Annotated in this window: 46 protein-coding genes and 1 pseudogene (2 of these 47 running past the window's edge); 28 read left to right on the forward strand and 19 right to left on the reverse strand. The window is 37.6% G+C overall.

The annotated features are described in order from the left end of the window. Positions 1 to 277, forward strand: partial view of a multidrug effflux MFS transporter gene (locus H4J39_RS06970; protein ID WP_182226800.1) — the 3' end only. The gene continues 905 nt to the left of window position 1, outside the view; 277 of the gene's 1182 nt are visible here — the last part of the coding sequence; its start codon lies off the left edge, out of view; its stop codon occupies positions 275 to 277. 72 nt (positions 278 to 349) lie between these two features. Here H4J39_RS06970 and H4J39_RS06975 read toward each other — a convergent pair whose 3' ends face one another. Next, positions 350 to 1144: an ABC transporter substrate-binding protein gene (locus tag H4J39_RS06975; RefSeq protein WP_182226802.1), complete on the reverse strand. Its 795-nt coding sequence runs from the start codon at positions 1142 to 1144 to the stop codon at positions 350 to 352. Between the two features lie 433 nt (positions 1145 to 1577). Here H4J39_RS06975 and H4J39_RS06980 point away from each other — a divergent pair, with 433 nt between their 5' ends. Further along, the gene (locus tag H4J39_RS06980) at positions 1578 to 2225 is read left to right on the forward strand and encodes a hypothetical protein (RefSeq protein ID WP_182226804.1); all 648 of its coding nucleotides are present in this window, start codon (positions 1578 to 1580) and stop codon (positions 2223 to 2225) included. A 275-nt stretch (positions 2226 to 2500) separates the two neighbouring features. Continuing rightward, positions 2501 to 3292: pseudogene (locus H4J39_RS06985) on the forward strand (EAL domain-containing protein). A gap of 168 nt (positions 3293 to 3460) precedes the next feature. On the opposite strand, the gene H4J39_RS06990 reads toward H4J39_RS06985, so the two are convergent. From H4J39_RS06990 to H4J39_RS07000, 3 genes are all read right to left on the reverse strand, one after another. Next, on the reverse strand, positions 3461 to 4342 hold the full coding sequence (locus H4J39_RS06990) for an MYG1 family protein (protein WP_182226806.1): 882 nt from the start codon (positions 4340 to 4342) through the stop codon (positions 3461 to 3463). Between the two features lie 271 nt (positions 4343 to 4613). Then, entirely contained in the window at positions 4614 to 4811 is a 198-nt protein-coding gene (locus H4J39_RS06995; protein WP_182182264.1) for a CPXCG motif-containing cysteine-rich protein, read from the reverse strand. A gap of 82 nt (positions 4812 to 4893) precedes the next feature. Beyond that, complete coding sequence (locus H4J39_RS07000; protein WP_182226808.1) at positions 4894 to 5265, reverse strand: VOC family protein; 372 nt, start codon at positions 5263 to 5265, stop codon at positions 4894 to 4896. A 1125-nt stretch (positions 5266 to 6390) separates the two neighbouring features. On the opposite strand from H4J39_RS07000, the gene H4J39_RS07005 reads away from it, so the two are divergent. Together H4J39_RS07005 and H4J39_RS07010 are read left to right on the forward strand one after the other, a co-directional pair. After that, on the forward strand, positions 6391 to 6633 hold the full coding sequence (locus H4J39_RS07005) for a hypothetical protein (protein WP_182226809.1): 243 nt from the start codon (positions 6391 to 6393) through the stop codon (positions 6631 to 6633). Then, positions 6630 to 8567 carry a S9 family peptidase gene (locus tag H4J39_RS07010; protein ID WP_182226811.1) on the forward strand — a complete coding sequence of 646 codons (1938 nt, stop codon included), beginning with the start codon at positions 6630 to 6632 and terminating at the stop codon, positions 8565 to 8567. The genes H4J39_RS07005 and H4J39_RS07010 overlap by 4 nt, the downstream gene beginning before the upstream one ends. A 695-nt stretch (positions 8568 to 9262) precedes the next feature. Here H4J39_RS07010 and H4J39_RS07015 read toward each other — a convergent pair. Next, entirely contained in the window at positions 9263 to 11632 is a 2370-nt protein-coding gene (locus tag H4J39_RS07015; RefSeq protein WP_182226813.1) for a S8 family serine peptidase, read from the reverse strand. 438 nt (positions 11633 to 12070) lie between these two features. Between H4J39_RS07015 and H4J39_RS07020 the strand changes: the two genes are divergently transcribed. The 3 genes from H4J39_RS07020 (at position 12071) to H4J39_RS07030 (ending at position 19163) form a co-directional block, all read left to right on the forward strand. After that, a complete protein-coding gene (locus H4J39_RS07020) occupies positions 12071 to 13918 on the forward strand; it encodes a S8 family serine peptidase (RefSeq protein WP_182226815.1) in 1848 nt (615 codons plus the stop codon). A gap of 292 nt (positions 13919 to 14210) precedes the next feature. Further along, entirely contained in the window at positions 14211 to 15914 is a 1704-nt protein-coding gene (locus H4J39_RS07025; protein WP_220462144.1) for a S8 family peptidase, read from the forward strand. Between the two features lie 84 nt (positions 15915 to 15998). Further along, on the forward strand, positions 15999 to 19163 hold the full coding sequence (locus tag H4J39_RS07030; RefSeq protein ID WP_310649722.1) for a two-component regulator propeller domain-containing protein: 3165 nt from the start codon (positions 15999 to 16001) through the stop codon (positions 19161 to 19163). A 17-nt stretch (positions 19164 to 19180) separates the two neighbouring features. On the opposite strand, the gene H4J39_RS07035 is transcribed toward H4J39_RS07030, so the two are convergent. Next, a complete protein-coding gene (locus H4J39_RS07035) occupies positions 19181 to 22180 on the reverse strand; it encodes an ATP-binding protein (protein WP_220462145.1) in 3000 nt (999 codons plus the stop codon). 120 nt (positions 22181 to 22300) lie between these two features. Continuing rightward, on the reverse strand, positions 22301 to 22831 hold the full coding sequence (locus H4J39_RS07040) for a DUF6942 family protein (RefSeq protein ID WP_182226817.1): 531 nt from the start codon (positions 22829 to 22831) through the stop codon (positions 22301 to 22303). 374 nt (positions 22832 to 23205) lie between these two features. On the opposite strand from H4J39_RS07040, the gene H4J39_RS07045 reads away from it, so the two are divergent. The 6 genes from H4J39_RS07045 to H4J39_RS07070 all read left to right on the forward strand — a co-directional run bounded on the left by H4J39_RS07045 (position 23206) and on the right by H4J39_RS07070 (position 30036). Then, positions 23206 to 24024, forward strand: a complete 819-nt coding sequence (locus H4J39_RS07045; protein ID WP_310649723.1) for an alpha/beta fold hydrolase — start codon at positions 23206 to 23208, stop codon at positions 24022 to 24024. Positions 24025 to 24102: 78 nt separating this feature from the next. Further along, positions 24103 to 24738 carry a transcriptional repressor LexA gene (lexA, locus tag H4J39_RS07050; RefSeq protein WP_182226819.1) on the forward strand — a complete coding sequence of 212 codons (636 nt, stop codon included), beginning with the start codon at positions 24103 to 24105 and terminating at the stop codon, positions 24736 to 24738. A gap of 616 nt (positions 24739 to 25354) precedes the next feature. Beyond that, on the forward strand, positions 25355 to 26902 hold the full coding sequence (coxB, locus tag H4J39_RS07055) for a cytochrome c oxidase subunit II (RefSeq protein WP_404842684.1): 1548 nt from the start codon (positions 25355 to 25357) through the stop codon (positions 26900 to 26902). 11 nt (positions 26903 to 26913) lie between these two features. Continuing rightward, on the forward strand, positions 26914 to 28509 hold the full coding sequence (gene ctaD, locus H4J39_RS07060; RefSeq protein WP_182226821.1) for a cytochrome c oxidase subunit I: 1596 nt from the start codon (positions 26914 to 26916) through the stop codon (positions 28507 to 28509). 11 nt (positions 28510 to 28520) lie between these two features. After that, positions 28521 to 29099, forward strand: a complete 579-nt coding sequence (locus H4J39_RS07065) for a cytochrome c oxidase assembly protein (RefSeq protein WP_182226823.1) — start codon at positions 28521 to 28523, stop codon at positions 29097 to 29099. A 52-nt stretch (positions 29100 to 29151) separates the two neighbouring features. Beyond that, positions 29152 to 30036: a cytochrome c oxidase subunit 3 gene (locus H4J39_RS07070; RefSeq protein ID WP_182226825.1), complete on the forward strand. Its 885-nt coding sequence runs from the start codon at positions 29152 to 29154 to the stop codon at positions 30034 to 30036. Between the two features lie 79 nt (positions 30037 to 30115). On the opposite strand, the gene H4J39_RS07075 is transcribed toward H4J39_RS07070, so the two are convergent. Beyond that, entirely contained in the window at positions 30116 to 30331 is a 216-nt protein-coding gene (locus H4J39_RS07075) for a DUF2909 domain-containing protein (protein WP_182226827.1), read from the reverse strand. 56 nt (positions 30332 to 30387) lie between these two features. Between H4J39_RS07075 and H4J39_RS07080 the strand changes: the two genes are divergently transcribed. The 5 genes from H4J39_RS07080 to H4J39_RS07100 are packed head-to-tail and all read left to right on the forward strand — an operon-like array spanning position 30388 to position 34312. Next, a complete protein-coding gene (locus H4J39_RS07080) occupies positions 30388 to 31101 on the forward strand; it encodes an SURF1 family protein (RefSeq protein ID WP_182226829.1) in 714 nt (237 codons plus the stop codon). Positions 31102 to 31131: 30 nt separating this feature from the next. Next, entirely contained in the window at positions 31132 to 31692 is a 561-nt protein-coding gene (locus tag H4J39_RS07085) for a hypothetical protein (RefSeq protein WP_182226831.1), read from the forward strand. 1 nt (position 31693) lies between these two features. After that, on the forward strand, positions 31694 to 32701 hold the full coding sequence (locus H4J39_RS07090) for a heme A synthase (RefSeq protein ID WP_220462146.1): 1008 nt from the start codon (positions 31694 to 31696) through the stop codon (positions 32699 to 32701). A 9-nt stretch (positions 32702 to 32710) separates the two neighbouring features. Further along, complete coding sequence (gene cyoE, locus H4J39_RS07095; RefSeq protein WP_182226833.1) at positions 32711 to 33649, forward strand: heme o synthase; 939 nt, start codon at positions 32711 to 32713, stop codon at positions 33647 to 33649. Positions 33650 to 33670: 21 nt separating this feature from the next. Then, a complete protein-coding gene (locus H4J39_RS07100) occupies positions 33671 to 34312 on the forward strand; it encodes an SCO family protein (protein ID WP_182226834.1) in 642 nt (213 codons plus the stop codon). Between the two features lie 62 nt (positions 34313 to 34374). Here the strand turns inward: H4J39_RS07100 and H4J39_RS07105 are convergent, their stop codons facing one another. Further along, positions 34375 to 35424: a polysaccharide deacetylase family protein gene (locus H4J39_RS07105; RefSeq protein WP_182226836.1), complete on the reverse strand. Its 1050-nt coding sequence runs from the start codon at positions 35422 to 35424 to the stop codon at positions 34375 to 34377. A 95-nt stretch (positions 35425 to 35519) separates the two neighbouring features. On the opposite strand from H4J39_RS07105, the gene H4J39_RS07110 reads away from it, so the two are divergent. Continuing rightward, complete coding sequence (locus H4J39_RS07110) at positions 35520 to 36887, forward strand: MATE family efflux transporter (RefSeq protein ID WP_182226838.1); 1368 nt, start codon at positions 35520 to 35522, stop codon at positions 36885 to 36887. Between the two features lie 4 nt (positions 36888 to 36891). Here H4J39_RS07110 and H4J39_RS07115 read toward each other — a convergent pair whose 3' ends face one another. Continuing rightward, positions 36892 to 37140, reverse strand: coding sequence for a hypothetical protein (locus tag H4J39_RS07115; protein WP_182226840.1), 249 nt, complete (start codon positions 37138 to 37140; stop codon positions 36892 to 36894). A gap of 18 nt (positions 37141 to 37158) precedes the next feature. Continuing rightward, positions 37159 to 37737: a Fe-S biogenesis protein NfuA gene (gene nfuA / locus H4J39_RS07120; protein WP_182226842.1), complete on the reverse strand. Its 579-nt coding sequence runs from the start codon at positions 37735 to 37737 to the stop codon at positions 37159 to 37161. Between the two features lie 244 nt (positions 37738 to 37981). Here nfuA and H4J39_RS07125 point away from each other — a divergent pair, with 244 nt between their 5' ends. Beyond that, entirely contained in the window at positions 37982 to 40561 is a 2580-nt protein-coding gene (locus H4J39_RS07125) for a M14 family zinc carboxypeptidase (protein WP_182226844.1), read from the forward strand. 7 nt (positions 40562 to 40568) lie between these two features. Here H4J39_RS07125 and H4J39_RS07130 read toward each other — a convergent pair whose 3' ends face one another. Continuing rightward, the gene (locus H4J39_RS07130; RefSeq protein WP_182226846.1) at positions 40569 to 41378 is read right to left on the reverse strand and encodes a ComF family protein; all 810 of its coding nucleotides are present in this window, start codon (positions 41376 to 41378) and stop codon (positions 40569 to 40571) included. Between the two features lie 75 nt (positions 41379 to 41453). Here H4J39_RS07130 and bioH point away from each other — a divergent pair, with 75 nt between their 5' ends. The 3 genes from bioH (at position 41454) to H4J39_RS07145 (ending at position 43690) form a co-directional block, all read left to right on the forward strand. Then, positions 41454 to 42236: a pimeloyl-ACP methyl ester esterase BioH gene (bioH, locus tag H4J39_RS07135; RefSeq protein WP_182226848.1), complete on the forward strand. Its 783-nt coding sequence runs from the start codon at positions 41454 to 41456 to the stop codon at positions 42234 to 42236. Positions 42237 to 42376: 140 nt separating this feature from the next. Beyond that, a complete protein-coding gene (locus H4J39_RS07140; protein WP_182226850.1) occupies positions 42377 to 42691 on the forward strand; it encodes a hypothetical protein in 315 nt (104 codons plus the stop codon). Between the two features lie 3 nt (positions 42692 to 42694). Next, entirely contained in the window at positions 42695 to 43690 is a 996-nt protein-coding gene (locus H4J39_RS07145) for a putative metalloprotease CJM1_0395 family protein (protein WP_182226852.1), read from the forward strand. An 84-nt stretch (positions 43691 to 43774) separates the two neighbouring features. Here H4J39_RS07145 and pyrE read toward each other — a convergent pair whose 3' ends face one another. Both pyrE and rph read right to left on the reverse strand, forming a co-directional pair. Further along, complete coding sequence (pyrE, locus tag H4J39_RS07150) at positions 43775 to 44428, reverse strand: orotate phosphoribosyltransferase (protein ID WP_182226853.1); 654 nt, start codon at positions 44426 to 44428, stop codon at positions 43775 to 43777. 27 nt (positions 44429 to 44455) lie between these two features. Continuing rightward, complete coding sequence (gene rph, locus H4J39_RS07155) at positions 44456 to 45169, reverse strand: ribonuclease PH (RefSeq protein WP_182182232.1); 714 nt, start codon at positions 45167 to 45169, stop codon at positions 44456 to 44458. Between the two features lie 153 nt (positions 45170 to 45322). Here rph and H4J39_RS07160 point away from each other — a divergent pair, with 153 nt between their 5' ends. From H4J39_RS07160 to H4J39_RS07175, 4 genes are all read left to right on the forward strand, one after another. After that, complete coding sequence (locus H4J39_RS07160; RefSeq protein WP_182226855.1) at positions 45323 to 45823, forward strand: thioredoxin family protein; 501 nt, start codon at positions 45323 to 45325, stop codon at positions 45821 to 45823. After that, complete coding sequence (locus tag H4J39_RS07165) at positions 45824 to 46543, forward strand: gluconate 2-dehydrogenase subunit 3 family protein (protein ID WP_182226857.1); 720 nt, start codon at positions 45824 to 45826, stop codon at positions 46541 to 46543. It abuts the gene before it with no gap. Next, positions 46540 to 48249 (forward strand): GMC family oxidoreductase, encoded by a 1710-nt coding sequence (locus H4J39_RS07170; RefSeq protein ID WP_182226859.1) that lies wholly within the window; start codon positions 46540 to 46542, stop codon positions 48247 to 48249. Before H4J39_RS07165 ends, H4J39_RS07170 begins: the two co-directional genes overlap by 4 nt. A 172-nt stretch (positions 48250 to 48421) precedes the next feature. Then, the gene (locus H4J39_RS07175; RefSeq protein ID WP_259368777.1) at positions 48422 to 49027 is read left to right on the forward strand and encodes an HAD family hydrolase; all 606 of its coding nucleotides are present in this window, start codon (positions 48422 to 48424) and stop codon (positions 49025 to 49027) included. Positions 49028 to 49079: 52 nt separating this feature from the next. Here the strand turns inward: H4J39_RS07175 and H4J39_RS07180 are convergent, their stop codons facing one another. The 5 genes from H4J39_RS07180 to gltB all read right to left on the reverse strand — a co-directional run. Then, positions 49080 to 49745: a YceH family protein gene (locus tag H4J39_RS07180; RefSeq protein WP_182226861.1), complete on the reverse strand. Its 666-nt coding sequence runs from the start codon at positions 49743 to 49745 to the stop codon at positions 49080 to 49082. 138 nt (positions 49746 to 49883) lie between these two features. Continuing rightward, positions 49884 to 50747 carry a YicC/YloC family endoribonuclease gene (locus tag H4J39_RS07185; RefSeq protein WP_182226863.1) on the reverse strand — a complete coding sequence of 288 codons (864 nt, stop codon included), beginning with the start codon at positions 50745 to 50747 and terminating at the stop codon, positions 49884 to 49886. A 118-nt stretch (positions 50748 to 50865) separates the two neighbouring features. Continuing rightward, positions 50866 to 51624, reverse strand: coding sequence for an ABC transporter substrate-binding protein (locus H4J39_RS07190; RefSeq protein WP_182226865.1), 759 nt, complete (start codon positions 51622 to 51624; stop codon positions 50866 to 50868). 231 nt (positions 51625 to 51855) lie between these two features. After that, on the reverse strand, positions 51856 to 53271 hold the full coding sequence (locus tag H4J39_RS07195) for an FAD-dependent oxidoreductase (protein ID WP_182226867.1): 1416 nt from the start codon (positions 53269 to 53271) through the stop codon (positions 51856 to 51858). A 33-nt stretch (positions 53272 to 53304) separates the two neighbouring features. Further along, positions 53305 to 57671: the 3' portion of a glutamate synthase large subunit gene (gltB, locus tag H4J39_RS07200; protein ID WP_182227083.1), read on the reverse strand. It continues 94 nt past the right edge of the window; only the last 4367 of its 4461 coding nucleotides appear in the window; the start codon falls outside the window, past its right edge — the gene reads right to left on this strand; it ends in the stop codon at positions 53305 to 53307.

Genomic DNA, 57671 nt, shown 5'->3' on the forward strand with positions numbered 1-57671 from the left:
TATGCTACCCATAATGATTAGTTCACTTGGTTTTTCGTTGCTTATGGGAGCTTGTGCAGGACAAGCGCTTGCGCCTTTTGGTAAAAAAGCGGGGTCAGCTTCAGCCCTATTAGGATTTATACAAATGAGTGGTTCGGCGGTTATTGTTTACTGCTTACAATTGCTGCCACTAAATGAAGCTGAGCAGTTGGCTTTACTGATGCTAACCATCATTCCGGTCTATGTGATATGGAAATTACCACAAGTTAAACGACATATTATGCTAGATAATTATTAAACTTATTGAGTTGTGAGTGTTTTAGGCGAGTTATTATAAGTTTATCGTTACTAAACAAAGAACTGTAGCCTATTATTTGAAGTTTAGTTGGTATTTATTTAAAAGTTCTTGGTAATAAGCAGATGCTTTAAACTGCAGGGTTAGTTTTCCAAGTGCTGCTTTTATTTTTTGAGCGTCTTCTCTACCTTTTGTAAGGCCTAAATAAACCGGTGTCTTTGCTACATAAGGTTCTATAGCGGTAATTTGATCACTGACGTTGTTTTTTGAAATCAATTGATGAAACACATAAGGGTTTGATATCGCTATATCAATTCGTCGAGAAAGTAACAGCTTCAATAATGTGTCTTCAGTTAATGTCGGTAATTTAGTGAGATAATTTGCTTGGTCAAAGTTTTCTCCATATGAAAACTGTCTTTTTGTACCTATAGAGTAAGACGATAATTGTTGTAATTGGCCATTAAATTCAATTTTACTATTACTTAAGGTAAAGAACTGATTAACTTCATAACCGTAAGATGGCTCAATAAAGTGATAAATTTTTTCGCGCTTTTTATTTTTAAATAACGTTAATACAAGATCAACTTTACCTTCAGCAACCAGGTGAAGGGCTCTTGGCCAAGGTAGCATGACAAACTCAAAGTCATACTTTGAGTTCGCTTCAATATAATTTAGAAAATCAATGGTAAATCCCTTTATTTCTCCGTTTTCTTTATAATTATAAGGAAAGTAATCGATCTCTTCGATAGCGACTGTCAGGATAACTTTCGCTTTTTTCGCAAGAATATCGTCTGGCTTTAAGCTTATATTTGCTAGGACAAAGCAGGATAAAAGGCAAAGTGAAAATATTATATTTTTTAACATCATCATAAGTAAAGGTGTAACAGCTTATGTCGTTTATATAAAGAGCAGGCTTGTAACGATTTTAGTTCAAACGCGCTCCGCTTCAAAGATATAATTGTCATCTGTTGCTTGTATTGAAAATTAGAGTGTTGAACGTTGAACGCCAATTACCGCTAATGTATGCGGGCCTTAGCTGGCTAACGTTACCTAACACTATGCTAAAGATTTTCACTTATTTATACCTTTAATTAGTTACTTACTTCAAATAGATTTATGTTTAATTCGAATTGATAGACCTTATTAGTGATGAAAAAATTTCCTAAAATAAAAAGTATAAACTGATAAATATTATCTATTAATTTATGCTTTGAATGGTTAAATTAAAAAATGTAACCATAATTAAGTAGCGTTTGCTTAAATTTATAAGATTTCAACCATCGTTAGGGGCTTGTATATATCAATGAAGATATATGTTTTTTTAACCTTATTTATTAGTTTTTTATCTTTTTCACAAGAAAAGACTATTGAGGTTATTGCCGTTGAATATCCACCATTCACCACATTAGATCGTGATGACGATGGCTTGGCTTTTAAGTTATTACGCAAAAAAATTATTGAAAAAGGTTTTACTTGGCAGCCGCTATTTTTGCCTCCTGGAAGAGCGATTAGAGTAATAAATTCTGATCAGTGGTGCGCTAGCTTTTATCCACCGACTTCTACTCTGGATTATTCAACTTATATTTTGGATGAAAATTCGATTCAGATAGGTTTAGTCAGGAAAAAGCAAGTTGCAGAATTTTCGTGGGAGTCTTTTGACGATATTAAGCGGTTCAAAGTTGGGTTACTTAGGTCTGACAAGCATTCAGTATTTATTAAATCATTTACTGACGCGGGTATTCATGTGTTTTTTTTAGAGTCTGTAGATATAGGGGTTAAAATGGTGTTGGCTGACCGTCTCGATTATGCAATATTAGACAATATAACGTTTGATGCTTTAAGTTCAGAAATAAAAAACAAGCTACAATTATCAACAACCCATCTATTAGAAACACAAATATCGATTCATATTAATAATAAGTGTACTGTGATAAATAACAGCTTTAAATAACGTTACTTTATGAACCAGCATTTGTTGAGTTCATCCCAATAATAGAAGTATATATTTTATCTGTAACTTTTTATCCATTAATTAATGTTAAAAAATGCGTTAATATCTGGTTATGGCTAAGGCTTGAAAAATTAATTATCGTTATTATCTTAAAAGTGAATTTTTCTTATATTGCTCAAACCTTAAAAGCTAAGTATATAAAAACTTAGTTGAAATAATATTATAAACAGTTATCTTTTAGTTAATGCATGGTGGTATTTAATGAGATCAGGAAAATGAACGATATACCTATAATTTATGACCGGTTTTCATGTAAAAACTGTGCTGATGAAAGTAGTCTTGATTTCGATTTTACAATGGCTTTTCAACCTATTATCAACTGTAAAACTCAGCAGGTTTATGGATATGAAGCGTTAGTGCGCGGTTTAAATAATGAATCTGCTTATTCGATAATATCTCAAGTAAACGATGAAAATCGTTATCTATTCGACCAACTATGCCGCATTAGAGCATTAGAGCATTAGAGCATTAGAGCAATAGCGTTAGCGTCTAAACTTAAACTTGAATCAATACTTAGTATTAACTTTCTTCCAAATGCTATTTATAAACCAGAGCGGTGTATACGGACAACATTGAACGCTGCAGAAAAATATGGTTTTCCTGCTGAAAAAATAATGTTTGAATTCACCGAAGTTGAAAAGATTGATGATACTGCTTTTATTAAAAATATTGTTGAATATTACAATAAATTAGGATTTAAGACGGCGATAGATGATTTTGGTTCTGGTTATGCTGGCTTGGGTTTATTAGCTGACTTTCAAACCAATATTGTAAAGTTTGATATGGAGCTTATTCGCAATATTAATAACGACAAAGCCCGTCAATCAATTATAAAAAATTGCTTAAATATATTTCGTGATTTAAATATTACTCCTTTAGCTGAAGGTATTGAGACGCTAGAAGAATACATATGTTTACGCGATTTTGGCATTGAATTAATGCAGGGTTACCTTTTTGCTAAACCGGGGTTTGAAAGCCTTCCATTGGTTGATTTTAGTAAACTTTAACCGAGCAACTATAAGCGTAAGTTGTAATAATCTTACAAAGCGTTTATACGAGTAAGGGGTTGAGCATAGACTGTTTGTGGGATGGTATTTATTATTTTTGCCGTTGAACAAATACCTGTATTAATGAAAATGTGAATATTCGCGTATTCACATTTTATAGCTATATGATTATGCTTTAAGTGCTATTGATGCCATTTCCATTGTGCTTTCAAATGATTCTGCGCCCGCAATAAATAAACCATTATGACAAAACATAGCATCATCAATGCCCGTTACTGCTTTAAGTGCATCATCAGATAAGCCGGCCCATTCTTTAGGCAATGGTTTTCTATCTTCAAATGATCCCGGTTCAACAGGCACAGTTTGAATTCTCCATTGACCAGACTGAGAGGGGTAAATCATATATAAAGCCTGATCAGATAAAGCGTGAACTGTTCTTTTCCATGGCGTATATTTTTCTAGCACAATCACTCTTGGATCTTTTGCATCATCAATGGCTTTAGCGACAATTTCTTTTGCACTAATTCCGCCGTTTGCAGAGGCTATAAATCGTGTTAGAACACGTGCCGCAAAATCAACTGCTTCATCAAAACAAGTGTCAAAGTGACTGTCTTCTTGCCAAGTTGGGTTAAACATTGAAATAGTTTGGCTCAGGCTAATACCTTGGTTTATGCCTTTAGTAACACCTTCAGCATAACCACAATCAATAGCATCAATTGTTGATACTAAACCGGCGTCAACTGAGTTAGCGACTTCTTGATTACCTTGGCATATTTCAAGACCATATTTTTGCCAAATCAAACCAAATGAAGAATAAGGAATACCATTTTCTCGCTCACCCGCTCCACCACGTTGATGATGGTCAAAACGCCCCGCATCTGCGTTATATTCACCACCTACATCAATCACAATATCTGCCTGGCCGATAAGCTCTAAATTACGGGTGCGTATGAGTTTAAAAGAAGGAAAGATGTTTTTTAGTGCAGCGATGCTGAAAACGTCATCTGCATGAAAATTACCGTTGTGAGTTGCTATAGTTATATCATTCATGTTTTTTTATATCATTTTAGAGAGGAATAAGAAGGTGTTGCTAGTTAACTTAACTCTTTTAGACTTGCCAATAAGGGAAGACGTCAAGAAGTAGAAATTATATTGCGGATTCTATACGAAGACAGCGAACAACAACAGGGGGTTTTTAATAACGACAATATCAAGACGTAAAGCTCAGTAAAGGGTAATAATATAATTGGGTAAGATGAAAGGCGAAAAAACAATGTAATTAACGGCTAAACGTAAGCTATATTGACTGCATAGGTATTTATTAAAACGCTTCATCTTCACTATAAACGTTAACATCAAGATCACCATCCATACTTTCAGAAACTAAAAAATTAATGGGTTTACAGCATACTTGGCAATCTTCAATATACTGTTGATTTATGTCGGCTGAATCGATGAGCACTTTAATTGTTTCGCCACAGTAAGGGCACCCGATGTGTTTTTTTGTTAATTGATGCAATTTTTACGTTTTCCTATTTTTATAAAGCGTGTCAATGCAAAGGCATACTCAAGCACAGTAGGCTATGCTTGAGTAGTGAGGATTAACCAAAGTGATTAAAAACGATTTTATTACCGTCTAAATCACGAAAATAAGCGCCATAAAATACGTCAGGAATACGCTGTCCTGGTTCACCGTCGCAGGTTGCACCTAAAGCGATGGCTTTATGGTACATTTCATCACATTTCTCTTTAGAACCTGGAGCAATAGCGAGCATATTACCGTTTCCACAGTTTTGAGGTGCTTCATTATAAGGAGTACAAATAGCCAGCATGGGTTCTTTCATACTTTTACCAATAAATATAATACGCTCCATTTTTATTAGTGTTTTTGCACCAATAGGGGCCAATAGTTCATTATAAAAGGCTTCTGATTTTTCTAAATCGGTTACACCGATGGTTGCATAGCTAAGCATAGATATTCCTTTTTTATTTTGATTTATGTAAAGTACAGCGTTGGCCTTAATAGGCTTGTCAAACCACTAGTAGATGTTGCGATTTAAGTCTTTAATTTTTAAACTAGCATAAGCTAATTATTCTAAAAATATACTACTATTCTCGTTTAGGCGAAACTTTTATTACACCTAAGGTCAGCTTCATACGGTGGAGGTCATCGTGAGTAAGTGTAGGTATATTTATTTGTACTTAGCAATAATTTTTTCAATACGTTTATCATTTGTAACAACGCTTTATTTAACCTTGTTAAACGTTCTTTTTTGTTTGGTGTTGACGCATCATAACTTCTACAGAGCTCATTACGTCTCCAACAACAATATCTCTTAAAGCTTGAACATGTCTTTTTATATATTCTATCGAGGATTTACGGGTAAAAATTTGGTCAATGCGTTTAGTTAGTAATCACTTCCTCAACATTTTCATAGACAATGGAATACAAACCTATTTTTTGAATTACTGTGCGAAATAGAGTTAATTCTGGGTTCAGTATCAACACGGCCAAGGTCAAATTCAAGCATAACTCTAGCGGCAGGTATTATAACCATTATAAAAGTATCGCCGTTAATTTCTCCTATTTGATGAAATATGTCTGCAAATATGCCTAATATTGTAGCCTTGCCTTGTTGACCTACTGTAGAGATATTGTGTGAAGATTGGCAGGATCGTAAGAAATTACCTTGTAGGTATTAGCGATGAGTGGCGATGATGTGGTAAGAAGGATATTAACAAAGCATAACTTTCTTTTACAAGTTATAGTCATTTTACTTTCTTTTCAATCGGTGATATTACAATAAACATAGTAGAATATAGGTAGTTAAGTGAACAAATATCATGGTGAAATTATAAATATTTAATGGGTTTTAATCCTGCTAAGTTAGCGGTGCTATGGCAGACAGCTTAATAGCTATAAGATGAACTGATTAAAATGTATCGCCAAAGGGATATTGCGAAATAATAGTAATCTTCGCTAAAGCTGAGCTAATATGGCCATACTCTCAAGTTATTTTTTTAAATTATTGAAATGTATAAGGAATAATATCTGTAGGATAGTGTTTTTATTTAATGAATAATGAGACAACCTAACCATGAATATAGACCTTTGGGTATTTTTAAGTATCGCTGTGATTTTTTTAACTATTTTGGTATTCAGTACCAATAAAAAGAAAATAAAAGAATTAGAAGTAGAAGCGTTGAAATTAGAAAAAGCTAATGTAGAGACAGAAGTCGCGGCAGCGGTTAATAAAATCCTGGGTGACCAATTAAGCCGAATAGAAGTATTGGAAGCTATCGTTACCGATAAAAACTACTTGTTGGACAATAATAAATGAATAATAAAGCCATTTCTCGTTCTGGTACTTTCTTTTTTTGTGTTGTTATATTTTTTATCAATAATGTTGTTGCGGTAGAGTTACCCGTTGAAGCATTTAGTCGATTGCCAAGTATTAAGTCGCCAACATTATCTCCAGATGGGAGTAAAATTGCTTATCTGAAAAATGTAGAAAATCCAGATTTAACGCTACTTATTTATATTGATTTAAAGAACGGTGATTTTAAGACGTTACTACAGACAGATAATCTGACTAATCAAATAAGGTGGTTCAAGTGGGCCAATAATGAAACCGTATTACTGGCGGCAAAATTTTCTAGACACATGAATACAGAAAAAGTTGATCATACTCAGTTGTTAGCTATTGATGTCGGCGCGGAACAAATAAGACAACGAAGATTAATCAATGCATCAACGATTTATAGTAGGCGACACTATTCTCAACATGAAGATAAGGTGATTGACTTATTACCCGATGACCCCGAGCATATACTTATTGCTCTCGATGCTGAAAATGCAAATTTACCTAGCGTATTTAAACTTAACATAAATACTGCTAAGGCTAATAAAGTAGAAAACCATAAATTAAAAATTAGACAATGGATGACCGATCAGCAGGGCTTCGTTAAGTTAGGCAGTGCTCTAAACTATAAAACAGGAGCAGCCAAAATATTTGTCCGTAAAGGAGATAACCAAAACTGGCAAATTTTATTTCAATATAACAGCTTGGAAGATGCCCCCATAACGGCGCTTGGTTTTGATAAAAATCCTAACATTCTTTATTACACTCAATACAATAACGATAAAAAAGCGCTTTATAAGGTTGACCTAAGTACTGATATCCATCAATTAGTCTTTGCTGATAAAGATTATGATGTTGATGGCACACTTATTTATTCAAAAAAAACACGTAGTGTAATTGGTATTCACCATATCAGTGGAAATATTTATTGGGATGAAAGTCGTAAGAGCCTTCAACAAAGGTTAGAAACAGCACGACCTACAACAACAAATTATCTTGTTGACTTTAGTGAAGATGAAGATGTTTATATTTTTTATGTTGAGAATGATTACACACCAGGCATTTATTATTTAGCTAATAGAAAAACAGGTAAAGTCAATCGTTTGATGACTCAATATCCGGCACTTAAAGGTGCTAATTTAACCGCGCACAAACTTGTTAAATACACAGCTTCGGATGGGACAAAGATAGAGGGTTTTCTTAGCTTACCATCAGGCAGTGAAGGGCCAACCGCAACTATATTATTTCCACACGGTGGTCCAGGAGCTCGTGATAGTAACGGCTTTGATTATTGGAGCTCATTTTTTGTTAATAGGGGATATGCAGTATTTCGACCTAACTTTCGTGGGTCATCTGGTTACGGTTATGAATTTTCTCAAAGCCAAATAAGAAATTGGGGCTTGATTATGCAAGATGATTTAACTGATGCCGCAAACTGGTTGGTTACAGAGAAAATTGCTGATCCAAAGCGTATCTGTATTGTCGGTGCAAGTTATGGTGGTTATGCGGCGGCCATGGCTGCGGTAAAAACACCTGACTTATTTCGGTGCGCAGTCAGTTTTGCCGGAGTGAGCGACCTTCGAAATATTGTTTTTAAGAGTCGTTACTACACGAATAAGAAATTTGTAGAACACCAAATAGGTAAAAATGTTGACAACTTAATCGCCCGTTCGCCCTTTTATCAAGCAAAGCGAATTAATATACCTATGTTATTACTCCATGGTGCCAATGATACCGTGGTTAATGTTCGTCAAAGCCAAAGATTTTACCAGAAGCTAATCGACTTAAATAAGCCAGTTGAATATATTGAATTGGCAGACGGTGACCACTTCTTGTCTATTCAGCGTAATCGACACAAAGCTTTTACAGCCATTGACAAATTTTTGAAACAACACTTAGTCAGCCCAAAGTGATGATATATTCTTAACATGGAAATAGGCAAAATAGCTTGATTATGAGAGTTTTATTCTTGGCTAATAAAGATTTATCGAGTAATTTCGCACTGAATAAACTGCTACCAAAAATCTGTAAAAACCATAGGTTCATCTGTGGTTCTCAGCTAAAGTAGGTAAGAGCAGTGTGATACCAACGCCATTAAAGACAGTAAAGTTTTTCGAGCAAGATTTGTTTAACCAACTGCTAATTCCTAGGACTAAAAGTAATAACATTACCTATAAAAATTTTCATGGCTTTAGTGTCTTTTTAAATTCAGTGATTAGAGACGCCAATCAAATAAATGACGAGGTACTTTGTTCTCATCCACAAGAAAAGAGTGATAGCTATTTTACCTTTCCAAATGAAAATGAATGTCTATATTTTGAAAAAAGTACTTTTACAATCACTGGTGAACAAGAGTACATTGAATTTATACAATAGTATTACCTGTAAGTATAAATTTTAGTTTGACTAAGATGTTGTTGAACCGTTAAACCCATTAAACCCATTAAACCCATTAAGCCCACGATTAATTTCATCTTCATTATTGCTGGTTGTTTATGAGTTATATACCCGCTTTATACTGGGTTGTTGTTGCAAATAAAAAGGGGGAGCATTAATAATGCTCCCCCTTTAATTTTTACCATTAATATAATCGCTAATTTATGACGTTCTAAGGATTATAAACAACATCCAAGCTTACACCACTGGCAGCTGAATAGCCGTAAATACCGATATGCCAAGTGTCTGCAACAGGGCTGGTAAATGAACAGGCTTCATTATTACCACCTTTGTACGGGCGACAATCATAAGTTGATGAGGTTGGCTGCGCGCCACGTCGAATATATAAATCAGCATCACCAGAACCACCACTCATCGTGAAGTCTAATGTTGCCATGCCGGCTGGTACGTCAATGGTGTAATAAGTCCATGCTTGACGAGCGACACTAATATCCGTTAAAGATGCACTGCCACCCGTTGCTCCGCCACCTGTTGCAGGTTCAGTAAAGCTACCGGTTAAGTTAACACCAGTGAATGCTGAGTAGGCAACAATTTTCACATAATAAGTGCCCGCTTGTGCAGTACTAATAGGACAACTTTCTGAGTTACCACCAGCATAAGGACGACAGTCATAGCTAGTACTTGTAGGTGCTGAACCAAATTTAACGTATAAATCAGCATCACCTGTTCCACCAGCCATATCAAATGTTAGGTCTGTTGCACCCGCTGGAACTTCCATTGTAAAGCTAAGTTCAGCACTTGAAGCTAGGCCAGTTTTGGTCGTGCCATTACTTAATACATCATCACCAGTTGGTGGTGGTGTTACGCTGCCACCACAAGTTGCAGCTAATGCATCAGACGCTGCTTTTGCTTGTACTAAACCAAAACCAGTTTTGTTGTCGCGACCCGCAACATCAAGATCAATAGCCGTTGATTTTAAAGCACTGCGTACTTCGTCAGCGCTACAATCAATGTTATTACTCCAAACTATTGCTGCAACACCTGTAACATGAGGCGTAGCCATTGAAGTGCCGTTGTAATAAGCATAGTTTTGCGAGCCGTTAACCGTTAACGTGGCTGCACTACCTAACTGCGTTAATAACTGTTGACCTAGAGCACGACTAACCGAAACACTAGGCACTGAAACAGCGTTAGTAGAGTCAACTAAGAATGGATTTTGTAAGCCAGGACGAGTACTGTCACTATAAACAATAACACCAGAGGCACCTGCATCAGCACAAGCTTTAGCTGGGTTTATTTCGGGGTAATTACTGCCTTTTTGGTTGTCATTACGTTCTGCTAAACAAATATTGCCAGCAACATTACTACAGCTGTAGCTACTTCCTGAAAGTGTACAACTTGCTAAAACACCGTTTGCACTGCTATCAACATTACTTACGATGAAGCTACCACCACTTTCAATGTAATGAGTTTGTGGAACAATATCATTAGCATAAGTTGTTGAACCTAAGTTAATAAAACCTAAGCGACCATCACCAGCAACGGTTGATAAAACAGCTTCACCTGGTGCAGATATTTCAACTTGGCTAGTGTATTGAGAAAACTCAGCATGTTGATTGTTGCTATCAAGTGCGCCAACAGCCATAACAGCATCATAAGAAGCAGGGTAAGATAATGTGGTATTGCCATCGTTACCTGAAGCGGCAACTAATAATACGCCAGAATCCGCAGCAGATTGTAATGCGTTTTTCTCAGTAACACTTGAACCTGCACCACCTAAACTCATGTTAATAACTTTTGCGCCATTATTTACACAAGTATCAACTGCATCACTTAACTCGCCAACATAACCCCAGCCAGCTTCATTAAATACTTTAACAATATGAAGATTTACATTGGTGTTTGGCATAATACCAACAACACCTTCACTGTTATTAACACCAGCAATAGTACCGGCTACATGAGTGCCGTGAGACCCCCCGTTTTGATACCAATTTCCTGTACCTGAGTTATTGGTACCTGAAGCATTGTTAGCATTTAAATCAGGGTTTGCCTGTTCATAACCAGAATCAATAATACACACGGTCATATTTGCGCCGTCGTTATCAGTTAATTGGTCTGATTGTGTCTGTGCTATACCCCAAGGTTGATTTTGTGCCATTAAAAAGCGTTTGTAATCAGGTTCAATGAACTCAATTGACGAATCTTTTTTCATGCGGTTGATCATGGTTTTTACATCTTTAATGTTCTTTTCTTTACCAAAAGAAATAATGTGATGACCATTTTTCAAAATCTTTTCGTGCTTTAACGATAAGCCTGCTTTTTTGGCTAATCCTGGAGGAATTGTTTTTCCGTTCTTCTTGTTTTTATATTTAACAATTAAACGATCAGTAAAATCCTGCTTTTCGAGCATTTGTTGTGCACGCCAATCAGCAAAACTTAATGTTGTTGATTGGGCAGATTCCATTCCGCTTTTATTTACTTTATTAATTTTAGCTTGGCTCGCATAACTTGCCGCGCTAGTTACGGTTAGAATAGATAAGGCTACTGCACTGAGTGCAAGGCGTTTGTTATTTCTCATCTGATATAAACTCCATCGTTTATTTTTACGTTTAATTTGAACGTTTGCCTAGGCTACCTTCAACGTATTTTATTATGTATTGCTTTAATGAGTAAAAACCCACTCCAAAAATAATGTCTTGTTTGCGATATTTTAACTAGCAAATCACAGACTTTTTTTCATAATAAAGCGACAGGTTTATTTTTATTTTTGTAATTATCTATATGAAATAATACGTTTTATTTTTATTTTGTCGTGCGTGTTCGAAAAGCTGTCGCTATTTTGCTAGGGAATATTATCTGACTTGATAATATCGAATTATGCAAGATGCACGATACTGATTTAACAAAGATAAATAAGTCATCATCAAGATAGTAAGGACTGCTCAATAAAATAAAACATAACGTTGATAATAAAAATAATATAAACAACGTCCCTATATAAGAGAGAGTGGAACATATGAAAGCTTCTAAATTTACGACATCAATTATTGCCTTAGCCGTTACCGCAGCATTTTCAGCACAAGCTGCCGATGATCGATACATTATTAAAGTAGACGAAAGTAAAAAAGGCCTTGTTAAAGCACTCGCTAAAAAATTAGGCGGCGAATTAAAAGTTGACGGCAAAGGTTTTATCGCTGCTTCATTCGCTGGTAAAGACTTAAGCCAAGTTAAAGGTTTATTAAATAACCCACATATTCAAATGATCGAAGAAGATCAACGTCGTGTGCCACTTTCTGTATATAGTGATACCGTAGGCAACCCTGCGACAACTCAACTTACCCCTTATGCGGTTGTTCAATCTCAAGCTGACCAAGTTAACTTTAACGCTGGCGCAGGTATGAAGGTATGTGTTATCGATTCAGGCTTAGATCGTTCTAACCAAGATTTTATTTGGAACAACATCACAGGTACTAATGATTCAGGCACAGGTAACTGGGATGAAAACGGTGGCCCACACGGGACTCACGTAGCCGGTACCATTGGTGCTGCAGATAACGGTTTTGGTGTTGTTGGTATGGCACCTGGCGTTGATATGCACATTGTTAAAGTATTTAACGAAGCAGGTTGGGGATATTCTTCTGACTTAGCTTATGCAGCAAATATTTGTTCTGGCGCTGGCGCGAACATTATCAGCATGAGTTTGGGTGGTGGTGGTGCAAACAGCACTGAAGAAAACGCATTTAAAGCATTTACAGAATCTGGTGGTTTAGTTGTAGCGGCTGCAGGTAACGATGGTAACAATGTTCGTTCATTCCCAGCAGGTTATTCTTCAGTAATGATGGTTGGTGCTAATGACAACAATAATGCTATTGCTGATTTCTCGCAATTTCCGAGCTGTACGTCGACAACGACAACAGGTAAAGGCAAAAATCGCACAACTACAACAACAACAGACGAAACTATTTGTGTTGAAGTAACAGCTGGTGGCGTTGATACATTATCTACTTACCCTGCAGACATGGCGACCAGTGCTTCAATGAGTGCTGATGGTGTAGCTTTTGCTTCATCTGCAATGGAGAATTCAGGGGCAGTTTCTGGTAGTACTTACAACATGGGTACTGCAGAGTCTACTGACTCAGGCGCAAACGGTATGGTTTGTGTTATAGAGCGTGGCGTTATTTCTTTCCATGATAAAGTGAATAACTGTGAACTTTCAGGCGGTATTGGTGCGGTTCTATATAATAACGAACCTGGTATGCTATATGGTACCTTGGGAGACACTAATGCAACTAGCATTCCTGCAGTAGGGGCTTCTCAAGAAGACGGAGCAGCGTTATTAGCAGCCAATACAGTTGATATTACTATTGGTACTAGTGATTATGGTTTCATGAGCGGTACTTCAATGGCAACACCTGCAGTATCTGGTATGGCTGCTTTAGTATGGTCTAATCATAACGGTTGTACGGGTACAGAAATTCGTGATGCACTAAAATCAACAGCTGAAGATAACGGCGCAGCAGGTCATGATGACTACTTTGGTCACGGTATTGTTAAAGCAAAAGCGGCTAGCGATTACTTAACCGCTAATGGTTGTGGTGGCGTTGTTACTCCTCCTCCAGTAGAAGGTGGCGATATTACTGCTGACGCATCAGCATACAAGGCTAAAGGTAAAAACAAAGTTGACGTAACTTGGTCAGGTGCAGTTACTTCAAGTGTCGATATTATCCGTAATGGTTCTTTAAGAACAACAACGGCAAACGATGGTGCTTATACCGACAGCTTTAGAACTTCTGGTTCGTTTACATATAAAGTATGTGACCAAGGAACTAGTAATTGTTCTACTGAAACCACAGTTAATTTCTAGATTTATACGTTTTAGTACAAGGAAGTAGTCTCATTAACTAGTTGATATCCAGTTCATTATTTGAGCTGGATATTTTTATTTTAGTAATAATTAATAACCTTTGGTTATATGTATATACTCATAAGTTATTATAGGTTGGGTCATCTTTAGTTTAAGTTCACAGTCAATGTGTATTTTGTAACTGATTATTAAAAATTGTTTAAATGTACAATTGTTAAATTTAAATTACAAACATTAAGTTAAATTACCCTGACGTTTTTAAAAGATGTAACGGGAAAAGGGGATAAAAATTTTGAATATTACTGTAAAAAACATTATAAAACCACTCTCACTTTTAGGTCTTATCAGCGTAACTGTTTGGCTGATCTATACAACAATTAATACAAATGTAGACATACAAAAGAAATCGTACATTATTTCTGCAAATGATTATCAATTATTGCAAACAGAATTAGCAACGCTAAACGTTCAACCAACACATCAATTAGCTATTATCAATGCTGTTGCCGTGTCCCTTAATATTGAACAGTTAGCTCAGTTACATGCACAGTTAGACATTCAGGTTACGCAAAATCATTATGTAGAAATGTCTGGTGGTAATGCATGGGGTAAGCGTAAATGGCAGCCTAAGTCTGTTGTTAATGACTTGATTGATGCATCTTCTGCACACGCCGCATATAATTTTGGGGATGGTGTAACTATTGGCTTTTTAGATACCGGCTTAGATCAGTTACAAGGAACATCTTCTGGTTTAGGTTTATCGACTGATTTATTCGGCAATGATAAGTTCTGGGGCACTTATGACGCGATAAATAACAACATCAGTAATTATAGTAATGAAGAAAATGGACACGGTACGCATGTCGCCAGTATTGCTGGCAATGCAGACTATGACGTTTACGGTAAAGTCTATGGTGTTGCGCCGAATGCAGCATTAGTTGGAATTAAAGCGTTTGATGCCGAAGGCAAGGCAACCTATGCAGATGTTATTCGAGGCATTGATTGGGCATTACAAGTTAAAGACCAAATTAATTTAAGAGTATTGAACATGTCGTTCAGTGGTCCTGCTCGTTCATACTATTGGGAAGACCCATTAAACCAAGCAGTAATGAAAGCATGGCAAGCAGGTATTGTTGTTGTTGCTTCTGCTGGCAACAGTGGCCCTGATCCTATGACAATCGGCGTTCCAGGTAATGTACCTTATATAATTACCGTTGGTGCAATGACTGATAACTATACGGCTTCTTATCCAAGTGATGACAAAGTAGCTAGTTTTAGTGCTGCAGGCCCTACTGTGGAAGGATTTGTAAAACCAGAAATTGTCGCACCAGGCGGTCATTTATCAGGTTTAATGGCTTTTGATACGCAAATAGTCCAGGAACATCCAGAATTTCATGACGGCGGACGATATTTTGAAATGTCAGGCACATCACAAGCTGCTGGCGTAGTGTCTGGTGTAGTGGCTTTGATGTTAACCCAAGATCCAACGTTAACTCCTGACGAAGTTAAGTGTCGCTTAATGGACAGTGCGCATGCAGCATTCGATAATAACGATGAGCTCGCTTATAGCGTATTTCAACAAGGTTCAGGCATGGTTAATGCTGCTGACGCATTAGCGAGTAACGCTTCAGCATGTGCTAATCAAGCATTAGATATTGCACAAGACATCGCGGGTAATGAACATTTCTTTGGCCCTGCGAACATTAATGAAGATGGAAACTTTTATGTTGAAGGTTTAGGTGATGAATATATCTGGAATCTGGCAAAAAGTACACTAGATGGCGATGTGTTGATATGGAAAAACAATTTTGAAACTGATGTTTTAATATGGAAAAATAGTGCAACCACAGACGTACTAATCTGGAAGAATAATTTTGAAACAGACGTACTTATATGGAAAAATAACGTAGAAACAGACGTACTTATATGGAAAAATAGTCTTGATGCTAGCGAAATAGCTACTATTGATGTTAATCACTGGGTCGAACAACAATAATTCTCTTCATCTTGAGCCACTGCATTTCGTAGTGGCTTATTCTATTATAAGCTCTAATGCTAAATCGTTTATAAGATCTTACTTGTGAAAAACAAATTATTTCTATTTTTACTCTTTCTAAGCTGTGCTAGTTCAGTTGCTCAAGAAGTTAAACTATTCAAAAACTTTGGTATCAATAATCCAATGTCGTATAAATTTGTCCGCACTATTGATCAGGATAAAGATGGATTTATGTGGTTTGGTACATCAGAAGGGTTGGATCGATTTGATGGTCATCAATTTTTAAGTTTTCGCCATGATAGCTCTGTACCTAACTCATTAAGTTCAAGTGTTATTAGTCATATTCTTATAGATAAGCAACAGCGTTTATGGGTTGGCACATTCGGCGGTGGGTTAAACCTTTTCAGAGAAAAAACACAAGATTTTTTACATTTTACGACTAAAAGTGAAGGCCTTTTTCTGACAAATGATACTGTAAACACAGTATTAGAGGATAGTTCAGGAAAAATCTGGGTTGGAACTGATAACGGTCTAAATATTTTAGATCATCAGGGTGGTAAGTGGTTAGTCAAACATATATATCAAGAGTTAGGAAACCCTAATACACTTTCACACAATACTATCAATTCGATAATAGAAACTAAGGGAAATGAAATTTGGGTAGGAACTAATGGGGGAGGTATTTCGGTATTTGATTTAGATGGCAAGTTTATTAAATCTATTCAATATGGTGATAAAGAAAACGCTACGTATATAAATAAATTCATAAACAGTTTATATCAGGATATAAAAGGTAATATTTGGATTGGAACTGTTGATAGTGGTTTGTTGAGATACAATTCATCAGAAGATAATTTCACACATTATCAATTTAATAATAAAAATTCTTCTTCGATTAGTAGTAATGCAATAAATAAAATACACCAAGATTCAGAACAGAATATTTGGATTGCTACTGATAAAGGTTTATCTATTTATAATTATGAAGCAAATAGTCTTACTCGATATAACCATACCCTTCATAGCCCTTATAGCCTAAGCAACAATTATATCTTAACTTTTTTCGAAGATAAAAATGGGATGATGTGGATTGGCACCTTTACTGGTGTTAATAGATGGGATCCAAGTATGGCCACCTTTCGACCATATAGTACTCAAACCAATTCCGTTTTAAAAAGTAACAACATCACTAGCTTTACACAATTTGATCAAGGAGGTTTATTTTTTAGTACCTATGGAGGTGGTATTTATCAGTTGTCGGAGCATGATAATTCACTTTCTTTGGCCTCTTTTAGCGATTTGCTTTCAAAATATAGAATTATGACCTTGTTTGCCGATGGCAACACGTTATGGGTCGGAACAAGAGCTTCAGGGCTATATTCAGTAAATATAGAAACAAATAATATTACTGAATATAGTCATAATGCTAAAGATATGAACTCTATTTCTGCTAATGGTATTACAGATATTATTAAAGATATAAATGGAAACCTTTGGGTGTCTACTTTCCAACAAGGGCTCAATTTATTCAATGAAAATGGCACTTTTACTCGGTTTACTAAAAATGAATTAAACCCTAAAAAAGGGCCTAGCAGTAATAGCATCTTACAGTTGTTAGCTGATGAGCAAGGAATAGTATGGTTGGCTACCTTTGGTTCTGGGCTAAGTCGCTTCGACCCTAAACTTGAAACGTTTACTCATTTTCGTCATGAGGAAAATAAGCCCAATGGTATCTCTGATGACTTTACCTGGGTCATGTTGTTGGACGAAAACAAAAACATTTGGTTTGGCACTCAAGATGCTGGCTTAAGTATATTAAGCAAAGAAAATCGTTACAGTAACAACTATTCATTTACTCATCTTGGTGCTAAGGAGGGAATGAAAAGCATGACCGTATATGGTATCACTCAAGATGCCTATGGAGATATTTGGTTTAGTACCAATAAAGGAATTTCTCGTTATTCAATTGATGATAAAAGTTTCAAACATTTCAACCTTAGTCATGGTCTGGTTGATCTCGAATATACACATTCTGCGGTATTTCGTTCAATAGATAACACCTTATACTTTGGTTCAGGTAAAGGGGTGAGCAGTATCAACCCTGAAAAAATTGATACTAGCCTTTCTGCACTAGAAGTTCGATTAACCAGTATTTTAAAGCTAAATGAACCCATGTCTTTTGAGAGTAAATTATCTGAATTAAAGCAATTGGAATTTGACTACAGTGATCAACTGATTTCCTTTGAATATGTCGGTTTAAACTATGCAAATCCGGAGTCAACTCTTTATAAGTATCGTTTGTTAGGCTTTGATGAAGAGTGGATAGCTGCAGGTAAGTCACGTCGTGCTACTTATACAAATTTACCTGCAGGCAGTTATACACTGCAAATCATTGCTGGTAATAACGATAATGTTTGGAGTGAACCTGGTTATTCATTAGCTATTACGGTTAAACCAGCACCTTGGAATACTTGGTGGGCTTACTTACTGTATGCCATGGCCGTTGCTTTAACGTTATTAGTCTACTCGCGCTTTTTAAATCGCAAACTGTTGGTTGAGCAACAACAAAAATCTTACCTTAAAGAGCAGGTCAAAGAGAAAACGCAAAAATTACAATCGCAAAATACTAAACTTGAGCACGCCAATAAATTACTTGAAAAGTCGGCAACGGTAGATAAAGTAACTGGGGTACGAAGTCGTCGCTATCTTGATATTTATATTGAGCAAACTAGCCAGTTGATGAATCAAATTCATCAGAATATTCTACCCGTACAGCGGAGCACCTTACCCCGTCTTTACGTCTTAATGGTTCAGGTCAATGAGTTGACTAATGTCAGTAATAGCCAGCTGATTAACATTACTGATTTATTATTGTTTAGCAGAAATACCGATGACCTAGTTGTTCGTTGGTCCGATGATACCTTTGCTGTTATTGGTTATGAAAAAGACAACAATGCTGGTGAGTTAGCAGCGCGGTTAGCAAGTAAATTTGAAAAACAATTCGACGATAAAATTTCCATGAATGTTGCTTATTCTTTTTATCCATTTAATAGAGAGCAACCTATGGAAATATCGTGGGATCAAGTCAGCGTGATGATTGAACTTGGCTTAAAATTAACAAGCGAAGAGCCAGCGATTGCTTGGCTCGGCTTATGTGAACCTAAGATACAACCCTTCAGTTACTTAGCCGTGATTCAAGGCGCTGATCTAGTGACACTTAAGCATAACATCCAAGTTAAGCAAGGTTAGCCCCAGTAGCTTTGCAGTTAGCTTTTAGTGAACTGTTGTTGATATTGTTTTGGGGTGCAGTTAAACGACTCTTTAAAGCAACGACCAAAATACGTTTGTGAAGAAAAACCAACATCTAAGGCTATTCTGCCAATTTTAGAGCCATTTTGTAGCAATATCTGTGCTTTCGCTAGACGGAACTCTTTAATGAAGTTATTAGGTGTTGTGCCCAGCGTTACTTTCATTTTTCGCTGCAGCTGACGTTCACTCATCGCCATATTACTGGCTAGATCTTGAATACCTAAGTCAGTTTCCAAGTACATCTTAGCAACAATGGTTTCTAGCTTTTCTATAAATTTTTCATCAACGGATAAGATAGCACTTTCGCTTGGAGTTAACTGTGACACTTTTTTTACGCTACTTTCTTTTTGTTGTTCTTTTTGATGGTCACGAAATTTATGTAAATAGTTCTGCTGAAGCAATTTACGATTTTCAATCAAATTTTCAATACGTATTAATAATTCCTGCTGATTGAAAGGTTTACTTAAATACTCATCCGCTTGTAAATTAAGACCGTGAAGGCGACTATCTAGGTCTGAACGGGCGGTAAGCAAAATAACGGGAATATGAGAAGTGAGTTCATTTTCTTTTAATTGTTTAAGTACTTCGAAGCCGTCAATGCCCGTTAACATAATATCGCACACGATAAGGTCTGGTATATATTCCTCGGCAATGAGCAGTCCTTGTTCGCCGCTCATTGCTAATAAACAATGATGTTGCTGTTCAACCACACGTTTTATGTGATTTTGCATATCGAGATTATCTTCAATAACCAACACGACATTATGTAAATGATTTTTTGTCTTAGTTTTATTATTATTTTGTTCTAACAGCAATGATGATACTTCGCTTTGAGATACACTCATTGGCACTTGAGTTTCTATTTCGACAGAGGTAGCTAAAGGGATTGATAGAGAAAACTTACTGCCTTTATTGTATTCACTGACTAAATTGATACGCCAGTTATGCGCTTTTACCAATTCATTAACTAAAGATAAACCAATACCTACACCAAAAACAGCATGATTTTTTTCATCATCAGCTCTTTGAAAGCGTTCAAAGATTTTACTTTGTGATGCTTGATTAATGCCTATGCCGGTATCTGTAATCTCTAAAATAACATTATCTTGATCAATATAAGCACTGACCTTGATGCTACCACCAGCAGGGGTATATTTAATCGCATTAGCAAGTAAATTAAAGATGATTTTTTCAAAACCCTGAGCGTCACATTCTAGCCAAAGATCGTCAGATATTTCAGCATCAAAGCTTAAATCATTTTGTTTAGCTAAGCGTGAAAATGAATCAATTGGCATAGCCATTAACTGGCTTAATCGATAAGTAGACAATGAAAGCTTAGGGTTGTCAGTAAGGCGTGAAAGTTCTAATAGTTGTTCAACCATACGAACTAACCGCAAACCATTACGCTTGGCGGTAGTAAGTTCCAGCCCCTCTTCTTTACTGTGAGCTTTGAGTAGGTATTGGTCTAAAATGCCATTAATAATTGTCAATGGTGTCCTAAACTCATGGGAAATGTTCGCAATAAACTTATCTTTTAAATCTAACATCTGCTTTTCAGCTAACTTTCGTGAAGTTAAATTAATAAAGGTAATAACAATAAGGGGTTGTTCTTCGCGGTCTGCCCACTGCAATTCAACCTGAACTGGGAATTCAGTACCATCGGCACGTCGAGCTGCACACTCTACTGAAATACCAATATCTTTACGTTGTAAGGCGTATACATTACTTTTGAAGCCAAAAAAGTAATGCATAGTATCTTCTGCAGAAAAAAGTGCACTGACATTCGTGCCTTTCAATTCATGTTCTAAACTTTGGAACAATTGAACCGCGGCAGGGTTTGACGATAATATTTCGCCGCCAGTTGATGTAGTCAAAATAGCATTATTAGAGGCTCGGACAATAGCTTTGTCTTCACTATTAAGAATTGAGCTGAGTAATTTATGGTTTGTCTGTATTAACTCTTTTTGTTCTTGTTGTTGAGTGAAAGCGTTTTCCTTGAATTCAAGCGTGTTTTTCCTTTTATTATAAGCAATAAGAATGACTAAAATAAAAGCAATAACGCCCCAAATACCAATAACAAAAGACTGCCAGAAAGAATTTGTAATGTAGTGCGCCCCAATTTCTAAACCAACGATATGAATGCTAAAAATAATACTCACCAGCAATAAAATGTAAAATTCGGGAAAGGTATCTTTTGAAATAGGTTTAGTCGGTCTTTGATTGTTTAATGATGCACTTGCAGCAAAAATAAGACCACAGTAAGGGATTAACGCTATTAAGTTGTTCGTATAATTGTCTTTATAGAGGGCTTGCTCTTGAAGAAGAAAATAACTATTAGTGTTATCAGCGAACAAAGCTAATGAGGCAATGGCTAGTGGCCAATAAATAGCGTGCCAAAACTTTTCACGACAAAAAATAACACAGCTCATTAGCCTGATAAAAATGAGGCCAGAAATAGTGATATGAAATAATAATGACGGTAATAACCTCTGATCTAACGCTTTTAAAAACTCTTCTGGCAGTAATACGAAATAGCAAAAACAAGTGACTGTAAAAAATAGTGCTGGCACTCGACCCGCAATGTATTTATTGAGTGGCGTTTCGCTGAGATGCGGGTTGGTTTCTATGGCCAGTAAGATAAAAAAGTAACTAAACAAAGAGAAGAAATCTTGCAGGATCGGGTTCGTGTTTATGTAGTCACCGGCAAAGATAACACCCGAAATAAAATCAACGATAATAGCGAGAGAGAAAAACTGCCAGAACAATTTTAATGAACGTGATCTGGTCTGTAAATAGCTATAAACAACAAAGAATACTGCGGTAGCCTGTAATAATATAGTAGGAAGCGATAGCAAAAGAGCAGAGGAAATATCAAGCGTGCTGGTGATCGTTGTATAGGGTAATAAGGTTAAAATTATTGTAATAAATAAAAGTGTTTTTTTATTAAAATATAGCAATGATGTGATCCAATATTAAAGTGGCATTTAGTATGTTGCCTAATCATGAGGCTTATTATTTTCTCCTTTAACTACTATAGTATACATTAATTTAACACCATATAAATGAATGAAAAACTTTCACTGGCTATTTATATCGCTGAGTAAATAGGCTAATTTTTCAATATTAGCATTCGATAATTGTCGATAATCAAAATAGGGGCACACAATTAAATTTTTAGCTTTATCAATAGCAAATTGCTCATCTAACCAAGTGAAATTAGCGGTTAGCTGGCCTGTCGATAGCAAATGCTTCGCATAAGTTCTTCCACAAATAATATGCAGGGTTTGCTTAGCGGTTGATAACTGAGGTGGAGAGAAAAATAAAGCCGTTTGTGAGTTGTGTTGAAGTAAATAGTTATCACGGTATTTTTGCCAAGATGGTGCAAGTGTTGAATAGTTGAATTTTTCTTTATCGAGTGCATAAAGTAACTTCGCATAAACATTAAATACTTTACGCCAGCCATTGCCGCAAGCTTGATTAACCATCTCTATTTCGCCCAAGGTTAGCGGCGATAGACAAGATAACTGTTGATATTCAAGCATACTTGGCCTGTTGCCAATATACACAGCGATAGTAAAGCTTGAGCAGCCTAAACCAATAACATTCAATGGTACTTAACTCATTTTACGTGGGGGTATGTTGAATTGTAAATTTATAATCGAGACAAGTAAAACGTCCTTAAAACCTTTTTGTTTGAATGTATGTAGTTACTGGCAAAGTTAGATCGATTGAAGATTATCAATGTCTACCAGATAACTAATATAAAATGTTAATATCGTATAGCTTTCTATGGCTATTTAAAGGTCCACGCGAGAAGTTTATCGAAAACAATGACATTCCAAGAGTAATGGCTTCAAATTTTGTTGGAGAAAACCGTTTTATATTTTATATTTGTGGCAGCTAAAAATATATTGCTTAGCTGCTGTTTAACCTGACTACAGTATCAATAATGAATTCTAAAAAAACATAATGGAGCGGAGTTATGAATGAAAAAATTGCAGCACTTAAGTCAGAATTAGCGCTTCTTAAAGAACAGTTTACTAAAAAAATTACTGATGCAGAAATTCGTTTAAAAAATATGATTGAACAAGACAGCCTAGATACTTCGGTTGAACGTGGCTATAAAATTCAAGCCTCTTTTGAAGAGCCCGCAGATTCTTTATCTAACGGAGAATGTGTCATTTTGCTGCATGGGCTTGCACGTTCGGCTAATTCCATGAAATCTATTGAAAAAAGATTGCTGGCAGAAGGCTATTTTGTGATAAATATCAACTACCCTTCTAGAGATTATTCGATAGAAGAGTTGGCTGAAAAAGTGATTTCTAAAGCGCTATTAATTTGTGAAAATCGTCAAGTTAACTTCGTTACCCATTCAATGGGGGGTATATTAGTTCGCCAATACTTAAGTATGCACAAAATACCCAATTTAAATAAAGTCGTTATGCTAGGCCCACCAAACAATGGCAGTGAAGTTGTTGATAAGCTTAGAAATGCACCTGGTTTTAGTTTTATAAATGGTGATGCGGGTATGCAATTAGGTACTGGCGAATTAAGTATCCCTAGCAATCTTGGAGATGCTAATTTTGATTTGGGTGTTATTGCCGGTAATCAGAGCATTAACTGGATATTATCCACACTTATTCCGGATAAGGATGACGGTAAAGTTTCTGTTGCTAGTACCAAGATTCGTGGCATGAATGATCATATTGAAATGGAAACTACACATCCTTTTATGATGAAAAATGAAAAAGTGATTGAGCAAGTTATTCATTATTTAAAATCAGGCAATTTTCAAAAATAATTACCCCAGAAAGCTTGCCTTTAATAACGACCTGTATATACTCACAGTAACAACTGTGTAAATTTACAGGCTTATCTTATGCTAAATGAAATCAGCGAATTACGCCCATTAACGAATCGACAGCAACAAGTTTTTGATTTGATCAAAGAAAAAATAAGCGAAACGGGTATGCCGCCAACGCGTGCTGAAATAGCCAAATTTTTTGGCTTTAAATCAGCTAACGCAGCGGAAGAGCACTTAAAAGCTTTAGCGAAAAAAGGCTATATAGAAATGTTGCCAGGTACGTCTCGTGGAATTCGTTTAACAGAAAAATTAATGGAAGAAGCGGGTTTACCCTTAATTGGTCGAGTCGCTGCAGGCGAACCTATTTTGGCTGAAGAGCACGTGGAAGATCATTATAAAGTTGATGGTAATTTATTTCATCCATCAGCTGATTATTTGCTTAGAGTAAATGGCGAAAGTATGAAAAATATTGGCATACTTGACGGTGATTTATTAGCGGTACATCAAACAACAGATGTACAGAACGGCCAAGTAATCGTTGCCCGAGTAGAGGAAAATGTAACGGTTAAACGTTATAAACGAGAAGGCAATATCGTTTATTTACATGCTGAAAATGAAGACTTCTCTCCCATAAAAGTTGATTTAGCCGTACAAGAATTTAATATTGAAGGTCTTGCTGTGGGGGTTATTCGTTCAGGAGACTGGATGTAACTTTGTTCACATACCCGCACTATATTTAAGCGATATTTAACGATTAAAAGTTAAGTATCTCTTAAACCTTTTAGTTTAATATTTTTTGCATATTTCAATGAAAATTTATGCATCAACACTTGCCTAATGTAATCCAATCTTTATGTTCCCATATATTGGTAAAGTTTAGCTTTCTCTTCTTTCGTACGCTTTTTATACAAACCTATCTCTTTTCTAATAATAATTCATATTTTAAGCTCGATTTAAACCACCTTATCTTTTTTTGTTTAAAAAATACTCACCTCCTCTCTTTACAACGAGTACCTTCGTATTTAATTGTTTATTTTTAATACTGTAGCTACAGCCCTTTGTTAATAGACTTTAGCCTATATTAGAGTTGATACTCTATTGTTTTTATTGGCTTTTATTTTAAATTAGCTCGATTTTTAATTTGACCCAGATCAACTTTTAAGTAATTCTAGATTGGAAAGTGTACAAATATAAATATAAGGCGATGTTGTAAACGCATATTGGTTGACAACAAAATTGCCAAGAAAATAATAAAAATCCGTATCTAAGGATGTATGTTGTCCTAGGTATCAAGTTTTAAACTTTTATAGGGTGAAGGAGATGTCGTGTGAAAAGACGTAACCTAGGTTGGCTGTCGTTGGGGAGTGTTCTTTCCAGTTCAGCTTGGGCAGATATGCAATTAAATCTGACCAAGGGTGTAACAGAAGTAAGTCGAGATGTTTACGATTTGCATATGTTAGCAATGTATATATGTGTAGCAATCGGTGTGGTTGTTTTTGGTGCTATGTTTTGGTCAATGGTGTTTCATCGAAAATCCAAAGGAGCTAAGTCGGCTGATTTTCATGAAAGCACAAAAGTAGAAATTCTCTGGACAGCAATTCCTATTGTCATTCTTATTGCCATGGCTGTACCAGCAACTAAAACACTCATTGATATGGAAAATAACGCGGATTCTGACGTTACCATTCAAATCACAGGTTCTCAGTGGAAGTGGCATTATAAATATTTTGATCAAGATATTGAGTTTTATTCTGTTCTATCAACGCCTCGTGAACAATATGAAAATCAACAAGGGAGTACGGCTGTTAAAGGCGAAAATTACCTTCTTGAAGTTGATAAACATCTGGTTATTCCCATCAATAAAAAAGTACGATTTTTAATTACCTCTGACGATGTTATTCATGCTTGGTGGGTACCGGCTTTTGCAGTAAAGCAAGATGCTAATCCAGGATTTATAAATGAAGCTTGGACCAAGGTTGATAAACCTGGCATTTACCGAGGTCAGTGTGCTGAGCTTTGTGGTAAAGATCACGGTTTTATGCCCATTGTTGTCGAAGTGAAAACAGAAGCTGATTATGCTCTCTGGCTTGATGAGCAACGCGAAATTAATGCGCAAGCTGCAGCCGCTGAAAAAGCATCTCTTACTGCCTCAGCATCAATGGACGAATTAATGACTCTGGGTGAAACCACTTATGTTGCCTATTGTGCTGCTTGTCATCAAGTTTCTGGTGTGGGTTTACCTCCTGCCTTTCCTGCACTTAAAGGGAGTGCTGTCGCTACAACGGGCAGTATTGCAAAACATATTGATATTGTTTTGAACGGTAAAGCGGGTACAGGCATGCAAGCTTATGGCAAACAGTTGAGCATGAAACAAATCGCTGCTGTTGTTACCTATGAGCGTAATGCTTGGGATAACAATACTGGAGATGCAGTACAAGCTGCGGATGTTCAAAATGTCGCTAAGAGCTCAGAAAAAGATGCTGAAGTATCAGAGCAAGTTGCAGAGGTCGTCGCTATAGTTGCCGAAGAAGCCCCAGCAGAAGATTTAGCTAAAGTTTATAGTGAAGATGAGCTGATGTTGATGGGCGAAAAAGTTTACATGAAAGCATGTGCAGCTTGCCACCAGCCTGCAGGTACGGGTATTCCACCCGCGTTTCCTGCCCTAAAAAATAGTGTAATTGCTTTGGGTGATGTTGCTCTTCATATAGATATGGTTGTTAACGGTAGCAAGAAAAATCCTGCGATGGCAGCTTTTGGTAGCCAGTTAACTAAAACAGAGATCGCCGCTGTAATTACTTACGAGCGTAATGCTTGGGGTAATAATACGGGTGATTTAGTGCAACCTGCAGCTGTTGATGCTGCCAGTGCGAAGTAGGGGGATATAAAATGACTACAGACGTTATAGAACAAGAATCGCACGACGATCATCATGATGACCATAAAATGAAAGGCATCAAACGTTGGTTGTACACCACAAACCATAAAGACATAGGTACATTATATTTATGGTTTGCTTTTATTATGCTACTAACCGGTGGCGCTTTAGCCATGGTTATTCGTGCAGAGTTATTTCAACCTGGTTTACAAATAGTTGAACCTGACTTTTTTAATCAACTAACTACCGTACATGGTTTGATCATGGTTTTTGGTGCGATTATGCCCGCCTTTACGGGGTTTGCAAACTGGATGATTCCGATGATGATCGGTGCTCCAGATATGGCTTTACCGCGTATGAATAACTGGAGCTTCTGGATTCTTCCTTTTGCTTTTGCGATTCTTTTGTCTACATTCTTTATGGAGTCAGGTGCGCCAAACTTTGGTTGGACATTCTACGCTCCACTCTCTACAACTTACTCAAATGGTAGTACGGCATTTTTTGTATTTGCTGTTCATATTATGGGTATATCATCAATAATGGGTGCGATTAATATCGTTGTTACCATTATGAACATGCGTGCACCGGGCATGACCTACATGAAAATGCCCCTGTTTGTGTGGACATTTTTCATTACAGCCTATTTATTAATCGCCGTAATGCCTGTTCTCGCGGGTGTGGTAACCATGTTGTTAACTGATACGTATTTTGGTACAAGTTTCTTTGATGCCGCGGGTGGCGGTGATCCTGTATTATTCCAGCACCTTTTCTGGTTCTTTGGTCATCCTGAAGTTTACATCATGATATTGCCAGCCTTTGGTATTGTTTCTACTATCATTCCAGCTTTTGCTCGTAAGAAATTATTCGGCTACAGCTCAATGGTTTATGCAACAGCATCTATTGCCTTATTGTCATTTCTTGTCTGGGCACATCATATGTTCACAACAGGTATGCCATTATTTGGCGAACTGTTCTTTATGTACTGTACGATGCTAATTGCCGTTCCAACAGGTGTGAAAGTTTTTAACTGGGTAGCAACCATGTGGCGTGGTTCGATGAGCTTTGAAACGCCAATGTTGTTTTCTATCGCTTTCGTTATATTATTTACGATTGGCGGGTTTTCAGGATTGATGTTGGCATTAACGCCTGTTGATTTTCAATACCACGATACGTATTTTGTTGTGGCTCACTTCCATTATGTTTTAGTAACAGGTTCATTATTCTCGATTTATGCGGGAGCCTATTTCTGGTTACCAAAATGGACGGGGCATATGTATAACGAGTCGCTAGCTAAATGGCATTTTTGGTGTTCACTTATCTCTGTAAATTTATTGTTCTTCCCAATGCACTTTCTAGGGTTAGCGGGCATGCCTCGTCGTATTCCTGATTATGCATTACAGTTTGCTGACTTTAATAAGTGGGTGAGTATCGGTGGGTTTGCCTTTGGTTTGTCGCAACTTATATTCTTAGCCGTTGTTATTAAATGTATTAAAGGTGGAGAAAAAGCGCCTGCTAAACCTTGGGATGGTGCGGAAGGTTTAGAGTGGACGGTTGCTAGTCCTGCTCCTTATCATACATTTTCAACACCACCAAAAATTGAAGATTAAGGTCATAAAAGATGAGTAAAGATGACGAAGTGAAAAATTCAAATGTCAAAGATAGCGTTGCTATAACGAAAAACAATAAAGTAATAAAAAAGCTGGTTTTACTTGTTTTTGGTATGTTTGGTTTTGGTTTTGCACTCGTCCCTTTATATGATGTTTTTTGTGATATTACCGGTTTGAATGGAAAAACGTCTACCACCGCAGCTGTTTATAATGTTGAGCAAATTGACACAAAAAGAGTCGTGACGGTGCAGTTCATTAGTCGAACCGCCCAAGATATACCTTGGCAATTTGAACCGATGATCCGTGAAATAAAAGTTCATCCCGGTGAAATGAAACTTGTAAAGTTTTATGCAAAAAATGAATCCACACGCGACATTATTGGCCAAGCAGTTCCGTCAGTATCGCCTGGTTTAGCTGCAGCGTACTTTCAAAAGATTGAATGTTTTTGTTTTACGCAGCAACCGTTAAAAGCGAATGAAGAGGTAGAGATGGCGTTACAATTTTATGTTGACCCAGAATTACCTGAAGATATTTCAACGTTAACGTTGTCTTACACTTTGTATGACGTCACCGGAAAAGTCGAATCGTAGCAATTTATACCGAGCACTTAGCGTGTAACGGTATGTGTTTAGGGGAATAATAATGACAACAAAAGAATATGAAAGTTATTACGTACCATCGCAAAGCCATTGGCCCATTGTCGGAGCTGTGGCGTTATTTTTAATTGCGGTAGGCGCAGGTAATTACGTTTCTACACTTAATAGTGAAGAAGGCGGCATCGGGGGTTATATCCTACTTGCGGGTATCTGCTTGGTGATATACATGCTTTATGGCTGGTTCAGTAATGTGATTAATGAATCGATGGCCGGTAAGTATAGTCATCAAATGGATAACTCCTTTCGCCAAGGCATGAGTTGGTTTATTTTTTCTGAAGTCATGTTCTTTGCGGCTTTCTTTGGCGCATTATTTTATGCGCGAACGTTATCTGTACCTTGGTTAGGTGGCGCAGACAATAATGCGATGACTGGCGCTGTGTTGTGGCCAGATTTTGTTTCAGCTTGGCCGTTATTGAAAACACCAGACGGTACAGAAACATCACAAATGGGTTGGTACGGTTTACCTTTAGTTAATACTATTTTGTTATTAACGTCTTCGATCACCGCTCATTTAGCGCATTCAGCTTTAGAAAAAGACAATCGTAAACAGTTAAAAATATGGTTAGGTTTAACAATATTACTTGGTTTAGCCTTTATGTTTTTTCAAGTTGAAGAATACATGCATGGTTACTCAGAGGAAATGAAACTGTACCTCACCAGTGGTATCTATGGCTCAACTTTTTACTTGTTAACGGGCTTTCATGGTATGCACGTCACTTTAGGAACAATTATGCTTATTGTGGTGTTCCTAAGAGTTTTAAAAGGTCACTTTACACCGACCAACGCGTTTGCTTTTGAAGCAGCAAGTTGGTATTGGCATTTTGTTGACGTGGTCTGGGTGATACTGTTTGTATTTGTATATATTATATAAACACGAGCATAACGAAAAGTAGAAAGAAAATTGTAGGTGAGGCTAGCTTTACCTACAATTTTTATTTTAAGCCATATGGTTAAAACGGTCGTGGGTTTGGTGTAATAACCCCCGTTAAAATGGCGACCAACATAAGGATAATAATAAAGGCTGAAAGCATTACCCGTCGGCCAATAAATTTAGACATCGACGGTTTATTTGGGTCATTCCTGTTTAAGACAAAGAGAGCCTGAAATAAACTAAATACCATGAAGAGTAAACAACCAATAATAATTATTTTTACTGTAAATGCCATTTATAAATTTCCTGTGTTGTAATGTTCATAATGAATGTATTTAAGGAGTTAATTGTTTGAAAAATTTTATATCAAACATTCGCCTGCCTTGGTTGATATTTACCCTACTCGTTTTTTCTGGATTAGTAAAACTTGGATTTTGGCAAAACGATCGGGCTTTACAAAAAGAGCAACGCATCGCGAGCATTGCACAATTAAGCCAAACTCAAGCTTTATCGCTTGAGCAAGTATTATCAGAAAAAGAAGAAATTAATGATCTCCCCCTAAAGATGACAGGTGAGTTTGCGAACGAAATAATTTTTTTACTTGATAATCAAACTAATAAAGGACAATTAGGTTATCGGGTCTATCAAGTATTTAATAGTGGGAACAAAGCTGTATTAGTCAATTTAGGCTGGGTTCTTGGTTCTATTAATCGCCAAGAACTTCCTGATGTTCAAGCGATTAAAGGTCAGCACCAACTATCAGGCCACGTTCGAAAAATTGAAGAAGGTATCATGTTAATGGAACAAGTATTGTTGAAAAACAAGTGGCCGTTACGGGTACAACAAATAGAATTAGATAAATTTTCAACATTAATTTCACGTCAACTATTGCCCTTTGTTGTCTACTTAGATAAAACAGAGAGTGTAGGTTATGAAAAAAATTGGCAGCCGATTGTTATGCCACCCGAGAAACATCGTGCTTATGCATTTCAATGGTTCAGTTTAGCTATTGCATGGTTGTTACTGATGATATGGGCATCAATTAAATTGAATAAAAATAGTTAGCCACTAATAAAAATAATAAGGTGAAGTTGTATGAGTGAAGTGTCACAGAAAAAATCTCGTCGTAGCATGATTATGGTGTTAGGGGCATTTATCCTACCTATTGTGCTAGCAAAATTAGCTTTGACTCAGAATTGGCTTGATTATGGTGTAACAAATAAAGGCACATTAGTTGAGAATGAATTAACGTTAAAAAAACTAGGGCTGGAACAATCTTCCTTACAAAAGTCGTGGTTAGTTATTTATAGTCTTCCACAACATTGTGATGCCCATTGTGAGCAAACATTACTGAGTGTTAATAACTCTTATATTGCTTTAGGTAGAGAAATGCCAAGGGTAAAGCGAGTCGCTCTTTCTCCTAATCCGCTGTCAGTACAACAAGCTGAACAGTTATCTGAAAATAGCTGGACAATTATCCCTACTCCAAGTCTGGTTAGTCAATTTTTATCTCAACCCCAAGTTTTGGTGGTTGACCCTCTAGGTAATGTGGTTTTATCTCATACACCGCCAAAAAATGACGATGCTCAAGCAATGTTTGGTAAAGAAATTCTTGCCGACATGAAGAAATTACTCAAGTATTCAAGGGTGGGTTAACATGAGAAGTCGTGGAAATAGTCGCATTCGTACCTTAGTTTTAATCAGTATTTTATTAGCGCTAATTGTAGTCAGCTTGGGCGCTTATACTCGTTTAACGCATGCCGGTTTAGGTTGTCCTGATTGGCCTGGTTGTTACGGGTTAATTGATGTGCCGGAAACCGCAGAGCAAATTACTAAAGCTGAGCAAGCCTTTCCTGACAGAAAAGTTGAAGCGCAAAAAGCATGGAATGAAATGATCCATCGCTATTTTGCTGGGGCTCTAGGTTTATTAATTTTAGCCATTGCGTTTATGTCTTATAAAAGACGTGATCAAGGTACGCCATTAAGACTGCCGATGTTAATATTGGCGGTGGTTATTTTTCAAGCGGCTTTAGGTATGTGGACAGTTACAATGAAACTTATGCCTATAGTCGTTATGGGGCATTTGTTGGGTGGTTTTACGACGCTGAGTTTACTGTTTTTATTATATTTACGCTTGTCTGACTTTAGAGTACCGGGAGGCGATTTTGCGATTAAAAAATATGGAAGATATGGCTTAATTGGTATTGTCTTACTCACCGTACAAATAGGTCTAGGTGGGTGGACATCATCTAACTATGCTGCTTTGGTTTGTACAGAGTTACCTATTTGTCAATCAGGTTGGCAAGAAGCATTAACATTTGAAGATTCATTTGATTTAATTCCTCCAGAAAAAGACAGTTACGAATTTGGCCACCTATCACATGCTTCGCGAGTAACTATACATGTTGTTCATCGAATTGGTGCAATTGTAACCGGGCTTTATCTTTTTTGGTTAGCCTTAATGGTGTTTCGAAAATCACAATCAGCATTCTTCAAAAATGCAGCAAAAAGTTTAGCATTTATCCTTAGCTGCCAAATATTGTTAGGCATTAGCAATGTTTGGTTCTCATTGCCGTTAGCAGTTGCGGTTAGTCATAACGTTATTGCAGCATGTTTAATGCTGTCTTTGATCACCTTAACGTACAGTTTACGACGGAAATTATAAGGAACACTTATGAGTGATACTCTATCTACAGAAAGTGCCAATGAAGTAATAACTACGCCTAGCGTGAGTGAGACTAAAACCGCAATATGGCGAGACTACTATGAAATAACTAAGCCTCGTGTTGTGGCGCTTCTTGTCTTAACCGCGTTGGTGGGAATGTGCCTTTCTGTGCCCGGTACTATTCCATGGCAAGTACTTATTCCATCAATGATAGGTATTGGTTTTTTATCATCCGCGGCCGCGGCAATAAACCATATTGTTGACGAACGTATTGACAGTATTATGGGGCGAACCTATAACCGCCCCGTGGCTACTGGACGTCTAACGCCTAGAAAGGCCACGCTGTTTGCTATGTTTTTAGCGGTTAGTGGCTTTGTAATACTATATAGTTTGGTTAATCCCTTAACGGCTTGGCTTACGTTTGCAGGCTTGGTCGGTTACAGTTTTGTTTACACGATGTATTTAAAGCGTGCTACACCTCAAAATATAACAATAGGTGGCTTAGCAGGTGCAATTCCTCCACTTTTGGGTTGGACATCAATGACGAACGAAATACACCCTAATGCTTTACTACTAGTGTTGTTGATATTTACTTGGACACCTCCTCATTTTTGGGCCTTAGCGATACATCGTAAAGACGAATATGCAAAAGTTAATATTCCAATGCTGCCAGTTACCCATGGAGTAAACTTTACTAAAACACAAATTTTACTCTATACCGTATTACTTTTTGTTGTTGGTTTATTGCCCTACTTAGTAGGTATGAGTAATTGGTTATATTTAATTGGCGCAGTAACACTTAACTTGATGTTCTTTGCTTATGCATGGAAACTTAAGTTTAATGCAAATGAAAATACTGCTATGGACACGTTTAAGTTTTCAATTGTTCATTTGATGGGGTTGTTTATTATTTTATTACTTGACCATTATTTATTACCAATAAGCTAATACTTACGGATACTCTTATTTATGAACAAGTTGTTGTATGTCATTGTCGCGATTGCCGCGGGTGCGGTAGGCTTTTTTGTTTTTCATAAAGCGACGGTATTACCAAAGCCTGAACATGCTTTGTATTATCAGCAGGCTCGAGAAATTAAGCCTTTTCAATTAACCGATCACCATAACCAAGCATTTACCAAAGAAAATTTGGCGAATAAATGGTCATGGGTGTTTTTTGGTTATACTTCGTGCCCCGATGTGTGCCCGACGACATTACAAGAATTAAATTTTGTTTATGATGATTTAAAAGCAATTAATAAAGAGACTCAAGTTTTACTGGTTTCTGTTGATCCTAGTCGAGATACACCAGAAAAACTCGCACAATATATTGCTTACTTTAACGAAGAATTTATTGCACTAACGGCTGATCACGGTGTGTTATTTCCTTTCGCGCGTAATTTAGGTTTGATGTACGCTATTAATGGCCCAGAAGGTGACACAGCTGATCAAAATAGTTATTTGGTTGACCATAGCGCGTCACTTGTATTGATTAATCCGCAGGGGAATATCGCAGCTATTTTTAAGCCAAGACAGGCTTTAGGTGTCTTACCTACGATTGATGGTGAAAAATTAGTCAGTGATTTTGCAAAAATCGTAAAATTAGCGGAATAAATACAGCTTGTCACCTTGATCTTACTTCAATGTGACAAGCTTACTTAACAATATTGTATTCGTTACAGCGGATACCACTCCATACCTTCCTTTAAGACAAACCAAGGCTTTGAATACCAATAATAACGCCCTGGCTCACTAATGCTTGGTGCAGTACAATTACAGCGTACACGCCCTATGGGTAGCGGGGCACTATAATTAATGGTAAAGCTATCTTCTTCTTGCCATTCTATTTCTTGTCGGCCTAAACCCGAAATATAACAGTTTAACTGGGACGGAAGAAAATCATCAACAATAACATTAAAAGTGACTGATTTTGATTGGTTATATTCTACAATTGTTTTTGCATTTTCGTCACTTAACGTCATTGTGAAAGGTAAAGATTTTAATTTATCACGTAGGCTGGTGATTTGATCATAAGGTTTTGATGCAGGAAAACGGGGGACGCTGGTTAAGTCTGTTGCTAGACCAACTGCCCCAGACTGCTGTGAAAAGGCAATGAAATTGTTCTGGGTTATCCACTTTTGTACTGCGGGGGTATATTCACCGTAGGGATAAGCATAATAACGCCAGCTCTGGCCGGTTTTCTCTTTAATGATACTTTCAGCCGTTAATAAAAGATCGGTATGCTTAAGTAACCACTGTTGTTCGGTTAATCCATCACTAATACGTGCCATAGAATCATGTTCCATACCATGGTTGGCAATAATAACCCCTTGGTCAGCCATTGACTTAAGTTGTGCCCAGCTAAGGTAGTTACTCGAACCACGTTCAACGATTGCCGGGTTAATAAAAATAGTAAATGGGTAGTTAAACTTGTCGAGTATTGGCTTGCCGTTGGTTAAAATATCAAGATAAGCATCATCAAAGGTAATCGCAACCGTTTTGTCAGCAATGGGTTGCTGCTTTTTGATCGAGTTCATTAAATCTGAAAGAGCAATAACGTTGAAGTTATTATCAGCTAAATACTGCATATGTATTTCAAATTGTTGAGGGGAAATACTGGTACTTGACGGTGTTTTGTCACTAACATGATGATACTGTAAAATTACAGCAGCAAAGCTAGAAAAGTGTAAGCAAGATAGCAATAATAATGGTAAAGAAAATTTCATGAGTATAGCCTTTGTTTAATGAGTAACAAAAATAGCGCGTTTTATCTTCTTTTTATAGTAAATTTTGTCGTAATATTTTTATATGGAATACTTTTTTGAACATTAATACTCAGAATCAGCATAAACAATTATTTCTCATTGCATTGCCAATGATCTTTTCAAATATCACCATACCTTTGCTTGGCTTAGTCGATACGGCTGTATTAGGCCATTTAGACGAAGCATATTATTTAGGTGGCAGCACAGTTGGTGCGATGATTATTACCTTTGTTACTTGGCTATGTGGCTTCTTACGTATGTCTACCACTGGACTTACGGCTCAAGCACTCGGCGAAAAAAATCACTCTAAAAGTTTATTGGTACTACTGCGTGGTTTATTAGTGGCAGGTTTTATTGGCGGCACACTGATTTTATTACAATCTTTTTATCTTGATCTTAGTTTAGGATTAGCGGGAGGCTCTGAAAAAATACAATTTTATGCAAAACAATATTGTGACATACGTATTTGGGGTTTACCTGCAGCATTATCAAACTTAGTGATTTTAGGCTGGTTGCTCGGTAATCATAAAGCTAAAGCCGTGATGTGGATATTAATTGCCACTAATTTAATAAATCTTTCGTTAGATCTATTGTTTGTTTTAGTTTTTGATTGGCAAGTGCAAGGTGTAGCGACAGCAACGTTAATAGCCGAATATTCAGGTGTTGTCATCGGTTTAACTTATATTGTATTGGCTAAAAAAACAGTCAACCAAAAAACTGTGAAAAGTTTATTGATTAAAATGGGCTTAAAATTCCTGAGTGTTAAAGAACAGTTGTTTGAGAAGTCTGCACTTATTCATTATTTTCAACTTAATCGGGATATTCTTATCCGTACTTTATGCTTGGAGCTGTGTTTTGTCTTTATTACTTTCCAAGGAGCAAGGTTAGGAGATGATGTTATCGCGACCAATGCCATATTAATGAATTTTGTTTTATTAATTTCTTTTGGTTTAGACGGCATTGCCAATGCAACTGAAGTATTAGTGGGTAAAGCTCATGGACAAAGAAATGTTAAACAACGTAATTTTGTTGTGAAAATTGCTTTATTTTGGACGGGGATTTTTGCTCTTTCTTACAGTTTACTCTTTGCAATAGCAGGCGATTTTTTTGTTGGTTTACTTACCGATATTCCTGAAGTTGTGTTGTCGACCAAGCAATATGTTCACTGGATAATTATTTTACCCATTTTAGGATGTTGGTGTTATTTATTTGATGGGGTTTTTGTTGGCTTAATGAAAACTAAAGCGATGCGAAATAGTATGATAATAGCTACTTTTTGTTGCTTTTTTCCGATGTGGTGGTTATTACAGGACTATGGGAATCATGGTTTATGGGCTGCATTCAGTGTGTTTTTATTCGTACGGGGTTTGAGTTTAGGTTGGCATTATTATCATGTAATAGAAAAAGAAACTATAAGTCTTTAAGCGGTTAATTATCTTTATTTGTATGACGATCAAAAATATTGAGTACGCGATTAGCAAATATTCCGCTGTAACCCCAAACGGCAAATATAATGCCAAAGGCCAAAAAAGTTAGCCCCGCGATTTGCCAGCTATAATGATGGTAATAACCAATAAATATTAAGCAAACGCCAATAACAAAAAGACCAAGTCCGCGGGTAAAAAGCACTAAGCTACGTTGCGGGTCTTGGCCTAATTTTTCAAGGATGCTTTTCACTCTAGGTGAATGAATAACTTAATAGTAAGAATGGTCGCCGCGTTCATGTTCGGTCATATCGCGAACACCTTTTATCTCGCCGCCCATAGTTTCAAGAAGTTGTTTCTCGATGCCATCTTTTACCGTTACATCAATTTGACTACAACCATTACAGCCACCACCAAATTGTAAAATAGCGAAGCCATCTTCAGTAATTTCCATTAACGTACACTCACCACCGTGGCCAGCCAATTGCGGGTTAACTTCTGCTTTTAAGAAATAGTCAACACGTTCAAATAATGGCGCATCGTCATTTACTTTTCTTAATTTAGCATTTGGCGCTTTCAAGGTTAATTGTGAACCCATTTGATCTGTGGTGAAATCAATTTCAGCTTCTTCGAGGTAAAGTTTACTGTCCCCGTCAATGTAAGCAGAAAAGTGTTCAAACTTTAACTCAATATCTTCAGGTTCTATCGCGTCAGCTGGGCAGTAAGACACGCCACATTCTGCACTAGCGGTACCTGGGTTAACAACAAATACACGAATACTTGTGCCTTCAGCTTGTTGCTCTAATAATTTAGCGAAATGCGATTGTGCTGTCTCGGAAATATTGATCATCACGATTATTACTCTCTTACACTTGTTACCAAAATTTCTCTAAAGTTTCTCACGGACCGTAGAGATTGAAAATATTAATACCTGACTAATTTAGTCAGGTATTAATATTTTACGCTGTTATCTACTCATACGCTAGTGAAATTACAGTTAATTAAAGTAAGAATGTGAGAAAAATAGACAGTTATTCTGGTGTGTTTCCATAGATTTTGGTATTTTATCGCTATTGAATTCAAGGATATCACTTATGTTACCACGATTTTTTTTAGCCGTATTTGTTGGTTTTTTTGCTCTGTCTTTATCGAGTCAGGCGGCAAAAGTTACTGATTACTTGCCCACTGATCACCGATACAATCAAGCTATTCCTAAACCTGAAAGTACATTAGGCTTTGGTATTGGTGAGCGACATGTCCGTCATGATCAACTGTTAAACTATATAAAAGCATTAGCAAGTAGTTCACCGCGGATAAAATTAACGGATATTGGCCAAACTCAAGAGTTACGCCAACAAGTATTACTGACGATTTCTTCTAAAAATAATCTAGCTAATTTGAATGAGATATTAGCGCAAAGATCACAAGACAGCGACGCTGAAGATCCAACCTTACCTTTAGTTATTTGGCTTGGATACAGTGTGCACGGTGACGAAATTAGTGGTGCCAATGCAGCTATGGTGGTGGCATATCATTTAGCTGCGAGTGAAAATGCCGACATAATTAACATGTTAGAGAATACTTTAATCGTGCTTGAGCCTAGTATTAATCCTGATGGCATGGACAGGTTTGTACAATGGGTGAATATGCACCGTGGTAGTACACCCAATGCGGATAAAAACCATATTGAACACCATCAAGGTTGGCTCACCGGCCGGACCAATCACTTTGGCTTTGATCTTAATCGTGACTGGTTGCTGTTAGCACAAAAAGAAAGTCAAAATAGATTAGCGTACTTCCATCAATATCAGCCAAATGTCTTAGGTGATTTTCATGAAATGGGCGCCAATGGCAGTTATTTTTTTCAGCCAGGTATTCCAACGCGGACTCACCCGTTAACATCAACCGCTAATACTGAATTGACACAACTTTTAGCGACTTACCATGCCGCAGCGCTAGACAATGATAACCGACTTTATTATAGCCAAGAGAACTTTGATGATTTTTATTACGGTAAAGGTTCGACTTACCCTGACATTAACGGTGGTATAGGTATTTTGTTTGAACAAGCAAGTAGTCGAGGTATGCAACAAAATAGTGATAATGGCTTATTAACGTTTGAGTTCGGTATTCAAAATCACGTGTTAACGTCTCTTTCTACTATTGAGGGTGCATGGAAAAATAAAGAAAAATTATTTAATTATCGTGAAAATTTTTATAAAGAGTCAGAAGAGCTCGCAGATAAAGAAAACTTTAGTGGCTATTTATTACACGAGACGCATGACCCATATCGTTTAAATGTATTGCTTGATAAATTAAAACAACATCAAATCAAGGTATATCCACTTACCGAAGATTTCCGTTTAGCGGGCGTTATTTATACAAAAGAGCATAGTTTTTATGTACCCTTAGAGCAACGCCAATACCGTGTCATTAAAGCCCTTTTTTCTCAACAAACCCAGTTTGAAGATAATACTTTTTATGATGTTTCAGGCTGGACCATGCCGTTAGCAATGGACATAGATTTCTATCGGGTTGGCCGTACTTGGGGGTTAAAACTAGCAGATAATGCCTGGGACAGCCCTGCAAAAATTGCCGAAAAAAGTACTGTTGCGCCTGAGGCGTATGCTTATGCATTTGAATGGCATCATTTTTTAGCACCTAAATTACTTAATGAACTACTTAATAAAGGTATTAAGGCAAAAGTTGCGACAAAATCTTTTTCATCTCTATTAAAAATTAACGCCAACAAGGTCGTTAATAAAGATTATGCTCGTGGCAGTATTATTATTCCTGCGGGCATACAAATACAAAAAAACTGGCGTGATATTGTCAAGCAAAGTAGTCAAAAAATAGATATTCCTCTTGATAGTTTGCATACGGGGTTAACGGTTAAAGGGATAGATATAGGCAGTGGTTCGTTTCAATTGTTAGAACCAGTAAAACTTTTAATGGTTGGCGGTAAGGGCATATCACAGTACGAAAGTGCAGAAATCTTATTTTATCTTGACGATACGTTATCAATACCTGTCACTGTGGTTGAACAACAACGATTATCAAAAATCGATTTAAGTGTTTATAGCCACATTATTATGGTCGATGGAAAATATAATGCATTAAGCGAAAGTGATGCAGATAAAATAGGTGCATGGATAAAGAACGGTGGCGTTATTTATGCGCAGAAGCGTGGCGCAAAATTTTTGTCAGAATATGAATTACTCACGATGAAATTTGTAGCTAAAGATGAAATTAATCAGTTGTTTGATACGGATAATTTACAATATCAAGACAAAGAAAAATTGGCTGGACGTAAACGTATCGCTGGTGCTATTTTTGAATCAGGGCTCGATACGTCTCATCCGCTGGCTTATGGTTATACTGACAGCCGTTTGCCATTATTTCGCAATAGTACGTTAATAATGCAGCATAGTTCAAAACCGTTTATTGCCGTTGCTAATTATAGTGCACGACCTTTAATAAGTGGTTATGCCGATAAAAATATGGTGAATCGAGTAGCGAACACTTCTGCTATTGTTGCACATAATTATGGAAGGGGACGGGTGATTGCTAGTACCGATAACCTAGCATTTCGTGGTTATTGGTTAGGCAGTGTAAAAATCATAGCGAACAGTTTATTTTTTGCAAAAGCATTTAGTACTCCCGTTAACTATTAATAAAAATTTATTGAGGTTGAATTTTATTTTCAGGTAATGATAGACAAAGGCTTATCACAGTAATTTTTTGAACACCATGAGCTTTAAGTAAACGGCAAATTTCATTACAGGTAGAGCCCGTTGTTACCACATCATCAAGTAGTAAAATGTGTTCAGGCAGATAGCGACGTTTATTATTATTGACTAAATAATCGCTTGAAAGCTCGAAGGCAAGGCGTAGATTTTTACGCCTTGTAACACCTGTTTGGCCCGCTTGGCTTATGTTATTATTTATCCGTTTCAAGGCATTTGGAAAATATGCCATCTTAGCTTTACGAGCAAAATTTTCCGCGAGTAAATGTGCTTGATTAAAACCACGGTCTTGCCACTTTTTAATATGAATGGGCACAGACAATAATACAGTTGGAGGAATGAAATCTTCAGCGGCTTGATTTTTATCCTCCAGCATACTTTTCCACTGTTTAAATAACAAAAAGCCTAGTAAATTAACCAATTCAAAACGCCCGTGATATTTCAGTTGTCTTACCCATAAATCAATAGGCCATTGATAAGGTGAAACAGTAATTAATTGATTGAACATTCTTTTGGGCAATAAACGATTGACCTCTGGCCATGTTAATAAATCTCCATGTAATTTTTTTAAGTCAAACAGTGGTAAATCAGCTAAACAAAAATCACAAATAATCGCTTGGCTTTGGCACTCTCCACCACATAAGTCACAACAACTTAATTGTGTTTTAATCGATTTAAATCTTGCAATAAAACACAGTGATTTTTGTTTTATTGCGAGTAAAAACTTTTCTCGGTTAAATTCCATTTATTAAATCCATTGGGTAAACTGTCGCTAACTTTTGTTTACTAAAAATTAACGGTAACTCCATTGACTATGAGCATGGCAGAAACTTTAAAAATATCGAGCCAAGGAAGTGGGCTCCCACTCGTTTTTATTCATGGTTGGGGAGTAAACTCAGCGGTTTGGCAACCAAGTGTTGAAATATTAAAAAAACATTTTGAAGTGATCACTGTTGATTTACCCGGTTTTGGCATGAATGTAGAACTTTCATTATCACCTTACACATTAGCCCAAGCTGCTACATTGATTCAGCAAGCTGTTGCAAAACCTGCCGTCTATATCGGTTGGTCATTAGGTGGCTTAGTTGCAAGTGAAATAGCATTAAGTTTCCCGGCTAAAGTCAAGGCGCTAGTGACTGTTGCAAGCTCACCATGTTTTGTTGAACAAGAAAACTGGTTGGGAATTAAACCTAACGTACTGACGTTATTTCATCGGCAACTGGCGGAAGACACAGCGAAGACTATTAATAATTTTCTAAAAATTCAATCAATGGGCAGCCCACATTTACGCGATGATATTAAGTTACTACGCGCACTTGTTATGCAATTTCCACTGCCAACAAAAATAACGTTAGATGAATCATTAAAATTACTTGAAACAGTAGACCATCGCGACGAGCTCATTAAAATATCAATGCCATTTCTGCGTTTATACGGCAAACTTGATGGTTTAGTGCCACGAAAAGCAATTGAAATCATTAGCACATTAGCACCTGAAAGTGATGCCGTTATTTTTGAAAAAGCGTCGCATGCTCCTTTTATTTCGCACCCTGAAGAATTTCATCAAACATTAATTTCTTGGCTAGACCCTTTGTTTGATTGATTTTACAGAGAATTTCTTCCTTTACTTTTTAGTCGTTTTGTATGATAATTGAACAAAGACATATCAAGATTCAACAGTGAAATTTAGTTATTCATTATCTGTTCATTGGTATTCTGTTTATTGATATAGAGGAGTCTGTTATGGAAATACAATCAGCATTTACAAGTGGTGTACAAGGTTTTCAAAAAGCGCAAGGCGATGCAACTCAAGCTTCTGCCGATATTGCGGCTAACTTAGCGGTTAGTCCTGAAGACTTTGGTATTGGACAAGAAAATAACACTGATAGCAGTGACAACGCTAATACAACAGAAAAAAAAGCCAGTTCAGCAGAAACACCTGACCTTAATAAAGCGAGTGTCGATTTAAAGGTTGCTGAGTTTCAAGCTAAAGCATCGGCTAATGTTATACAGACTGCCGATGAAACGTTAGGTACGTTATTAGACGTTCGAGCTTAAATTATGAATATCACGCCGCAAACGCATACATTGTCTATCCCTACTGCGGTTAATCCGCAAACGGATAGCTTGCGCCGTGAAAATAACATACGTGAAGTTATTGCGAAACCAGCGGCTTCGAATCAGTCAGCCGCTGAGAAAGGTGTGGCATCTGATAAAGAAAGAGGTAGATCATCTGCACAGAATAATGAAACGGTTGATTTTGAAAACATCCGTAAGCAAGCGGAACTAGAAGCCAAAACGATTAATAGTGGTAGTGAACGTCAAAATGATTCTTCTGACGAGCAATCAGCAGCGCAAAAATATTTAGCTAAAGAGTTAGCGGCTGAAGTAGAAAACGAAGATAATCAATCAACAGAAAAATCTCCTGACGTTAATGGCTCTCCTACTCTGAATAGCCCTGAAGCTATTGCAGAGCAGAAAGTGATAAATGAGCTTCAATTACGTGATCAAGAAGTGCGTTCTCATGAATTAGCACATGCTTCTGTTGGTGGATCATCAACAGGCGCTCCTTCCTATAGTTTTGAAACAGGCCCTGATGGTAAAAAATATGCAGTTGGTGGTGAAGTTTCCGTCGATCTTTCTAGAATAGATGGTAACCCCCGTGCAACTATTGCCAAAATGCAAAAAGTACATGCGGCGGCCTTAGCACCAGCTAACCCTTCAATTCAAGATACTCGTGTGGCCGCATCAGCATCAAAAATAATATTACAAGCACAGTCAGAACTTGCCGCAATTAGTTTAGAAGATCCTGCAAAAGCTAAAGACTTAAATGTATTGATTAAAACAAATGATGTTTTTGCTAAAGAAGAAAATAAAAAATCAGAAGACATTGATTTTGATACACTCGTTAATCGCACATTAGAGGCTCAAGAACAAATAGTACCAAGTCGCGATGTTTCTGTTGATGAAAGGTCATTGCGGATCGAAAGTTTTTATTCGGGTATCAATCAAGCTTATGAAAAAGCACCAAGCTTCCATTTTCAGTTAACGGCATAACGTTTTAAGTTATTAACATACAAATAAAAACGCCTCATTATAATTAAATAATGAGGCGTTTTTTGTTCATCTGTATCTATAAAACTAAATACCGTAACTTTCACGATATTGATTAATACTTGCTAAACTTGTCACTAACTCTGGTTGTGAAGCAATGTTCTCTTCAAGGTAGGTTACAACATCAGCTAAGGTAACAATCGCAATAACTTGTGTACCAAAATCTCGTTCGACTTCTTGAATCGCGGATAATTCACCTTGGCCTTTTTCTTGGCGATCAAGGGCGATTAATACGCCTGATAATTCAGCACCATGTGCTTTAATGATTTCCATTGATTCACGAATCGCTGTGCCCGCAGTAATAACGTCGTCAACCAACATTATTTTACCTTGCAGGGGCGAACCCACAAGACTACCACCTTCACCGTGAGTTTTAGCCTCTTTACGGTTAAAACAATAAGGTACATCCATATCGTGATGATCAGCTAATGCTACAGCAGTAGTGGTTGCAATAGGAATACCTTTATAAGCAGGACCAAAAAGCAAATCAAAGGCGATGTTTGAATCAGCAAGTGCTTGTGCGTAGAAACGACCTAAGCGTGCTAAATCTCTACCCGTGTTAAATAAACCGGCATTAAAAAAATAGGGGCTGGTACGGCCTGACTTTAAAGTGAATTCACCAAAGCGTAATACTTGTTTCGCTAGAGCAAATTCAATAAATTCACGTTGATAGTTTTTCATCTTTATTCCCACCTAAAATAAGAGTATTTAGTTAAGTGCTAACTTTTGTAAGTCAAACAACTCATTAATGCTGTCTTTTGCTAATGCAAGCATGCTGTGCATTTCATCGAAGCTAAAGGGGGCTTCCTCTGCCGTTCCTTGAATTTCTATAAGTTTGCCGGTGTCTGTCATGACGACATTCATATCAGTATCAGCAGCAGAATCTTCAGGGTAATCAAGATCAGAAACGGGTTCACCTTTATAAATACCAACAGAAACTGCGGCTATCATATGTTTTAACGGATTAGTTTTTATAATATCTTTAGCACGCATATAGTTCAAAGCATCAACTAATGCGATACAAGCACCCGTAATTGAAGCGGTACGTGTACCGCCATCAGCTTGTATAACATCACAATCAACGCTAATGGTATTTTCACCTAGGGCTTTTAAATCAACAGCCGCGCGCAATGCTCGAGCGATTAAACGCGAAATTTCTAAGGTACGACCACTTTGTTTGCCGTTAGCTGCTTCTCTACGCATACGAGTATGAGTAGAGCGAGGTAACATGCCGTATTCTGCAGTGATCCAACCTTTACCTTGTCCTTTTAAAAAGCGCGGTACCCCGACTTCTACTGAGGCAGTACAAATAACTTTGGTGTCGCCAAATTCAATTAATACTGAACCTTCAGCGTGAGTCGTAAATTGACGAGTAATAGTTACAGGACGTATTTGACCTGGAGTTCTTCCGCTTGGACGCATGTTGATATACCTGTGATAAAATAATTGTTGCGCATTATAATCGTTCAGCACCAAATTTGACATAATGACGTGAAAACAATTTGAAATATAGTTAATCTAACCAAGGTCTAGTTAGAAGTGTTTTACACTATCCTATTTTTATTGAGTCTATTTATGAAATTTTCTTCTCGTTTACTCCTGAGCTTTTGTCTCTCTTTTTTACTAATAACAACGGCTTCAGCCATTAGTGCCGATGACTTACCTAAATACAGTAAAGTCTATGATGAAAAAAGTGACCCTTTTAAAGATGCGAATGCTGCAATAACATTAGCTAAAGAAACTCAACGTAATGTACTGATTGAAATTGGTGGCAATTGGTGTGGCTGGTGTAAAAAGATGGATGATTTCTTAGAGAATAATCCAGAAGTTTACCAAAAGCTTCATCGTGAATTTGTACTATTAAAAGTAAGTGTTAGCGATAGTAATGAAAATGAAGGGTTTATGAAGTCTCTTCCCCCAGTTTTAGGTTATCCTCATATGTATGTTTCAACGAGTAGCGGTAAAATGATCTTGTCAAAAGATACCGCAGAGTTACTCGATGGCGAACAGTATTCTAAAGAACAGTGGTTAGCATTTCTGAATAAATGGCAAAGCAATGCGATAAAGGATAAATAAATGTCAGAGTCAGCATTAAATAAAGTTAGCAGTTTTTTTGATAAAAACTATCAAACACCTACTTGGTTGTCACATAAGTTTTCCCGCCGTAAATTATTGAAATCAGCGGCCGGAGCCACCGCAATATCTGCGCTTCCTGCTTTGGCATTTAGTCAAAATGAAAAAGAAAAATTGTTTGAAACTTTGCAGGCAGAACCTTGGTTAACCTTAAATGCTGTGCTTGATCATCTCTTGCCAGAATCGAGTAATGGTCCAAGTGCGAAAGAGTTACAAGTCGTTATTTATTTATATAATGTTGTCTATCAGCAACCGACTGAAAAAAATGAAATTGACTTTATTTTTAAAGGTGTCGGTTGGTTAAATGGCTACACGCAAAACCAATTACAAAAAACGTTTACTGAATTAGGCAAAGCCGAAAAAGAAACTATGTTACGAGGTATTAGCGGCTCGAGAGCGGGAGAAAACTGGCTCAATAACTTACTGGGTTATATTTTTGAAGCAATGTTATCGCCACCCACTTATGGCGGCAATCCAAAAGGGATCGGTTGGCAATGGTTAGAACACCAAGCGGGCTTCCCATTACCTAATGCAGGCGGTCGTTACTTTGAATTACCTAAACGTTCAGTCGTTAGCGACAACAGTGCTCGCAACATTATTCAATCAAAAGATCTGTTAGCAAATAAAAAGTTGCCGACAGTTAAAGGAAGTAACAAGGCATGAGTTTTGATATTTGCATAGTTGGTAGTGGGGCAGGAGCTTCGCCTGTTGCTTATACATTAGCCAAAGCAGGCGCTAAGGTATTAATACTGGAAAAAGGGCCATGGTTAACAGAGAAAGAATTTTTCAAAGATGAATTAGCCATCAGTTTACGTGATTCATATAATCCGAAACTTATCGACGAACAGCACGTTATCGAAGAAGAATACGAAACTGATAGCGGAGAAAGTTACTGGCAGGGCGAGCCAACAAGTGAATCGGGTTGGAGCTTCTGGAACGGAAATGTTGTGGGTGGTTCATCTAACTTTATGAGTGGCTATTTTCATCGTTTAAAACCAGTAGATTTTAAATTAAAATCTACTTTTGGTGAAATTAAAGGTGCTAACATTGTTGACTGGCCTATTAGTTACGATGATTTGGAACCTTTTTATGCGCAAGTAGAGCGGGAAGTTGGCGTTTCTGGGAGGACTGTTGCACATCCTCACCAAGAACCACGCTCAACGGTATTTCCTTACCCGCCATTAGTTGACCATCAAGTGTCAGGGTGGATAGACAAAGCGGCAAAAAATATTGGCTATCATTCGATGCCCGTACCTCGTGCAATATTATCAACACCTGCGATGGGCCGAAAAAGCTGTGAATATTCAGGTTATTGCAGTAGTTATGGCTGCTCAACAGGCGCAAAAGGCAGTGGTCGAGCGGCTTTGCTAAACCATGCAGTGGCCACTGGAAACTTGACCATTAAAGCGAATGCTAAGGTTTATCATATAGCGAGTGATGACAAAGGTGAAATTTCTGCTATTCATTACTACGACTCACAAGGTCGCGAGAAAAAAGCAACGGCAAAAATTTATGTTGTTGCTTGCCAAGCGGTAGAAACGTCACGTTTATTACTGGCTTCTAAAGGGAAGAAATTTCCACAAGGTTTAGCGAACAATAGCGGACAAGTTGGTAAGAACTTAGTATTTAGTGGCGGAGGTACAGGGAAGGGAGACTTTTTGTTCGCTGATTTAACAACTGAAAAGCAAGCACAATTAAAGCAAGTAGGTCCCTTTATTAATCGTGCCTTGCAAGACTGGTATCAAATTGACGATAAAAGTTTTTCTGGAGCGAACTCGCAAGGTAAAGCAAAAGGCGGCACTATTGACTTTCTCTTCTATCAAAACCCTATTGCCCGTGCACAAGGCCAACAATTCAATGACGAAAGTGAGTTAGTGTGGGGCGAGCAATTACAGAAAAATTTAAAAGAAGAATTTACCACCTATAAAACGTTACGTTTTGAAGTTTTTAATGACTGGTTACCTACCGACGATTGTTTTGTCAGTTTAGACACGGAAGTCACCGATAAATGGGGGCAAGCGGTTGCTAATGTAAGGATCGGCGCACATCAACATGACATGGTGGTTGGAGAGTATTTAGCTGAAAAGGGCAAGAAGTTACTTGAAAGTATGGGGGCAAAAAATGTGACTAGCTCAGTAAGCAGCTACCCACCAACAAACTTAATGGCTGGAGGTTGCCGGTTCGGTCATGACCCTAAAACATCGGTATTGAATAAATACTGTCAAGCTCATGAAGTCGATAATTTATATGTAACGGATGGTTCATTTATGCCAACAGGCGGCAGCGTACCCTATACGTTTACTATTTATGCCAATGCTTTTCGCGTTGCCGAGCATATTAAAGAACGTTGGCAAGCATCTATTACTTAATGACGTGCGCAGTGAAAAAATATGGCCGGCATTAGCTCATTGTCGTGTGTGTTTTGATGCCACTAGAAAGGAGCTTTTCCACTGCTAATAGATGAATTTGATCTGAATTCGCTATTTTCACGTATTACTCATTCAGTGCGTCATGTTTTAGATAAATAGGAGTAATAAAGTATTGTTACCACATAAAATTATGGGGGTTATATTTGATCTCGACAATACCCTGGTATCTTCATCTTTAGATTTTGACAGCATAAGAGCTTCTTTGGGTTGTCCAAAAAACATCGATTTATTAGATTTTGTTGCTGCCTTACCAGAAAGTCAGCAAGTTGATGCTACTGAACTGTTAGTTGAGTATGAAATCAACGATGCGGTGGGGGCAAAGAAGCTGGCGGGCACCGAGCAAATTTTAACCTTATTGGCTGAGTTGTCTTTATCATGCGCGATTGTTACGCGAAATTGTCGTCAAGCAGCAACTATAAAAATTGAAAATAATAATATTGATATTGAGATATTATTAACCCGAGAAGATCACAAAGCTAAACCTGCTCCTGATGCCTTATTACATTTAGCAGAGTTGTGGCAGATAGCCCCTGAAAATTTATTATACGTTGGTGACTATTTATATGATCTACAAGCAGCAAAAAATGCTAACACCATGTCTTGTCTTATCAATTATGGTAAAACGGCGAGTTATGAAGAGTTGGCAGATGTTGTTGTGCGTGATCTCAATGAATTAAGCGCGACAATTAAGCATGTATCTATTGTTGAACATGCATAGCGGAATTATCTGCCCTGTATATTTTAGTTCTGCTTGGGTATTAAATCGATAATTACTTATTTCCAAGTAAATCTGTTAAGTGGGACACTTGTTCGCTTAACATAGCCACTTGCTTTTCTAACGTTACAATTCTTTGCGCTAGTGATGATTGGCTATCAGGTGAAACATCAACAGTTTGCACCGTACTAACAGTCATTAAATCGAGTTCACTGGTGTCTGAAAATAAATGAATATAGCGGGATTCTCGCTTCCCTGGCTCTCGTTCTAGCTTTTTAATTAAGGTTTGATTACCGAAATCTTGCAACTGCTGCAAAGTCGTTTCAATTTCATTAACATCGGTAAAGTCAGCCAAGCGATTTGTACGGGTTCTCAACTCACCAGGGGTTTGGGGACCTCTTAGCAATAACACACAAATAATGGCTCGTTGCTGTGGTGTAAACTTCAAATGACCAAACTCAGTATCACAGAAACGATGAAAATATTTATTTACTCGCGCAGACGCTTTATGATCTATCATTAATAGATTCATTTCTACCAGTTCATCGACTAAGTTTTGCACATCACTTTCAGAAAACGACGTGACCGGTTCTCGGTTACTTTTTTGATTGTAGCCTATAGTAATACCATTTAAAGAGAGCGGATATTGCTCAGGGGTCGTCGTTTCTTTTTCAAGCATTACGCCAATAATGCGGCATTGGTCGGCGGATAATGTGATCATTTCAAAGCTTCCTTGTAGAATTTCCTAGGCATGTTATACCAAGCAAATTCTGTTTTTACTAATGTTAAATTAATAAATTATCCACAAAAAAGCCATAGTTAACTATGGCTTTTTAAAAACGTAAAATTCGCTAGAACGCTATTCAATATTCGCGATCTGCTCACGCATCTGTTCAATAAGTACTTTTAATTCCACTGCTGAGTTGGTGATATCAACATTAATCGATTTAGATCCTAAAGTATTAGCTTCACGATTAAACTCTTGCATCATGAAATCTAGACGACGACCTTGAGCGCCACCTTTTTTAAGAATACTCTTTGTTTCTTTTACGTGACTAAAGAGGCGATCAATTTCTTCATCAACATCCATCTTTTGCGCAAGTAAGACGAGTTCTTGCTCAACTCTGCTTGAATCAAGCTCAATTTTCGCATCGGTGAATTTATCGGTGATCCGTTTACGCTGCCATGCAATAATTTCTGGCATAAACGCTTTAACTTTTTCAGATTGCTCAACAATACCTTCAAGGCGTTGTTCTATTAGTACTTTTAAGTTTTCTCCTTCACTTGCGCGTGCATCTATAAAGTCTTTCAGCGCTTGTTCAAAACCCACCAAAATCTCTTTTTGAATAATGGTCATGTCCGCTTCTTCAGCTTCCATAACACCGGGCCAGCGCATTATTTCTAAAGGGTTTAACTGACTATTAAGTGTCTGTTCGTTGATCCAACTTGCGTGCTGAAGCAGTTGTTCAGCTAAGCCTTTATTAAGTGATAAATTATTTTTTGCTGACGGGTTAGCATTGAAGCGCAAGCTACACTCGACTTTGCCCCGGTTTAATTGTTTGCGAAAACGTTCACGCAATGCGGGTTCAATGCTGCGAAATTGCTCAGGTAAACGGAAGTAAGTTTCCAAAAATCGTTGGTTTACAGAGCGGATTTCCCAAACTGCATTACCCCAATCACCTTTTACTTCAAAGCGAGAAAAAGCTGTCATACTATGGATCATATTGTTGTCCGTTTGCTGAGTGTAGAAATTAAGGTAATTATGCCAAACGCGTGATCAGGTAGCTACTTTATTTTAAAGAGGATAATAATTGAGTTTTATTTATCTCAAAGTGAAAGAGTTAGTATAACTTCCACTTTTTTTTAATTTTTGCTAGTTGACCACTGGTGACTAATTGTTGAAATGCCGCTTTATATTTTTTTATCAATACCGGTGAGGTATCAAGACTAAAGGCAATACTGAGTTTGTTATTTAATGCAGCTACTTCGTTTAACCTTTGTAGTTCATTAAAGTCATAGCCAAGACTTTTAGCTCTGGTTTCTATGGTTATTTTTGTCGCGAGAATTAGGTCTACTCGGTCAATAAACAACATATCCATATTTTGTCGTTCGTTAGCGAGCTGGTATATATTTGAAAAACCTTGAGCAATTAAATATTGTGCAGAGTTTGAATTTCTTGAGGCGGCAATCTTTAAGTTCTTTAAAGCAGATACTTGATAATCGGTTTTTGTGTAATGCTTTTTTAATCCCCAAAAGTATAATCGCTCTTTTTTTAGTGCACCGATCCAATGAAATTTTTTATCTCTCATTTGTGTATGAGCAATAGAGTAAATTAAAGTATTCGGTTGATTAAGCGCAACTTCGTATGCTCTGGCCCAAGGCATTATTTTAATGCTAGCCTGGTCTTTCGTTATTTTAAATAAAGCTTCAACCACCTCTGTAGAAAATCCACCTAAGCTACCATCTGCTTTTTCAATTTGATAAGGCTCTAAGAGTTCAGTAACCACATCGATTTCTTGCGCTCTAGCATCGAATGAGACTAATAAAGCGATAATAAGGGCGGTAATCATCGTTAAAAAATTTTTATAAAATTGCATCATATATATTTTTAGTATCGCGACCTTACTTGGTAACAATACCCCATTTTTATAGACGGTTAGCCACAGAATAATCAAAGAGGTCTTTTAACAAAGTTAATTCCCCTCTAATTAATAATATTTTATCCTACCTTTAAATAATAGCCCACTTTATTTCAATGAGTGATTATTTTGTGTAAATGCAGACATAAAAAAAAGCAGCCTAAGCTGCCTTTAAAAGAGATGAAGCTATTTTTAACTGAGTACGAAGTCTAAAATGCCAATGGCTGCTTTTCGGCCTTGATCTACAGCCGTAACCACAAGATCTGAGCCTAGTACCATATCGCCGCCGGCAAAAATATTTTGTTTAGTGGTTTGTAAAGCAAATTCGCTATTATCTGCAGCTAAAACGAGTCCACGTTTATCTATCTCAACACCTGCATCTTTCATCCACTGAGGTGGACTGGGTAAAAAACCAAAAGCAATCACTACCGCGTCAGCTTCCATTATAAATTCACTACCCGCTATTGGTTCAGGGCTTCTTCTGCCTTTTGCATCTGCCGCACCTAGTTGAGTTTTTACAAATTTAACACCACAAGCATTACCATCTTTATCAACAGCAATATCAAGAGGCTGTATGTTGAATTGAAAATTTACGCCTTCTTCTTTAGCATTTTGAACTTCACGAGGTGAACCTGGCATGTTGGCTTCGTCACGACGATATGCACACGTTACTTCGGTAGCATTTTGACGAATTGAGGTGCGTACACAATCCATTGCAGTGTCACCTCCACCGAGTACAATCACTTTTTTATTTTCAAAACTGACATATGGCTTGGCATTTTCAGTAATTTTCATTAAGTTTTGCGTGTTACCAATTAAGAAATCAAGCGCAGTGTAAACACCTGCAGCACCTTCGTTCTCGAAACCACCCGTCATATCGGTGTAGGTGCCAAGTGCTAAAAATACAGCGTCGTATTCTTCGCTCAATGATTCAATAGTTACATCAACACCTACGTTGATATTTAAACGAAATTCAATGCCCATACCTTCAAAAATTTCACGACGTGTTTGAATAACATCTTTTTCTAATTTGAACGAGGGAATACCAAAAGTTAGCAAGCCACCTATTTGGGCATGTTTGTCGTAAACAACCGCGTCGATACCATTACGTGTTAGTACGTCTGCACAAGATAAACCAGCAGGTCCTGCACCAATAACAGCGACACGTTTGTTCACTTTTACTACGTTCGATAAATCAGGTTTCCACCCTTGTGCAAATGCAGTGTCGGTAATGTACTTCTCGATATTACCAATAGTGACGGCGCCAAAATCTTCGTTTAACGTACAGGCCGATTCACAGAGTCTGTCTTGTGGGCAAACACGACCACACATTTCAGGTAAGCTATTGGTTTGATGACACAAGTCAGCAGCTTCAAAAATCTTCCCCTCGGTAACCAACTCTAACCATTGTGGAATATAATTGTGAACAGGGCATTGCCACTCACAATAAGGGTTACCACAATCTAAACATCGGTCTGCTTGGCCAGCACTTTGGTCAGTACTCAATGGCTGATATATTTCAACAAAATTTATTTTACGTTGTTCAATCGCTTTTTTAGGCGGATCGATGCGCTTAACATCGATAAATTGATAAACATTTTTACTCATACTGTTTTCCCTTAATTCGCATTCTCGACACGACTACTGTGCTTGAACGCGAAGTTCAGCAGATGAACGGCTACGATGACCTAATAAGGTTTTAACATCAGTTGCCGTAGGTTTAACTAATTTAAATCGCGGTGCGTAGGCATCAAAGTCAGCTAAGATTTCTTGAGCGCGCGCACTGCCGGTTTCATCAAAATGTTGGTTGATAATACCGCGTAAATGCTCTTGATGAATTGTCAGGTTGCTTATCGGCAATAACTCGATTGACTCACCATTTAAACGAACATCTAAATCGCCAGATTCATCAAATACATAAGCAAAACCACCGGTCATTCCTGCACCAAAGTTTACCCCAACTTGACCTAGAATGGTCACTATGCCGCCGGTCATGTATTCACAAGCGTGATCACCAGTACCTTCAATTACCGCATGAGCCCCTGAGTTACGCACAGCAAAGCGTTCACCCGCACGGCCACAACCATAAAGTCTGCCGCCAGTTGCGCCGTATAAACAAGTATTACCCATGATCATCGTTTGATGACTTAAATACTCAACACCTTTTGGTGGTTTAATTGTCAGCTTGCCGCCAGTCATTCCTTTACCAACATAGTCATTAGCATCACCTGTAAGGGTCATTTCTAAGCCACCGGCATTCCAGACACCAAAACTTTGGCCAGCTGTGCCATTAAGATGGATTTTAATAGGTGAAGACGCCATACCTTGATCGCCATGATGACGAGCAATTTCACCTGATAATGAAGCACCCACAGAGCGATCGGTATTCTGTATTGAAAAACGGAATTCACCACCTTTACTATGTGATACGGCATCAGTACATGCGGCCAGAATCTCTTTATTCAACACGCCCTTATCAAACGGGTTATTATTTTCTGTTTGATAAAGAGCCGTATCAGCACCCGCAACAACCGGAGCAATAATGGGTGATAAATCTAATTTTTGTTGCTTAGCCGTTAAGCCCGTAAGCTGTACTAATAAGTCAGTTCGACCAATTACTGCGGTTAAGCTTTCAACCCCTAATCGCGCTAAAATTTCACGAACATCATGAGCTATAAACTTAAAGTAGTTCATGACTTGCTCAGGTAGACCTTTGAAGAATTTTTCACGTAACACATCGTCTTGTGTCGCAACACCTGTCGCACAATTGTTTAAATGGCAGATACGGAGGAATTTACAGCCCAGTGTTACCATTGGTGCGGTACCAAAACCAAAGCTTTCTGCACCTAAAATTGCTGCTTTAACAATATCGATTCCAGTTTTTAATCCGCCATCTACCTGTAAACGTACTTTATGGCGTAAACCGTTAGTGACTAATGACTGATGCGCTTCAGCTAAACCTAGCTCCCAAGGACAACCTGCATATTTTACTGAACTTAATGGGCTAGCAGCTGTGCCACCGTCGTAACCAGAAATGGTAATGAAATCAGCGTATGCCTTTGCAACACCTGAAGCGATTGTACCCACACCAGGGCCTGAAACGAGTTTCACTGAAATAACCGCTTTAGGGTTTACTTGTTTCAAATCGAAAATAAGCTGAGCTAAATCCTCAATTGAATAGATGTCGTGATGCGGAGGTGGAGAAATTAGCGTAACACCCGGTACAGAAAATCTTAATTTAGCGATTAACGGTGACACTTTATCACCAGGTAATTGACCACCTTCACCGGGTTTTGCGCCTTGCGCCACTTTAATTTGTAGTACATCAGCATTTACTAAATAGTGTGGTGTAACGCCAAAGCGACCAGAAGCGATTTGTTTGATACGTGAATTTTTTACTGTACCAAAGCGACGTTCATCTTCACCCCCTTCACCAGAATTTGAATAACCGCCTAAACGGTTCATGGCGATAGCCAATGCTTCATGAGCTTCGGGGCTTAATGCACCAATTGACATAGCTGCGCTGTCGAAGCGTTTGAACATTTCAGTTTCAGGTTCTACCTTACTGATATCAATTGACTGGGTATCTTCTTTAAAACCCAATAAGTCACGTAACGTCGCCACTGGGCGGTTATTTACTTGATCAGCAAACAGGCGATAATCAGCGTAATCTCCTGACTGAACTGCTTTTTGTAAGTAGGTCACGACATCAGGATTATAAGCGTGATATTCACCACCATGTACATATTTGAGTAACCCGCCATGATTGACTTTCTGATGCGCTAAAAAGGCTTTACGCGCAAGGTTGATGTTGTCTTGTTCTATATCTGAAAAATCAGCACCCTGAATACGACTCGGTAAATCAGGGAAACACAACTGCATAATATTTTGATGTAAGCCAATCACTTCAAATAAGCCCGCACAACGATAGCTGGCAATAGTTGAAATACCCATTTTAGATAATATTTTTAATAAGCCTTTATTGATGCCATCGCGATAGTTCATTACGGCTTGGCGAGCGGTTAACTCAATTTGTCCTTGGTCAACTAATTGTTCAATGGTTTCAAATGCAAGGTAAGGGTAAACAGCTGTTGCGCCAAGTCCCAGTAGCACGGCAAAATGATGAGAGTCACGTGCTGCTGCTGTTTCAACAATAATATTAGAGTCACAACGGAGTTGTTTTTCAACTAAACGTTGTTGCACGGCACCCACAGCCATAGCGGCCGGTATAGGTAACATACCCTTATGAATTTGACGATCTGAAAGTACGAGAATAACGGTGTTTTTGTCACGAACCAATGTCTCTGCTTCATCACATAAACGAATAATTGCCGCTTCTAAACCTTCTTCTGTATCGTAATTTAAGGTTAGCGTGTCGCTGCGGTAATGTTCAGGGTCAAGGTTTCGTAGTTGCTTTAAACCCGTATACATAAGTATAGGCGTTTCAAATAATATGCGGTTAGCATGACCGGTTGTTTCGTTAAAAACATTATGCTCGCGGCCAATACAGGTACCTAGTGACATAACGTAGCGTTCACGTAATGGGTCAATCGGCGGGTTTGTTACCTGTGCAAATTGTTGACGGAAATAGTCAAAAATTGTACGAGGCTGGCTTGAAAGTACAGCCATTGGAGTATCGTCACCCATAGAGCCTGTTGCTTCCATGCCATTTTCAGCTAATGTTTTAACAATTTGATGGATCTCTTCATAGCTGTAATTGAACATTTTATGGTATTGCGAAATAGCTTGGTCATCAAAAACACGCTTACCAATGAGTTCAGCATCTAGTTGATGAAAGGGTATCAAGCGTTGTGTGTTTTTATCTAACCATTCACGGTAAGGATGACGAACTTTTAATTCTTCATCAATATCGGTAGAGGTGAATATTTTTCCAGTGTAAGTATCAATAGCAAGCATTTCGCCAGGACCAACACGCCCTTTTTCAACCACTTCATCTTCACCGTAATCCCAAATGCCAACTTCAGAGGCTAAGGTGATAAAGCCATCACGAGTAATAACATAGCGAGCAGGGCGTAAACCATTTCTATCTAAATTACAGGCAACATGGCGACCATTGGTGACTACAACACCTGCAGGGCCATCCCATGGTTCCATATGCATAGAGTTAAATTCGTAAAACGCTTTTAAATCTTCATCCATTAACGGGCTATTTTGCCAAGCTGGAGGCATTAATAAACGCATACCACGGTATAAGTCCATGCCACCAGCAAGGAATAATTCCAACATGTTATCTAAGGATGATGAGTCAGAGCCACTTTCGTTAACAAATGGGGCTGCGTCTTGTAAGTCAGGTAATAAAGGTGATTTGAATATGTGTGTTCGTGCTCTACTCCACTGGCGATTACCTTTAATTGTGTTAATTTCACCATTATGGGCTAGGTAACGAAAAGGTTGTGCTAAGTACCATTGGGGAGATGTATTGGTTGAAAAGCGTTGATGAAATACACAAATTGCGGTCTGCATGCGAATATCAGCAAGATCTAAATAAAAATTCGGTAAATCTACAGGCATCATTAAGCCTTTATAGATAGTGACCAAACACGATAAACTCGCAACATAAAAAACGCTATCGTCAATACGTTTTTCTGCACGACGACGTGCCATATATAAGCGGCGCTCTAAATCTCGATTTCTCCAACCAGGAGGGGCATCAACAAAGACCTGCTCTATTTGTGGCATATTATTTACTGCCGTTTCACCTAATATAGAGGTATCAGTGGGCACTATGCGCCAACCAATTAAGGTCAGCGTTTCACGCGCTAACTCTTCTTCAAGAATCTTTTTACTTAAAGCCGCTTGAATCGGATCAGGATTGAGGAAAATCATCCCTACAGCGTATTTTCTGCCAAGCTTCCAGATGTTCTCTTCAGCAATAGCTCGAAAGAAAGTATCAGGTTTTTGCATTAACAAACCACAACCATCGCCCGTTTTACCATCGGCAGCAATACCACCACGATGTTGCATACGGTCAAGGGCATGAATGGCCG

It is taken from the genome of Colwellia sp. Bg11-12 (genome assembly GCF_014076955.1).
Taxonomy (GTDB): Bacteria; Pseudomonadota; Gammaproteobacteria; order Enterobacterales; family Alteromonadaceae; genus Colwellia_A.

Coding starts and splice junctions, on each gene's coding strand:
- H4J39_RS06975 (WP_182226802.1), bottom strand. CDS start 1,144: ATGATGATGTTAAAAAATATAATATTTTCACTTTGCCTTTTATCCTGC.
- H4J39_RS06980 (WP_182226804.1), top strand. CDS start 1,578: ATGAAGATATATGTTTTTTTAACCTTATTTATTAGTTTTTTATCTTTT.
- H4J39_RS06990 (WP_182226806.1), bottom strand. CDS start 4,342: ATGAATGATATAACTATAGCAACTCACAACGGTAATTTTCATGCAGAT.
- H4J39_RS07000 (WP_182226808.1), bottom strand. CDS start 5,265: ATGCTTAGCTATGCAACCATCGGTGTAACCGATTTAGAAAAATCAGAA.
- H4J39_RS07005 (WP_182226809.1), top strand. CDS start 6,391: ATGAATATAGACCTTTGGGTATTTTTAAGTATCGCTGTGATTTTTTTA.
- H4J39_RS07010 (WP_182226811.1), top strand. CDS start 6,630: ATGAATAATAAAGCCATTTCTCGTTCTGGTACTTTCTTTTTTTGTGTT.
- H4J39_RS07015 (WP_182226813.1), bottom strand. CDS start 11,632: ATGAGAAATAACAAACGCCTTGCACTCAGTGCAGTAGCCTTATCTATT.
- H4J39_RS07020 (WP_182226815.1), top strand. CDS start 12,071: ATGAAAGCTTCTAAATTTACGACATCAATTATTGCCTTAGCCGTTACC.
- H4J39_RS07045 (WP_310649723.1), top strand. CDS start 23,206: ATGAATGAAAAAATTGCAGCACTTAAGTCAGAATTAGCGCTTCTTAAA.
- lexA (WP_182226819.1), top strand. CDS start 24,103: ATGCTAAATGAAATCAGCGAATTACGCCCATTAACGAATCGACAGCAA.
- ctaD (WP_182226821.1), top strand. CDS start 26,914: ATGACTACAGACGTTATAGAACAAGAATCGCACGACGATCATCATGAT.
- H4J39_RS07065 (WP_182226823.1), top strand. CDS start 28,521: ATGAGTAAAGATGACGAAGTGAAAAATTCAAATGTCAAAGATAGCGTT.
- H4J39_RS07070 (WP_182226825.1), top strand. CDS start 29,152: ATGACAACAAAAGAATATGAAAGTTATTACGTACCATCGCAAAGCCAT.
- H4J39_RS07075 (WP_182226827.1), bottom strand. CDS start 30,331: ATGGCATTTACAGTAAAAATAATTATTATTGGTTGTTTACTCTTCATG.
- H4J39_RS07085 (WP_182226831.1), top strand. CDS start 31,132: ATGAGTGAAGTGTCACAGAAAAAATCTCGTCGTAGCATGATTATGGTG.
- H4J39_RS07090 (WP_220462146.1), top strand. CDS start 31,694: ATGAGAAGTCGTGGAAATAGTCGCATTCGTACCTTAGTTTTAATCAGT.
- cyoE (WP_182226833.1), top strand. CDS start 32,711: ATGAGTGATACTCTATCTACAGAAAGTGCCAATGAAGTAATAACTACG.
- H4J39_RS07100 (WP_182226834.1), top strand. CDS start 33,671: ATGAACAAGTTGTTGTATGTCATTGTCGCGATTGCCGCGGGTGCGGTA.
- H4J39_RS07105 (WP_182226836.1), bottom strand. CDS start 35,424: ATGAAATTTTCTTTACCATTATTATTGCTATCTTGCTTACACTTTTCT.
- nfuA (WP_182226842.1), bottom strand. CDS start 37,737: ATGATCAATATTTCCGAGACAGCACAATCGCATTTCGCTAAATTATTA.
- H4J39_RS07125 (WP_182226844.1), top strand. CDS start 37,982: ATGTTACCACGATTTTTTTTAGCCGTATTTGTTGGTTTTTTTGCTCTG.
- H4J39_RS07130 (WP_182226846.1), bottom strand. CDS start 41,378: ATGGAATTTAACCGAGAAAAGTTTTTACTCGCAATAAAACAAAAATCA.
- bioH (WP_182226848.1), top strand. CDS start 41,454: ATGGCAGAAACTTTAAAAATATCGAGCCAAGGAAGTGGGCTCCCACTC.
- H4J39_RS07140 (WP_182226850.1), top strand. CDS start 42,377: ATGGAAATACAATCAGCATTTACAAGTGGTGTACAAGGTTTTCAAAAA.
- H4J39_RS07145 (WP_182226852.1), top strand. CDS start 42,695: ATGAATATCACGCCGCAAACGCATACATTGTCTATCCCTACTGCGGTT.
- pyrE (WP_182226853.1), bottom strand. CDS start 44,428: ATGAAAAACTATCAACGTGAATTTATTGAATTTGCTCTAGCGAAACAA.
- rph (WP_182182232.1), bottom strand. CDS start 45,169: ATGCGTCCAAGCGGAAGAACTCCAGGTCAAATACGTCCTGTAACTATT.
- H4J39_RS07160 (WP_182226855.1), top strand. CDS start 45,323: ATGAAATTTTCTTCTCGTTTACTCCTGAGCTTTTGTCTCTCTTTTTTA.
- H4J39_RS07165 (WP_182226857.1), top strand. CDS start 45,824: ATGTCAGAGTCAGCATTAAATAAAGTTAGCAGTTTTTTTGATAAAAAC.
- H4J39_RS07170 (WP_182226859.1), top strand. CDS start 46,540: ATGAGTTTTGATATTTGCATAGTTGGTAGTGGGGCAGGAGCTTCGCCT.
- H4J39_RS07180 (WP_182226861.1), bottom strand. CDS start 49,745: ATGATCACATTATCCGCCGACCAATGCCGCATTATTGGCGTAATGCTT.
- H4J39_RS07185 (WP_182226863.1), bottom strand. CDS start 50,747: ATGATCCATAGTATGACAGCTTTTTCTCGCTTTGAAGTAAAAGGTGAT.
- H4J39_RS07190 (WP_182226865.1), bottom strand. CDS start 51,624: ATGATGCAATTTTATAAAAATTTTTTAACGATGATTACCGCCCTTATT.
- H4J39_RS07195 (WP_182226867.1), bottom strand. CDS start 53,271: ATGAGTAAAAATGTTTATCAATTTATCGATGTTAAGCGCATCGATCCG.